The 57,671-nt window shown below is 44.3% G+C and carries 45 protein-coding genes and 1 pseudogene (2 of these 46 cut by a window edge); 14 read left to right on the plus strand and 32 right to left on the minus strand.

Annotation, left to right across the window (positions count from 1 at the left end; genetic code table 11):
• Nucleotides 1-3,112, minus strand: the 5' portion of a protein-coding gene (locus tag AB4111_RS02645; RefSeq protein ID WP_442030248.1) for a S8 family serine peptidase. The gene continues 2,138 nt to the left of window position 1, outside the view; the window shows 3,112 of its 5,250 coding nt (coding positions 1-3,112); its start codon is at nucleotides 3,110-3,112; its stop codon lies beyond the left edge, outside the window.
• A 688-nt stretch (nucleotides 3,113-3,800) separates the two neighbouring features.
• Nucleotides 3,801-5,240, minus strand: a complete 1,440-nt coding sequence (locus AB4111_RS02650) for an exosporium glycoprotein BclB-related protein (RefSeq protein ID WP_442030250.1) — start codon at nucleotides 5,238-5,240, stop codon at nucleotides 3,801-3,803.
• A 352-nt stretch (nucleotides 5,241-5,592) separates the two neighbouring features.
• Between AB4111_RS02650 and AB4111_RS02655 the strand changes: the two genes are divergently transcribed.
• Nucleotides 5,593-6,522: a carbohydrate deacetylase gene (locus tag AB4111_RS02655; RefSeq protein ID WP_442030252.1), complete on the plus strand. Its 930-nt coding sequence runs from the start codon at nucleotides 5,593-5,595 to the stop codon at nucleotides 6,520-6,522.
• A 123-nt stretch (nucleotides 6,523-6,645) separates the two neighbouring features.
• Here AB4111_RS02655 and AB4111_RS02660 read toward each other — a convergent pair whose 3' ends face one another.
• Nucleotides 6,646-8,103 (minus strand): alpha-L-fucosidase, encoded by a 1,458-nt coding sequence (locus AB4111_RS02660; RefSeq protein ID WP_442030254.1) that lies wholly within the window; start codon nucleotides 8,101-8,103, stop codon nucleotides 6,646-6,648.
• Between the two features lie 122 nt (nucleotides 8,104-8,225).
• On the opposite strand from AB4111_RS02660, the gene AB4111_RS02665 reads away from it, so the two are divergent.
• Nucleotides 8,226-9,059 carry an AraC family transcriptional regulator gene (locus AB4111_RS02665; protein ID WP_442030256.1) on the plus strand — a complete coding sequence of 278 codons (834 nt, stop codon included), beginning with the start codon at nucleotides 8,226-8,228 and terminating at the stop codon, nucleotides 9,057-9,059.
• Nucleotides 9,060-9,114: 55 nt separating this feature from the next.
• On the opposite strand, the gene AB4111_RS02670 is transcribed toward AB4111_RS02665, so the two are convergent.
• Both AB4111_RS02670 and AB4111_RS02675 read right to left on the minus strand, forming a co-directional pair.
• Nucleotides 9,115-10,185 (minus strand): glycosyltransferase WbsX family protein, encoded by a 1,071-nt coding sequence (locus AB4111_RS02670; protein WP_442030258.1) that lies wholly within the window; start codon nucleotides 10,183-10,185, stop codon nucleotides 9,115-9,117.
• 58 nt (nucleotides 10,186-10,243) lie between these two features.
• Nucleotides 10,244-11,335 (minus strand): hypothetical protein, encoded by a 1,092-nt coding sequence (locus AB4111_RS02675; RefSeq protein WP_442030260.1) that lies wholly within the window; start codon nucleotides 11,333-11,335, stop codon nucleotides 10,244-10,246.
• A 209-nt stretch (nucleotides 11,336-11,544) separates the two neighbouring features.
• Between AB4111_RS02675 and AB4111_RS02680 the strand changes: the two genes are divergently transcribed.
• Entirely contained in the window at nucleotides 11,545-11,952 is a 408-nt protein-coding gene (locus AB4111_RS02680; protein ID WP_223869092.1) for a hypothetical protein, read from the plus strand.
• Between the two features lie 113 nt (nucleotides 11,953-12,065).
• Here AB4111_RS02680 and AB4111_RS02685 read toward each other — a convergent pair whose 3' ends face one another.
• The 6 genes from AB4111_RS02685 to AB4111_RS02710 form a co-directional block, all read right to left on the minus strand.
• Nucleotides 12,066-13,415 (minus strand): glycoside hydrolase family 30 protein, encoded by a 1,350-nt coding sequence (locus tag AB4111_RS02685; RefSeq protein WP_442030263.1) that lies wholly within the window; start codon nucleotides 13,413-13,415, stop codon nucleotides 12,066-12,068.
• 22 nt (nucleotides 13,416-13,437) lie between these two features.
• The gene (locus AB4111_RS02690) at nucleotides 13,438-15,081 is read right to left on the minus strand and encodes a sugar ABC transporter substrate-binding protein (RefSeq protein WP_442030265.1); all 1,644 of its coding nucleotides are present in this window, start codon (nucleotides 15,079-15,081) and stop codon (nucleotides 13,438-13,440) included.
• Between the two features lie 36 nt (nucleotides 15,082-15,117).
• Nucleotides 15,118-16,005 carry a carbohydrate ABC transporter permease gene (locus AB4111_RS02695; RefSeq protein ID WP_017688674.1) on the minus strand — a complete coding sequence of 296 codons (888 nt, stop codon included), beginning with the start codon at nucleotides 16,003-16,005 and terminating at the stop codon, nucleotides 15,118-15,120.
• A gap of 15 nt (nucleotides 16,006-16,020) precedes the next feature.
• Nucleotides 16,021-17,010, minus strand: coding sequence for an ABC transporter permease (locus AB4111_RS02700; protein ID WP_253435072.1), 990 nt, complete (start codon nucleotides 17,008-17,010; stop codon nucleotides 16,021-16,023).
• A 116-nt stretch (nucleotides 17,011-17,126) separates the two neighbouring features.
• The gene (locus AB4111_RS02705) at nucleotides 17,127-18,149 is read right to left on the minus strand and encodes a LacI family DNA-binding transcriptional regulator (protein ID WP_339242367.1); all 1,023 of its coding nucleotides are present in this window, start codon (nucleotides 18,147-18,149) and stop codon (nucleotides 17,127-17,129) included.
• A gap of 180 nt (nucleotides 18,150-18,329) precedes the next feature.
• Nucleotides 18,330-18,674, minus strand: a complete 345-nt coding sequence (locus AB4111_RS02710; RefSeq protein ID WP_442030268.1) for a thioredoxin family protein — start codon at nucleotides 18,672-18,674, stop codon at nucleotides 18,330-18,332.
• Nucleotides 18,675-18,954: 280 nt separating this feature from the next.
• On the opposite strand from AB4111_RS02710, the gene AB4111_RS02715 reads away from it, so the two are divergent.
• Nucleotides 18,955-19,092 carry a hypothetical protein gene (locus tag AB4111_RS02715; protein ID WP_179198532.1) on the plus strand — a complete coding sequence of 46 codons (138 nt, stop codon included), beginning with the start codon at nucleotides 18,955-18,957 and terminating at the stop codon, nucleotides 19,090-19,092.
• Nucleotides 19,093-19,170: 78 nt separating this feature from the next.
• On the opposite strand, the gene AB4111_RS02720 is transcribed toward AB4111_RS02715, so the two are convergent.
• Both AB4111_RS02720 and AB4111_RS02725 read right to left on the minus strand, forming a co-directional pair.
• On the minus strand, nucleotides 19,171-19,464 hold the full coding sequence (locus AB4111_RS02720; protein ID WP_036608336.1) for a DUF3817 domain-containing protein: 294 nt from the start codon (nucleotides 19,462-19,464) through the stop codon (nucleotides 19,171-19,173).
• Between the two features lie 205 nt (nucleotides 19,465-19,669).
• A complete protein-coding gene (locus AB4111_RS02725) occupies nucleotides 19,670-20,638 on the minus strand; it encodes a LacI family DNA-binding transcriptional regulator (protein WP_442030271.1) in 969 nt (322 codons plus the stop codon).
• Between the two features lie 362 nt (nucleotides 20,639-21,000).
• On the opposite strand from AB4111_RS02725, the gene AB4111_RS02730 reads away from it, so the two are divergent.
• Nucleotides 21,001-22,434, plus strand: coding sequence for a glycoside hydrolase family 1 protein (locus AB4111_RS02730; protein ID WP_442030273.1), 1,434 nt, complete (start codon nucleotides 21,001-21,003; stop codon nucleotides 22,432-22,434).
• Between the two features lie 188 nt (nucleotides 22,435-22,622).
• Here the strand turns inward: AB4111_RS02730 and AB4111_RS02735 are convergent, their stop codons facing one another.
• From AB4111_RS02735 to AB4111_RS02750, 4 genes are all read right to left on the minus strand, one after another.
• Nucleotides 22,623-23,225: a sugar O-acetyltransferase gene (locus AB4111_RS02735; protein WP_442031561.1), complete on the minus strand. Its 603-nt coding sequence runs from the start codon at nucleotides 23,223-23,225 to the stop codon at nucleotides 22,623-22,625.
• Nucleotides 23,226-23,263: 38 nt separating this feature from the next.
• Nucleotides 23,264-23,830, minus strand: a complete 567-nt coding sequence (locus AB4111_RS02740) for a sugar O-acetyltransferase (protein ID WP_442030275.1) — start codon at nucleotides 23,828-23,830, stop codon at nucleotides 23,264-23,266.
• 222 nt (nucleotides 23,831-24,052) lie between these two features.
• The gene (locus AB4111_RS02745) at nucleotides 24,053-25,216 is read right to left on the minus strand and encodes an MFS transporter (protein ID WP_442030277.1); all 1,164 of its coding nucleotides are present in this window, start codon (nucleotides 25,214-25,216) and stop codon (nucleotides 24,053-24,055) included.
• 123 nt (nucleotides 25,217-25,339) lie between these two features.
• A complete protein-coding gene (locus AB4111_RS02750; RefSeq protein ID WP_442030279.1) occupies nucleotides 25,340-26,092 on the minus strand; it encodes a TrmB family transcriptional regulator in 753 nt (250 codons plus the stop codon).
• 204 nt (nucleotides 26,093-26,296) lie between these two features.
• Between AB4111_RS02750 and AB4111_RS02755 the strand changes: the two genes are divergently transcribed.
• Together AB4111_RS02755 and AB4111_RS02760 are read left to right on the plus strand one after the other, a co-directional pair.
• A complete protein-coding gene (locus AB4111_RS02755) occupies nucleotides 26,297-26,425 on the plus strand; it encodes a DUF4023 family protein (RefSeq protein WP_442030281.1) in 129 nt (42 codons plus the stop codon).
• A gap of 95 nt (nucleotides 26,426-26,520) precedes the next feature.
• Complete coding sequence (locus AB4111_RS02760; protein WP_442030283.1) at nucleotides 26,521-26,781, plus strand: hypothetical protein; 261 nt, start codon at nucleotides 26,521-26,523, stop codon at nucleotides 26,779-26,781.
• Nucleotides 26,782-26,862: 81 nt separating this feature from the next.
• Here the strand turns inward: AB4111_RS02760 and AB4111_RS02765 are convergent, their stop codons facing one another.
• From AB4111_RS02765 to AB4111_RS02785, 5 genes are all read right to left on the minus strand, one after another.
• Nucleotides 26,863-28,506, minus strand: a complete 1,644-nt coding sequence (locus tag AB4111_RS02765; RefSeq protein WP_442030285.1) for an extracellular solute-binding protein — start codon at nucleotides 28,504-28,506, stop codon at nucleotides 26,863-26,865.
• Between the two features lie 119 nt (nucleotides 28,507-28,625).
• Nucleotides 28,626-30,305, minus strand: a complete 1,680-nt coding sequence (locus tag AB4111_RS02770) for a response regulator transcription factor (RefSeq protein ID WP_442030287.1) — start codon at nucleotides 30,303-30,305, stop codon at nucleotides 28,626-28,628.
• A gap of 4 nt (nucleotides 30,306-30,309) precedes the next feature.
• Nucleotides 30,310-32,061, minus strand: coding sequence for a sensor histidine kinase (locus AB4111_RS02775; RefSeq protein ID WP_442030289.1), 1,752 nt, complete (start codon nucleotides 32,059-32,061; stop codon nucleotides 30,310-30,312).
• A gap of 78 nt (nucleotides 32,062-32,139) precedes the next feature.
• Nucleotides 32,140-33,030 (minus strand): carbohydrate ABC transporter permease, encoded by an 891-nt coding sequence (locus AB4111_RS02780; RefSeq protein ID WP_442030291.1) that lies wholly within the window; start codon nucleotides 33,028-33,030, stop codon nucleotides 32,140-32,142.
• Nucleotides 33,031-33,045: 15 nt separating this feature from the next.
• Nucleotides 33,046-33,951: an ABC transporter permease gene (locus AB4111_RS02785; RefSeq protein WP_307536946.1), complete on the minus strand. Its 906-nt coding sequence runs from the start codon at nucleotides 33,949-33,951 to the stop codon at nucleotides 33,046-33,048.
• 311 nt (nucleotides 33,952-34,262) lie between these two features.
• On the opposite strand from AB4111_RS02785, the gene AB4111_RS02790 reads away from it, so the two are divergent.
• Together AB4111_RS02790 and AB4111_RS02795 are read left to right on the plus strand one after the other, a co-directional pair.
• Complete coding sequence (locus AB4111_RS02790) at nucleotides 34,263-34,928, plus strand: potassium channel family protein (RefSeq protein WP_091016628.1); 666 nt, start codon at nucleotides 34,263-34,265, stop codon at nucleotides 34,926-34,928.
• On the plus strand, nucleotides 34,912-36,309 hold the full coding sequence (locus AB4111_RS02795; RefSeq protein ID WP_442030294.1) for a TrkH family potassium uptake protein: 1,398 nt from the start codon (nucleotides 34,912-34,914) through the stop codon (nucleotides 36,307-36,309). Before AB4111_RS02790 ends, AB4111_RS02795 begins: the two co-directional genes overlap by 17 nt.
• Nucleotides 36,310-36,446: 137 nt before the next feature.
• Here AB4111_RS02795 and AB4111_RS02800 read toward each other — a convergent pair whose 3' ends face one another.
• The gene (locus AB4111_RS02800) at nucleotides 36,447-40,184 is read right to left on the minus strand and encodes an alpha-L-arabinofuranosidase C-terminal domain-containing protein (protein ID WP_442030296.1); all 3,738 of its coding nucleotides are present in this window, start codon (nucleotides 40,182-40,184) and stop codon (nucleotides 36,447-36,449) included.
• 395 nt (nucleotides 40,185-40,579) lie between these two features.
• Between AB4111_RS02800 and AB4111_RS02805 the strand changes: the two genes are divergently transcribed.
• Complete coding sequence (locus tag AB4111_RS02805; protein WP_442030298.1) at nucleotides 40,580-42,997, plus strand: family 43 glycosylhydrolase; 2,418 nt, start codon at nucleotides 40,580-40,582, stop codon at nucleotides 42,995-42,997.
• A 194-nt stretch (nucleotides 42,998-43,191) separates the two neighbouring features.
• On the opposite strand, the gene AB4111_RS02810 is transcribed toward AB4111_RS02805, so the two are convergent.
• Nucleotides 43,192-43,746: a helix-turn-helix domain-containing protein gene (locus AB4111_RS02810; protein ID WP_442030300.1), complete on the minus strand. Its 555-nt coding sequence runs from the start codon at nucleotides 43,744-43,746 to the stop codon at nucleotides 43,192-43,194.
• 130 nt (nucleotides 43,747-43,876) lie between these two features.
• Between AB4111_RS02810 and AB4111_RS02815 the strand changes: the two genes are divergently transcribed.
• Nucleotides 43,877-44,458, plus strand: a complete 582-nt coding sequence (locus tag AB4111_RS02815) for a LysE family transporter (protein WP_442030302.1) — start codon at nucleotides 43,877-43,879, stop codon at nucleotides 44,456-44,458.
• 52 nt (nucleotides 44,459-44,510) lie between these two features.
• Here the strand turns inward: AB4111_RS02815 and AB4111_RS02820 are convergent, their stop codons facing one another.
• Nucleotides 44,511-45,488: an MBL fold metallo-hydrolase gene (locus AB4111_RS02820; RefSeq protein WP_442030304.1), complete on the minus strand. Its 978-nt coding sequence runs from the start codon at nucleotides 45,486-45,488 to the stop codon at nucleotides 44,511-44,513.
• A 232-nt stretch (nucleotides 45,489-45,720) separates the two neighbouring features.
• Here AB4111_RS02820 and AB4111_RS02825 point away from each other — a divergent pair, with 232 nt between their 5' ends.
• Nucleotides 45,721-46,665: an alpha/beta fold hydrolase gene (locus tag AB4111_RS02825; RefSeq protein ID WP_442030306.1), complete on the plus strand. Its 945-nt coding sequence runs from the start codon at nucleotides 45,721-45,723 to the stop codon at nucleotides 46,663-46,665.
• Nucleotides 46,666-46,749: 84 nt separating this feature from the next.
• Here the strand turns inward: AB4111_RS02825 and AB4111_RS02830 are convergent, their stop codons facing one another.
• The 3 genes from AB4111_RS02830 to AB4111_RS02840 all read right to left on the minus strand — a co-directional run bounded on the left by AB4111_RS02830 (nucleotide 46,750) and on the right by AB4111_RS02840 (nucleotide 49,842).
• The gene (locus AB4111_RS02830) at nucleotides 46,750-47,397 is read right to left on the minus strand and encodes a hypothetical protein (RefSeq protein ID WP_442030308.1); all 648 of its coding nucleotides are present in this window, start codon (nucleotides 47,395-47,397) and stop codon (nucleotides 46,750-46,752) included.
• Nucleotides 47,398-47,704: 307 nt separating this feature from the next.
• The gene (locus AB4111_RS02835; RefSeq protein WP_442031562.1) at nucleotides 47,705-49,186 is read right to left on the minus strand and encodes a DHA2 family efflux MFS transporter permease subunit; all 1,482 of its coding nucleotides are present in this window, start codon (nucleotides 49,184-49,186) and stop codon (nucleotides 47,705-47,707) included.
• Nucleotides 49,187-49,254: 68 nt separating this feature from the next.
• Nucleotides 49,255-49,842 carry a TetR/AcrR family transcriptional regulator gene (locus AB4111_RS02840; protein ID WP_442030310.1) on the minus strand — a complete coding sequence of 196 codons (588 nt, stop codon included), beginning with the start codon at nucleotides 49,840-49,842 and terminating at the stop codon, nucleotides 49,255-49,257.
• A gap of 260 nt (nucleotides 49,843-50,102) precedes the next feature.
• Between AB4111_RS02840 and AB4111_RS02845 the strand changes: the two genes are divergently transcribed.
• The gene (locus AB4111_RS02845) at nucleotides 50,103-51,860 is read left to right on the plus strand and encodes a beta strand repeat-containing protein (RefSeq protein ID WP_442030312.1); all 1,758 of its coding nucleotides are present in this window, start codon (nucleotides 50,103-50,105) and stop codon (nucleotides 51,858-51,860) included.
• Nucleotides 51,861-51,972: 112 nt separating this feature from the next.
• On the opposite strand, the gene AB4111_RS02850 is transcribed toward AB4111_RS02845, so the two are convergent.
• The 3 genes and pseudogenes from AB4111_RS02850 to AB4111_RS02860 all read right to left on the minus strand — a co-directional run bounded on the left by AB4111_RS02850 (nucleotide 51,973) and on the right by AB4111_RS02860 (nucleotide 55,963).
• Nucleotides 51,973-52,287, minus strand: a complete 315-nt coding sequence (locus AB4111_RS02850) for a hypothetical protein (protein ID WP_442030314.1) — start codon at nucleotides 52,285-52,287, stop codon at nucleotides 51,973-51,975.
• Between the two features lie 128 nt (nucleotides 52,288-52,415).
• Nucleotides 52,416-54,720: pseudogene (locus AB4111_RS02855) on the minus strand (cytochrome P450).
• A 313-nt stretch (nucleotides 54,721-55,033) separates the two neighbouring features.
• On the minus strand, nucleotides 55,034-55,963 hold the full coding sequence (locus AB4111_RS02860; protein WP_442030316.1) for an NAD(P)/FAD-dependent oxidoreductase: 930 nt from the start codon (nucleotides 55,961-55,963) through the stop codon (nucleotides 55,034-55,036).
• Between the two features lie 462 nt (nucleotides 55,964-56,425).
• On the opposite strand from AB4111_RS02860, the gene cyoE reads away from it, so the two are divergent.
• Nucleotides 56,426-57,355 carry a heme o synthase gene (cyoE, locus tag AB4111_RS02865; RefSeq protein WP_253434982.1) on the plus strand — a complete coding sequence of 310 codons (930 nt, stop codon included), beginning with the start codon at nucleotides 56,426-56,428 and terminating at the stop codon, nucleotides 57,353-57,355.
• Between the two features lie 118 nt (nucleotides 57,356-57,473).
• Here cyoE and AB4111_RS02870 read toward each other — a convergent pair whose 3' ends face one another.
• On the minus strand, nucleotides 57,474-57,671 hold the 3' end of the coding sequence (locus tag AB4111_RS02870) for an ABC transporter ATP-binding protein (RefSeq protein ID WP_442030318.1). 1,572 nt of this gene lie beyond the right edge of the window; only the last 198 of its 1,770 coding nucleotides appear in the window; its start codon lies beyond the right edge, outside the window; it ends in the stop codon at nucleotides 57,474-57,476.

Here is a 57,671-nt window from a genome sequence, read left to right on the forward strand (position 1 = left end):
CCTCCAGGTCATAAAATACCGGTGTCCATTGTTTACCGTTTGTACTATGAGAGAATTTGCCCAGTTCTGACCATGTTGTTCCACCATCTTTGGTGACTTCCACATATCCATAATCGTATCCACTCTCAATCTCGTACCAATGATTAAACGTAAGTGTTCCTTCGGACACATCCGTCAAATCAATGACTGGAGATACGAGCGAATAGTTGGAGCCATTTTCGTACGTATTGTCGAGATCAGTCGCCCAGACATTTGGCGGAGAAACCGCGCTGGCAGGTCCCGTTACCGGAATACCACGTTCCCACTCATCTTTGGTTCCCGAATGAGTCCAGCCATTATCATCACTGCCGTCGAAGTGATCGATGTAGATATCCTCAGGCACTTCCACGGTAATGGAGACCTCATTCGACTTGTCACTTTCATTGCCACTATAATCTAGTGCCGCAACGGTATAGTAATAAGTCGAATCCGTAACTGTAGCTGTATCCGTAAACGTTGTTCCTGTTGTATTTCCAATGGATTCATAACCTGTACCTGCAGTTGTGGAACGATACACAACATAGGATTCGAGATCCTCATCGCTCGGTCCAATCCAGTTCAAGGCTACGTTGCCCAGAATATCCGCGGTTGCATTCAATCCCGCAGGAGCTCCTGGTGCAAGCTCATCCAATTCTTCAACTGTGAAATCATCCATGTACCAGCCAGCCTTTTGCACCGAGTTATCACTGGTCAGATTGAATTTAATAAATACCTGCTGTCCCGCATATTCGCGAAGGTCAATATATTGTTTCTTCCAGTCACCACCCGTACCCGTGAAGCTTAACAACTCTTCGAACACATAGTCGCTGTCCTCGGAAGCGATATATACCTTTCCAAAGTCGATGTTATTCTCCAGATCATACCAGTGTTTGAAAGATACTAACGCACCTTCTGGACTCTCGGTGAGATCAATTGGTGGTGCAAGCAGATATGCGTTACTATTCGCCAGATAAGTCCCTTGCAGGTTGGTTGCAATCACCTTGTCACCGGAGTATGCACTTCCAGGACCACTGCTCGGTGCTCCCCATACCCAGGTACTTCCGGTTCCACCAGTGGTGAAACCCAGCTGATCTTCTTCAAAATCCTGAAGGTATCCTGGCTGAACGCCATTGGAGACAGCCACTTTATATACCTGACTTTCAAATCCGTTGTTGCCGTAGTCGTTCACGCGAATATAATACTCCACACCTTGTGGCTCAATAAGAAATGCCGGAATGGTCGCTGTGTACGTACCATCTTTGTTATCTCCGGCAATCCGATTCATCGGCAGATAGACGTATTGGTTGGTACCTGTCGTTTTGGCAAAAGCTTCGACGGAGACTACCGCGACATTATCTGTCACATGAGCCGTTAGTGGTATATCAATGCCTGTAAAGGCTGAGTTAACAGGGGTGTGCGCCAGTACCGGCTCTTCCAGGTCATCTCCAGCTGTAACCACTCTGCCGGATACTGTGCCGATCCCTTCGAGTACAGAACCCACCGCATCAAGAGCATTAATAATGCCGTGACCGTAGCCATTATTAGGAGATGTCGGATACTGACTATCTGTTCTCGGTGTGGCTGTATCTGTAATGATCTGCTCCAGCTGATCCACTGTAAGGGAATGATTGGCCTGAAGCAGTAGTGCAGCAAGCGCAGTTGTATGCGGGCCTGCCATGGATGTTCCGTTCCAGCCTCCCTCATATACACCGCCCGGAACTGCTGAACGGATATTCACACCAGGAGCAGATACTTCCGGTTTGATCTCACCATACGGGGATGGGCCCAGCAGGGAGAACGAAGCCAGATTTCCGTTGATATCGGTTGCTCCTGTAGCAAAACTTTCAGGATAGTTGGCCGGGTTAGCAACAGAACCAGGTCCGCCCGGGTTACCCAGTCTCACATTTCCTGCAGAGAATTCCGGGAAAATCTGAGCATCACGCCAGGCTTGCACCATCGGCCGGAACCATTCATCCAGTCCTGCACCTCCGCCCCATGAATTGTTGACGACATCCGGTGCAAGTTCAGGATGAAGATTACCTTCCGCATCCACCGGAGCAATCAACCATTGTCCGCCATCCAGAATAATGGCATCTGTTGTTTCCGGATTGAATATTCGTACACCAATCCACTTCGCACCAGGAGCAACCCCGATCTGGTTGGTGCCATCTGCTTCGGAGCCAACCATCGTACCCATGGTGTGTGTACCATGCCCGTCTCCGTCCGCAGGAAGTGAAGCATTACTGTGTGGATCATACCAGCTCAGTTCGGGATCAACAATATTACCCGAAGCATCCAGTCCCCGCCATTTGCTGCGAAGCGCAGGGTGGGTATAGTCCACACCGCTGTCGAGATTGGCAACGACAATCCCTGTTCCATCGATGCCCCGATCCCACACGGCTGGCGCATTGATGTAATCCAGGTTCCATTCCACGTTCTCTGTTGCAAGCTTGTCCTTTGCAGCAGGCTCTTTATCTTTGACTCCGACTGAAGCGTCTTTATCTGGCGTTTGGAGAGCATCTTTGGCTGGTGCCGCACTCGCCGGTTCTTTACTCACTTCGGCTTTCTGTAAGTATCGTGTCTCATTCGGCAGAATTTTCTCTACCTCAGGCAGCAGCGCAATCTGTTCCATGACTTCTTTGGTACTCGTCACTGCCAGTGAATTGACAATAAAATAGCTTTTATATTCTTTGACCTTGCCCAGGCCAACTTCCTTTTCCAGATAAGTTTCCAATGGATATTGTGTACGTGAGGCCGTTTCTCGCAGAGAGCTGACGACTGAATTCCGAACGGACAGCTTTGTGGCTGAAGCCGTTTGTTTGGCGATGGTCGCCTTTTCGAGGGCCTGCTTGGAGACTGCTGCTGTATCCACCTGTTCCTTCATTTTCACCAGATAGGTAACATATTCACTACCTTCAAATTCTTTGGTCAACTTGGCGTTTACTTTCGACTCCGAAACTTTGGCAAGTCCAGATTTCATATCCAATTTGGATGATGTGGAGTTTTCAGCTGAAACCGGATGAATGATCGAAAATGCAAGGAGAAGCGAGAGCCCCATGGAGATGGGCTTGCGTAACCGATTAATCTTTATCAAACTTTTCCACTCCTTTTACCCGGTTTTGTATTTTAGTCTGGTACATGTGCCCTTCTCTGCAGAATAAAACGGTAGACTAACCTTCATTGCGGACGGAATAAACGCCCTGGATTTCACATTAAGCCTCACCTCCTTTACAGGTTTGGTTAGGGAGCAATATGAGTCAGAAGAGATATACAGATCAATCTATGTTTTTTACTTGGAAGTTTAGGAGATTAGGAACGACTTGGGTTAAGACGTAAACCTAAAAGGTTGGGTGTTTGAGTAATGCAACGAGAGTGAATGTCTATAAGCATTCATGTGGAAGGGTAATCAGGAGCGTTAGCAGAACACTTTCTAAGGAGTGGTGAATATGACTTTCGATCGTGATTCGAGTGAGTGTGAACGCATTTAAATTACATATAATAGTCGATTAGGGATTTAATTGGATTTTATTGGTATAGTATAAAATCATTATCCGATATATACAAGCATTTTATTGAAAAATATAGAAAATAAGTCTTTTTAATGCTTTTATATGTCTCATGTCGCTTACGTATTTCATCTTATTTTTCGTATTTATGTATATTTTTGAAGAATTATAGATTGGTCTAGTTCTATATAACCATGACTAACATTCGAAATTTCTTTTCAAGAAAAGAAACGACATGAGATCTCTCATGTCGTTCATATCAAAATTTATATCGCGTCATGTAATATTCACGCCACCACTTGCATAGCCAACAACAGTATTCAGAAGAGTAAGCCCCGTTGCCGTTGCGGAGAATACGAGCAGAAGACGTGTCTCTGCTGTCACAGGTATCGCCAATCCGTTTGTTATGCCATTAGAAATACTCCCCAAAGCAATTAAACCAGTAAGTGGCGGAGCCAATGTCACTAAAGCCCCGGGAACTGCTGTAAAAGCATTGTTTGGTGCAGGAGAACTGAATAATTGCGCAGTGATGGTCACCGTTGAACCTACTAAGGTCAAGGCTGCTGTGGTACTAAAATAGGCAGCAATGGCTGTTATCACACCATCTCTAGGAGCAGAGAACGCAAAGTTAATGAGTGGGCCGACAACCGTCCCCGTTAAATCAATCGTGCCACCCAGAATGCTGACTCCGGTTGCCGAGCTTCCGAAACCGATGAGACTTGTGGTTCCTACCAGTCCACCAGCAACAGTTGTAAGTATGGCTGGTCCGCCAGAAGCAAACGGTATTATAGCTCCTGAACCTGTAGCCCCAGTAATACCAGTGCTGCCAGTTACTCCGGCAATCCCCGTTGCTCCGGTAGCTCCGGTCACCCCTGCAATTCCGGCTGCTCCCGTATCCCCTGTCACACCCGTTGCTCCCGCTAAACCAGGGTCTCCCGTTACTCCGGTTGGCCCAGTTACTCCCGCAACTCCGGCTGCTCCTGTATTCCCTGTGACTCCCGTGGCTCCTGCAACGCCAGGATCACCTGTTACTCCTGTAACGCCTGCTCCTCCAACGGCTCCTGTGCTGCCCGTTGCACCTGTCGCTCCTGTTGCACCACCTGCTGGGCCAGGAGAACCCGTTGCTCCAGTAGCACCCGCTGCTCCCTGGGCACCAGCAGGACCTATACTACCTTGAGAACCAGCAGCACCGGCCGGGCCTTGTGGACCAGGTACGCCCTGAGGACCCGCAGGTCCTGCAGGTCCGGCCGGCCCTTGACTCCCTATGTTTCTAAGCCCTGTTGTGATCGCCAATTCGGTCGCACGGATCAAAATGACAAGTTGATCTTTCTCAGCCGAATCGATATTTCCCTGTAAGATGACAGAGAGTAATACATCCAGCAATTGTTGCAAATTGGTCGCCACACTGATGGGAGAGAATGGTACGGCCTCTGCAGATACAATGGTAAGCTCCAAGACAGCTTCGAGGTCTGCCCTGGTTCCCTTTTTCAAATCCGAATGATGAATCAGAGCCAGTAATTTACGCAGTACCTCAATCAGAAGTGAAATATTGTGCGGAGTAGCATTGGCAAAAACCTGTACAATTGCTCCTTTTAACTCACCAACCAGCTTGAAGAGTTCTTCAGCTTCGATTTCAAAGCACTTGTGATGTTCTTCTTCTCCTCTATTTTTCTTAAATATGTTTCCACCAAATCTTATACGTTTCTTTGGCTTCATCTGTCGGGATCTCCTCCTTAGTGAGTCAACTTACTCATTCCGGCATTATTTTTGGAGGTATGGTGCAGCGAAAATCACTTAATAATAAGTCGGGCGAGCCATACTGACAGCACTTACAGGGATTATATTCTCAATATGAACTGAATATCTCTATCCACGAGTGGACATACATTCCTTATTTTCGTAATGTTCAGACTAATTTTGACACATTTGAAACGATCATGAATGTTGATTTTGATAGGAGTAAGATTTTTAGCAGACCTGTGCGAATGAACGGTTCACACTCTGGTTCCTTTAATATATTAGCTAAATGATTGCGAATTTTTCAGGCCGAGGAAGGGGATTACCGGACATGAGCAGGCAAGTAATTATTAATGCGGACGACTTCGGACTGTCGCCTGCCATTAACGAAGGGATTATCAAAGCCTATCAAGCAGGAGGAATTACGAGTACTTCAATGATGGTCAATATGCCGGGCTTTGATCATGCATTGCACGCTGCCCGGTCACTACCTGATTTCGGGATCGGTTTGCATTTCAACCTCACATACGGATGCCCTGTTTGCGATCCGGGAAGCGTATCTTCTTTAGTGAAAAAAGATGGTTCTTTTCATAACGGAAATAGTGTATATGTACGAGATCCCGCTGATATCATCAAAGAACTTGATGCACAATGGAATCAGTTTATAGAAGCCTTCCGTTACCCTACACATTTGGATGCCCATCATTTGCTGCATCAGAACGATCCCATGATATATCAAATTATGTCGGAGAAAGCCATTCGGGAAAATGTACCACTCCGCAAATCTCAGATCGTTCATTCCATTCCCCAAGCGCCCACCCCCCGAATGACCGAGATGATATTATTGGATACTTATGGAGACAATGAAGGTTTGCAGCGACTGCTTCATCATTTGTTTACGCTGCAAGAAGGAACCACTGAGATTGTATGTCACCCCGGCTATGTGGATGATATTCTGCTTGGGATTTCGGAATGGACGGACATTCGTGAGCGGGAACTTGCCGTGTTCATGAACGAGGAAATTCCCCGTACGATGCGGGCATTGAATATCTTGCCTGTTAACTACACAGCGTTGAAAAAATCACTGGAGGAACCATGTGAACTCCCCATACGTCCATCAACACCACAACCCATAAATAAGAAAACTTCCCGTCACAACCCGAATCGTGCAGTTAAACGCAAACGAAAGACACCTCAATTATTCAAAAAACGAGGTATCAAGTCTCGCCTGTCTACAGCTCGAACCCGGAAAAGAGTGTAAGTCATTGCAGAATATTGATTATTACTGCAAAAGTTAATCAACCCAAAGAGCGCTATCCAATGAGTACGAAACTCCTGGATGCGCCCTTTTTTTATATAACGGTATTGGAAATGATCTTTGAGATTAATCCAATTCAATTTTGAAAACAATCGGTGCATTACTCTTCACAGTTGTCGTTGTGATCGCCAGTGCGTCCGCAGTTCTTTCCCATTGCGGTTTTTCTTCGTATCCAAGTACCTGAATGTCTTGAATAACGCCTTGGAAATGATGAGAACCTTCCTTCAGCGATTTAATGTGAATCACTCCGTTATCGGGGTAGGCAAGAACCGTGGCATACAGACTGCTTTCTTTTATCGTAAATCGTATATCTTCACTTGTAAATATCTTCGTATCTCCATCCGTGAACTGCCCTTCCTTCACCTCGGTTGGACCCTCGCCAAACGTGCGCCAGAATGACGTGTCATAGATCGCTTCTCCATTCACTTCAAGCCACTTGCCGATACTCAGCAAAATGTCGCGATCTTCATCCGGTATACTACCGTCTGCTTTGGGTCCAATGTTCAGCAGAAGATTTCCGTTCTTGCTTACAATATCGACGAGATCCCGAATGATCTCCTCGGCCGTTTTATAGTTATTATTTTCCGTATAACACCAAGAGTTTTTAGCGACAGCCGTATCCGTCTGCCAGAAATAAGGCTTAAGATCAGCGAATTGTCCGCGCTCCACATCCGGAACGGCACTGCCAAACATATAGGCCTCATGTTTATAATTGATTGCTACAGGCTCGCCCCATTCTTCGCCTTTGTTATAATAATAGGCCGCAAATTTCTTCAGATAGGGCTTGAATGCAACCGTTTGAATCCACCAATCGAAATAGAAGACCTTCGGCTGATATTGATCTACCAGTTCACAGCAACGAATCAACCAGTCTTCCAGATACTCCTCGGTTGGAGGCGAACCATACAAATCATGATGATCCGGTTCTGGCATGGCAGGCCAATAGAAATCACCGCGTTTCAGGGGCTCCTGTATATCTGACTCGAATTCCTTCCCGTGAGACATAAAGAACCAATGCTCCGCACGGTGGGACGATACACATAAGGTTAATCCCTGCTTCTCATATGCAACCTTCATCTCACCCAGAATATCTCGTTTGGGGCCCATTTCATATGTGTTATAGTGAGAAATAGAGCTCTTGTACATCTGAAAACCATCATGGTGCTCAGCTACAGGCATAACATATCTGGCTCCGGCCTGTTTAAATAAAGTTGCCCATTCGTCGGCATCAAACTTCTCTGCACGAAACATTGGAATGAAGTCTTTATAGCCAAAATCCTTATGAGGTCCATACACCGCTAGGTGATGTTCATAAGCCTTGGAGCCTTGGATATACATATTTCGCGAATACCATTCGCTATCATAAGCCGGGACGGAATACAATCCCCAGTGGATGAATATACCAAATTTCGCTTTTGGGTACCATTCGGGAACTTGGAAAGCGCTGAGCGAACTCCAGTTGTCCTTGAATTTACCGTTCGCAATCGTTGCTTCAATCTGTTGCAAATATTCCTTTTTGTCCATGAACTGTTCTCATTCCCTCCGTTATCGTCTGCACTTGTATTGTAGTGTTACGGCCAAAGGTTAAACATGCAGAACACTAACTTTTAGATGGACAATACTAACCTTGTATGGAGATGAATAGCATGAATCACCAAACGTTGCTTACAAACTACCTGTCCAATCTGCAAGTTGAATTATTCATGGTCAACTATAATCGGTGCGACATGGATTGGCGAGATCTGGATTATACACCGGATTACAGCAAGTTTTATTTCATATGTGAAGGTGAAGGCTGGCTCAAGATTGGGAATGAGGAGTTTTACCCTGTGCCTAATCAGCTTATTTTAATGCCAGAAGGGATCAAACAATCCTACTCTGCAATTAACGACCGTCCTTTTCTCAAATATTGGTGTCACTTTAGTGCAAAGGTTGGGGGAATCAATTTGTTCCAAATTCTGAAATTCCCGACTAGCTGTACGATGGATCAACCTGAGTTGATTCAAGAAATCTTTAGCAGCATCCTTACATATGCCAAATCCGACTCAGTCTATGCCCATATGATGGCCAAGAGCAAACTAACCGAGTTACTGTCCCACTATATAATGAATCTGGATCTGGATCAGATCTCTTTTATTAACGTGCCGGTTATGGAGAAGCTATCCACCATTCTGGCTTATATTGATTCCAACATCGAAGAAAATATTTCGGTTCAGGATCTGGCCCAGATTGCCTACATGCATCCGAATTATTTCATTCGATTCTTCAAGCAGCAGATTGGTCTTCCTCCGATCCTCTACATTACTGGCAAAAAAATCGATAAAGCCAAGGAATTACTGACCTGCACCCCGAACACGATCACTGCCATCGCCGAGAATCTCGGATTCAGTGATTTGTATTATTTCTCCAGACAGTTCAAAAAGCATACAGGACTCACACCTACGGAGTTCCGCAGACAAACTACGGTTCGCACATCGTAAACATGGTGCATACAAGCTCATATTAAAAGGGAGTCTCCTCATTTGGAGCTCCCTTCTATAACCAGTTTCTATTTAGTCGTTCGTGCTGAATTACTTTCTTGAGTTCTCTTAAATATGCGTAACCATAGTTCTGATCCGGTTCAAGGTATGCACCTTCCGCCCATTCATTCCAAGCGTTAACAAAGAGATATTCACTCTTGTACACTGTCCTCGCTCTCTCCATCTGTCTTGATAGATACAGCCCAAACTTCTCTGGGGTAGACCCTAGCGTACTCTGTCCGTCAACGCCTCTACGCGGTGTATTGTCCCAATTGACAAAAGCACCTGGATAGACCATTTCCCCGTTACGATGTGGTGTTCGTTCGAGAATGGAGGACCATACCTTGTCATAATTCACAGCAATATGCTGCTGGCCCTTGATGTTCATTTCGATCCAGATCCCATTCATATGTCCATGTGCAAACGTGTAATGCGGTTCAAATTCCATACTTGCATCAAAGATCTGCCGATTAAATGTAGGGAATCCGCCAATGGTCTGCACAAAATGAATCCCTTTCAGGCCGTGCTTCAAAGCCAATTCACGCCAAAACTGAATCATTTCCTCACATTGAGGAATGCTGGCTGGCCGATAGATCAGAAATAACGGCTTACCTTTCACTCGAATATATCGTTTGTCCTTAAATACCTTCACCAGATAATTAAAATGGTCTTCCCAATCCTCTCGATCTCCATAGTTCTGGGCCATGAGAATATCCGATTCCTGGCCATCCCATTTTCTTGTCCATGTTTCATTGGCCCATGACAAACAAAATGGAAAATCAGGCTCCCCACTATGCAAAATTTCATTCACTGGTTTTTCGAGCAGGCGCTTGCCCTTGAACCAGTAATGATAATAACAAAATCCATAAATGCCATGATGGTTGGCTGTTTCCGCTTGCCACTTTCGTACATCTGGATCGGAGAGATCATAATATTTCCCCTGAAAAGGCTGGTTAGGCTGACGATGACCCGAATATAAGGGCGTGGCTTTTTTTACATTGGTCCATTCAGTAAAACCTTCCCCCCACCAACGGTCATTCTCCTCAATCCGGTGAAATTGGGGTAGATGCAGAGCAATTACCTTCAATCAGAACGCCTCCAATGCAGCAACATGATGCAGCTTACACTCCTGTGATCCTTGATGGTTATATAAACATGATATCCAACAGTCGCAGTGTTTTTTGCAGATGGGATTGATTGTATTTCATGTATGCCAGGGCATGGCTAGCGGCCAGTCTTCTTGCATCAATACTCTGCCAGTAATGTTCAAACTTCTGAATGAGTTCCTCACAGGAGTTGAATAGATGGAATTTACTAAGGTCTATCACGTTGCTCTGATTCACTGATGGTCCTATGAGCTGAAACGTCCCGCATGCGGCAATTTCCATCACGTTTTTGATTGATTCGCCACTATGAATAACCAGTTTGCTTCCGTTATATAACATCTGGCGAGCTTCACTCCTATGAACAGGATAAAAATCCCCGATTTGTGCCCAACCCTTCCCGTCAACCCGAACTTTTTTGTTATCCAGAAGACCAGATTTAGAAAAGGTCGTTAGGATACTATCCGGTTCCGCATCTCCGATGATATAAACATCCGATTCGTACTCCGGAGAAACAGTTTGCGGACAGAATATATGTGGATCAGGCGGCATTAACAGTTCAATAGGAGCACGGCCTCCCTGATGATGCTGATGGTCACTCATTGACCATGAATTCTGTACAAACACGTGATCAAACCACGGCAAAATAGCATCCCTTTGATTTACATTTTGATTGGGAGATAACCAGATTGCTTTTTTTGAGGCGGATGCTTTTAATGCAGTGATATTGTCACTCGGAAAACTTTCATCACTTCCAACAATCAGAATCAGGTCAACCTCCATAGTAGACAGAATGGCTGAAACGGATTCTATATATTTAATCTCATTTACATGCCTCACGAGATGTTTAAGGCTCTGTTCAATTAGTACACAATGTGATGAAATTTCCCGGTCATTGCACGGTGTAATCAGAAGCACATTTAACTCCTTATAGATCACTTTGGACTTTACTCGGCTAGATGCATACTCCTCCTGCATCATTTTCAACCATTGCTGCTTAAGATCCAATTGTTGTACTGCCATGTGTTTGCGCATGGATTTCAGTTTTTTGTTCAGTACTGCATGCATCTGTTTCAGAAATAACTGGTTTGCATCAGGGACTGAACGATTCTTTTTTATGGACTTAACCTGCATTTTGGACTTCTTTCGGATAGCAAACCCTCCCGTTCCGTACGAAAACATTCTCTGCCTACAATATGCACGAAATCGTGGCATGGTTTCTTCTGTTGAATGCTTCGCTGGCTCTTCATTGTAAAACGGGCTTTATCCCAGGCATATAATGTGTGGTCACCCGGGTCGGTTCAAATCTTGTCCTCATAGAATATATGAATACGATATAGGAGATGATATCTTTGCCAACATTTGATAGCATCCTTGTCACCGGCAATCAGACGATTAATCAGAATTTGCACGTTAATGGTAATCAAACCGTTGGTGTCAATCTAAACGTCAATGGTAGCCAGACCATAACAGGCAGCCTTCAAATCAATGCCAGCTCCTCCATTGTTAATCATCTGGGTGTAGGCGGAGTGATTCAAGCTGGAGACAGCGTCAAGGCTGCTACACAATTAATGGCACTCAATCAGCCTTCTCTTCCCGTGTCCCTACCAACTCTACAACAGTTCAGATATTACAATCCTGGTGTTGCGGGTCAACCCGGTCTGGTCTTAACCGGAACCGCTGGCAACCAATATATTCTGTTCGTTGATGAGAGCAGTGGAACACCCCATCTTGCCATTCAACCGTTATAATGCGATCCATCCACAGACCAATGTCAGCAAAAGAAGCGATATCCGTCTACACTCCGGATATCGCTTCTTTTGGTTTCTTTTCTAATGATATAGCCTAGTATAACTTCGTCCATTTATACATCTGTGATTAATATGGACAAGACACTCTTGCTTTCCAGCTGGAACTGCATCAACACATCGTCGCGCAGCTTAACCTGTACATTGCCCGTCGCCTCCCCATCATTGAAGATGACTAATGCTACGGAACCATCGACATTTTTAAAAGCCACAGAATAAATTTCATCATCATTGGACGTTGATCCAATCCGAACAGCCTTGGGACGAATCAAAGCACTAAAATGTGCCAGGGCATAATAATCAAGTGTATACGTAAGTTCCTTGGTTTGCTGATTCACCTGAACGATCCCGCGACACGTACTGCGACCAAATCCCGGAACGGTTGGCCCGTTGTTCTCATCAAGTGCCATATTCCATAGTACGAATGACTTGCTGTAATTACGAAGAATCTGAATTCCCGTTCGTATCACATTGGAGAAGGCCTGTTCAAATGGCGGGATCCACTCTCCGCCTGAGCCTTCGGTGAAATGCACTTCTTTGCCTGCAAAGGCTTCGTATACCTTCGTTTGAGCAGATGCATCGCCCCCATACCAGTGCCAGGCTACGCCGTCCACTGCCTCTCCCACTTGTTCCAGCACGGTAAGTGGATAGCCCGGTTGATCCCAGTTGTGATCATAACAGAAAATTTTAGTTTGAATATCGTTACGAACAAAGGCTGGTTTGAGATGGTTTTTAATAAAGTCCGCTTGCGCTTCGGCTGGCATCAACATACCAGGATAATGCCCCGGTTCATAAAGCGCCTCATTCTGTGGTGTGATGGCATGGATCGGTAATCCATGCTCTGTATACGCTTGAATGTATTTCACAAAATATTCGGCATAAACCGGATACCATTCCGTCTTCAATTGTCCGGTAATCATCGATCCGCTCGTTTTCATCCACCCCGGTGCACTCCATGGTGAAGCAAACAGTTTCAGTTCAGGATTCAATGCCAACGCCTTTTGCGTTAACGGAATAACGTCCTCTTCATCATGTATAATACTGAACTGGGTTAATTCTGGATCTGTCTGCTGTTCTGGCATATCGTTATAACTGTATACCGTTCTCGCATAGTCCGAAGCGCCCATCGGGTTACGAATGACCGAGAGCCCAATACCTTTCTCCGGATGGAACAGCCGGGACATGACTTCTTCCCGCTGCTCCTCATTCAAGATTTGATTGATCAGATAGGCGGAAGAATCGGTAAAAGAAGCACCAAATCCATCCATCTCCTGATACGTTAGCTGATCATCCAGAAGAATGGTCGTTGTCTCCAGATCAGGGGCAAGAGGTTGCAATTGATCCGAGGACACGGGTACAAATAATTCATCTTCTCCTGTTGTTTTGTACATTTTGAATGTAGTCATAGGATTCTCCTTCATATTTCTATTATTGAATGCCTAGTTTCTCTTTGTTCAGTTTCATCTTTTCACTTCGTACCTTCACAATCTCTTCCCAGCGGTTTTCACCTAAGAAGGACTTGTAAGCAGCCAATGCGTTGTCATACGAGGCATCATCCTTGGCCCGTACCATACTGACCAGCGTTGTATTCCATTTCGTATTGATTGCTGACAACGCACGAGCTTCAGGTGTACCTTGATCCGGACTAATATTTTCCAAAATAAAGTGTGGTTTCAGCTTGCCTTTGCCCCACTCTTGCATCTGTTTGATCGCTTCCGGAAATGCATCTGCACTGAGTGCTTTGTGACCGTCATGACCGAAGAACATGAACTCACCCATCCGATAATCCTTTTTGAACTGATCCGCGTTATTGAGTTGCAGCTCTTTCACCGCTGGCAACAATTCTACGCTGCCGTCAGCTTTGGTTTGGTAGGTTTCCCCCTCGATTCCGTAATTCATGAGTGTCTGGCCTTCTTCACTTAATAAGTATGTGAAAATTTGAATGGCCTTGGCCGGATCTTTACAATCCTTGGAGATGAAATTAATCATCCACCCGGTTATCCCGGATTGATTCAATGTCGGGGCATTGCCCTTGGTGCTTTGCGGACCATCAATTGCAACATATTCTTTACCCGGGTTGGCACTCATGTAAATTTGCAGATTTCCTCCTTGTTGAGGTGTACCGTCAAGCAGCATGGTCGCGTATTTGCCGGACTTTACTTTTTCCTCAAAAGCCGTTCCATCATCGGCAAAACTGTCATCACTGATGTTGCCGTCTCTGTACACGGTGTTCAATGTCTTCAACCACGTGAGGTAATCTTCATCCAGATTACGATCGTAGAATTCTCCCGATTCGGTCTCCAGCGGGACGCCGATGAAATCTTGCAATGTATCACCAAGTGAACCTGTTCCTTCACCAATGGAGTTGAATCCAAACGGAATCAGCGCAGGGAACTCTTGCTTAATTCGTTTCATTACACTTTGGAATTCTTCTGGCGTTCCAATGACCGGACTACCCAAAGCTTCGTACACATCCTTACGAATGATAAATGCCGTTTTTGCAGGAATGTTACCGCTATCATAATCCTCCTGTGTGTTAGAATAGTTCGGGTAACCATAGGTTTTGCCATCCGCTAATTGGAACCAGTTCAATGTATCGGCAGCCGCAACTTTATTGAAATAAGGATCATATTTTTCCGCCAGATCGTTCAGGGGCATAGCCCAGGTAGCAGCTTTTTGTACCACTGGAGAATTCGAGTCAAATACGGTTAGCAGGTCAGGCATATCTCCGCCGGCGAAAAAGGTGTTTAACTTGGTATCATCACCCGTGATGAATTTAATATTGATGTTCAGATCCTCTTTGATCTTCTTCGTGACAATGTCCTTGCCAAAATCGGTGTTCCACCAGTCAGCATTGACGTACCACGTCAGGTCTGTAGCTTCTTCCTTTTTATCCAACTGCCAAGCTGGCTTTTCCGGGTCAACCGTATACCGATCTTCAATGGATACCCAATTCCCTTCACTGGAGCCTCCAGAGCCACCGCTGCAACCCGTTATCATCATCACTGCTGCAAGCAATGTGGCGAACAATTTAATCCCTTTTTTTCCTGATGCCTTGTTCAACTTCCACATGTTTTGTTCCTCCTCATATTGGGGTATTTGTTTCTTCTATTCCTTGACCGCACCCAGCATCATTCCCGAGATAAAGTATCTCTGAACAATGGGATAGATCAGCACGATCGGGAGTGTTGTAATGACAATGGTGGCCAACTGCACGCCTTTGGTCGTTGTTTCGATCACAGCCGAACCCCCAACATTTTGCATGGATTGGGTCTGGGACTGAACGATAATCTCATACAGCATCATCTGAAGTGGATACAGTGACTGATCCGTAATGTATAACTTGGTTGTCATGAAGTCGTTCCATTGCCCTACTCCATTAAATAGTGCAATTGTGGCCATAGCAGGCATGGAGAGTGGAATGAAGATTTTCAGGAAAATATGCCAATCCCCTGCGCCGTCAATCTTAGCCGATTCTTCCAGAGAATCCGGGACATTTCGGAAGAAATTCATCAGAATCACGACATCATAGAAACTGAATAACGCTGGAATAATGTACACCCAGAAGCTGTTTAATAATCCAAGTGATTTGATTAACAGATATGTTGGGATCATGCCACCGGAGAAGAACATCGTGATGACACCCATGGCAACATATAATTTACGGCCTCTTATGTACTTTTTGCTCAGACCGTAACCAACCATGGCACAGAAGAACACATGTGTAACAACACCAATCGTTGTTTTGGACACCGATATGAAGAAGGCCTGCCATATGCCCTGATCGTTGAATACCGCTCTGTAATTCTCCAGCGAGAATTCCGGGGACCAGAAGATGAATCCACCTTCCGCCAACGCTTTGCCTGAGCTAAAGGAAGAGATAATGACATTCCAGAGCGGAACCAGAATAACGATCGTACAGATGATTAACAAAATCATATTTAAGGTATCAAAGATCCGACTATCGAGATCTTCTTTTGCCACCTTTCCATTCACGCGGGATGCCTCCTTCTACAACACAGATTGATTATCGTTTAATTTGCTAGTAATTTTGTTCGCCGTTACGAGCAGAATGACAGAGATGATTGAGACACCCAAGCCAACGGCCGTTGCATATGAAAAGTCACCCTGAGACATCCCCATACGATAGACGTACGAATTGATGACTTCCGCTTTATCGCGGTTTTGGGAGTTCATGAGAACCAGGGTCTGATCCAGATTCGACCCTAATAAACCGCTTACAGTTAGAATCAGATTCAGGCTGATAATGGATCTCATATTAGGCAATGTGATATTCCATATCTGTCTGAGACGGCTTGCACCATCGATTTTGGCAGCTTCATAATACGTAGGATCAATCTTTGCCATGATCGCCAGATACAGAATCGTTCCCCAGCCTGCCTCTTTCCAAATATCCGATAAGGTAGCAATCCACCAATACTTGCCTGCATCCAGCAAAATGTTCTGCGGTTGCGAGATTACTCCCAGACTAAGCAACAACTGGTTAAATAAGCCCGTTGTTGAAAACCAGGTGATCAGCATTCCCCCAAGTACGATCCAGGACAAAAAGTGAGGTAAATATGAAACCGTTTGCACAAACTTTTTAAAGCGTCCGCTGTTTAACTCATAGATCATGATCGCAAGAATAATCGGAATGACGAAGCCGATACCCAGTTTCAAAAAGCTGATCCCCAGTGTATTCACAACTGCATCCCAGAAGTATTTGTCAGACAAAATGATTCTGAAGTTATCCAATCCTACCCATGGAGCGGTAGCAAGCGTATCAATGACCGTGTAATTTTTGAAGGCAATCGTCAATCCGTAGATCGGGATATAACAGAAAATAATCATAAATATAATGCCAGGGATAATCATGGATTGAATCTCCCATTGTCTTCGATAATCCACTACAAATTCTTTGATCCGTTGCCCGATGGGCTTCTTTCCGTTAGGACCGACCGTATGTTTACCAGTTGAAGTTTCTACGGCTAATTTATCCACGTTTTTTTACTCCCCTCCACCTTGCATTCGTTATAAAAACGTTTTTATTTTCCGCCATAAAAACCCCCTTTGTTTGTATTTATGTAAAAAAAGACCGGAGAAGCAGCTGAGTCAACTTATGTACGATAGTCTTTCCGGTCGATCTTCACATGACTTGAACCTCTAACCACCAGCTCACCCGCCAATTTTTGCGCTGCCCCTTGTTCTTTCTCCTTGATCATGCCTACCAGTTGATTGATTGCCAGGATACCCTGTCTTGCAATCTGATTCCTTACCGTTGTGAGCGGTGGAGAAAAATATTGTGCGATATCAATATCGTCGAAACCCACGACACTAACATCTTGAGGCACTTCAAAGCCCTCTGACTTCAACGCATGCATACAGCCAATTGCACTCAAGTCATTCCCTGCAAGAAATGCATCCGGCCGCTTGCCGGGATGCAAATGAAGAAAAGATTTTATAGCACTATATGTGCTATCCTCCTCAAAATACCCCTGTATAATGTAATCTTCATCGATTGGAAGCTGGTATTCATGCAGGGCAGCCAGATAGCCATCTCTACGTTGCACACTATCAAACATCGTGTCCACACCCGAAATATAAGCAATTTTCTTGTGCCCAAGCCCAATCAAATACTTGGTTGCTTCGTAAGCAGCCACATACGAGTCAAAAATGACACTTCCCATCGTATCGCTCTGATAGACCCGATCCAGAAAAACAGCCTTGATCTTATCTTTCTCCATGGCGATAATATCTTGTTCATCGATCCGAAGCTCTTCGTAGATAATGACGCCATCCACCCGCCGACCCAGAATATTACTCATAATAACGTGTTTATCCTTGGTCACAAATACATTCAAACCATACCCAAGACGATCACATTCGCGAGACATCGACTCGACCAGCTTATAGAAATACGGACCCGATACACTTGTAGTGAAAAAACCGAGCATTTTGGTTTGACCGGACTTCAAAAGCTTGCCGTTCAGATTAGGCACATAATTTAAACGCTCTGCCACCTTGAGAACATGTGATTTTGTCTCCGGGTTCAAGACATCTACACCATTTAAAGCGTTGGAGACTGTAGAGATGGATACGCCTGCTTCCCTTGCTACATCTTTAATCGTTATCTTTGCCATAAGTTTTGTTCCTTTACTATAAAAACGTTTTTATAATGTTTAAATTATCATAAAACCGTTTTCATGGCAACACTTTAATTTATGAGTTCATACATCGTGTCCTTTATCCATCGTTAGATGTTGCTGTGGCGCAAAAAAAACGGCTCACGTAAGAGCCGCCATTCTTGAAGCTTTCGCTTACTACTCCTCATCCTGGATATACATGGAGTAAATCTGTTGCAGCTGCTCTTCCAGACGTTCCATGCGCACAAAACGATCCGCTCGAATATACTCCTTCTGCTCCACAATCATGATCATTGTTGGAACGGTAAAAATAAGAAACTTGGAAGCGACCTCTTCCACTTCGTTAGCATTAATGTGACCCAGATATATGGATGGATAAGGTTCAAGCAGCGCCCTGATCTTGGGCAGTAAAGCGTGACATACACTGCACTCTGGACGAGATACATACAAAAAAACCAATTCATGTTGGTGAATAGCTTCTTCAACCATTTCTATGGATGTTAACTCATGAATAACTTTCACAGAAGCTCAATCCTTTCAGTCATTCGATGGCTTACTTAGGACGTGTCTCAAAACTCACTGAAGTGCATCTTTTACCACCTTTTCGCTCCCTGCTGCGTCACTTTCCCTTGACGTGCCCCGGCACGCCTGCGGAAAATTTCCTTGCTTGGAACGAAAATTCGGCAAAATCTGCGCCCTTCGGAGTTTTCAGACACGCCCTAGTTAAAATTTTTCTTTTCAAGTATAGCCTATGTGCGTTAAAATAAAATGGAATATATCCCCATATGAAAGAGGTTATGGCATGAAAAAATCATTCTTATTTCTGTTCACTGCCCTGGTTGTTGTTACTTCCTTCTCGGCGTATGCACCTGTATCTGATGCCTCTGGCGATATTGGAGTAAGCCTGTTATCCGATCGTCAACAGGGTACAGTAAAGTAGCACTTGTACAGAAACCAGCAGGCGACAATTCGGATAACATCTGAATTAGTCGCCTGCTTTATTTCATCCATATTGATTTTATTTCCAATCTCTCTTCCGCAGATAAGATTCAAATACAAAAGTTCCAAACGGTAAAAGACCGGCCAGTCCACCCATCAGCCAGCGTGTTATCTTCCACTTTTTGACCAGAGCCAAGTGTACGAGCGCAATAAGGTACAAAGGAAACAAAATACCATGAATCATGCCCATTACGGCTACAGCGGAAGAGATATCTGCAAAATATTTCAGAGGCATAGCAATAAAAATTAATAGAAGTAATGACACACCCTCCCATATGCCCGCAATTCTGAATCGGCCTGTCACTGTTTTCATAAGGTCCATTCTCACCTTTCCCGCTAATCGTTTGTGAAATATGTAACTTGTAACATGATACGAAAACTTCACGCCACATCTCCGTACAGATATGCCGTTCTGAAGCTCATCTTCAGTATAACGTATGTGTCCGATTCGAAGATGCTTCAAATTTGAATAATTATTGAATCCATAAAACCAGATTCCTACATCAGGTCTTACGGATTCAAGTCGTCTCACGCTCAATTAGCTGGTATGTCAGCTTCTCGGTTTTCAACTCTGTTTTACCCAATACAGCCCATAATTGATGAAATGCTTGGGTGGCTTGCTCCGCAATCGGATTGTGTATGGTCGTGATTCCAAGAACACGGGAAAGCTCAATATCATCAAACCCCACAATGGCGAGTTGTTCCGGTACTTGAATATTTCGTCTGCGTGCTTCACTCAGAATGCCGATGGCTGCATAATCATTCGAACATAATACAGCTTGTGGAAGTTCTGGGCCCTCTGCCATTCTGCGCATCGCTTCTTCGCCATCTGTGGAGCTGAATACAGAATATTGATACGCTTCAGACCACACAGGTAACCCTTTGCTCTTCATAAAAGATTCATAGGCTTCACGGCGGCTCTGGGTATTCAAACTTTCAGCCCTGCCAAATGCATTCGCAATTCGGGTGTATCCTCTCGAAACCAGATGCTCCAGAGCTAACTTATACCCTTCTGCCTGATCCATCGCGACAGACGGAATCTCGTCGTTCCCCATTCGCTGCCAGGAGACAATGGGCCCATACTCCATATATGCCTTTAATTTCCGAGGGTCATTGACACAAGCAATAATAACCAGTCCATCGACTCGTTTACTGCGCAGATCTTCGAACGCCTGCAATTCAATCTCCGGATCTCCACGGGAGGTATAGATAATCGTCTGAAACCCAAAATCCATAGCTGTATCAATGAATTGATTCATGAATGTAAGAATGATCTCACCTGTGGTAGAGGTCACAATGCCAATCTGCTTCGTTTGCCCTGTAGATAACGATATCGCATTTCGGTTGGGAATATAATTCAACTGTTTCATAATATCCGTGATGATCTGTCTTGCTTCATCACTAACATGCGGAGAATGATTAATCACGCGTGACACTGTCGCTTTTGAGTAACCGGACCGCTTCATAATTTCATCAAACTTGGACATCGGAGACTCCCTTCTTGCTAACGAACTATATAAGTTCAACCAATACTATTTTGAATAATAGTATGCCTCAGATTGGGATCAAAAGTAAAACTTGACGTGTAACCCGTTACAACGTTTAAGCTTTTTTTATGTCATACATGAATCATCTTAAAGTGCGTGTTCAAAAAGATCGGTTTTCAGTACCGAGAAGATGGGATGAAGCTAGAAATGGAGTAGCAGAGCGTAGGGAAACTACGTGAGCAACGGACATTTCGGCTGAATTCCATATTCGATGCTGATGATGCCGTTAGGCATCTTTTGTAATCAAAAGCGGGCTTTTTGAACAACATCTTAAAATCAATTTGATGAATGGAGCGATACAAATGAGCAACTCTCAAAATCAAACCTATCAATTCCCGGAAAATTTCCTGTGGGGTGGCGCAATTGCAGCCAATCAGGCTGAAGGTGCATACAATCAAGGCGGCAAAGGATTATCTACGCAGGATGTAGCTCCCAAAGGCATCATGGGGCCGATCACGGAAGAACCAACCGAAGATAACATGAAACTGATCGGTATCGATCTGTATCATCGTTACAAGGAAGATGTAAAACTGTTTGCAGAGATGGGCTTCAAAGTATTCCGTACGTCCATCGCCTGGTCCCGGATTTTCCCAAAAGGGGACGAGCTGGAACCGAATGAAGAAGGTCTGCAGTTTTACGACGATCTGTTTGACGAGTGTCACAAATACGGGATCGAACCACTCGTAACGTTATCCCACTATGAGACACCTCTTCACTTGTCCAAAGAATACGACGGCTGGGTTAACCGAAAAATGGTTGGATTCTACGAGCGTTATGCAACTACTGTCTTCAACCGTTACAAAAACAAAGTAAAATACTGGCTTACTTTTAACGAAATCAATTCGATTCTTGAAGCACCCTTCATGAGTGGAGGCATCTACACGTCAAAGGAGAAGCTTAGCAAGCAAGATCTGTATCAGGCGATCCATCATGAATTCGTAGCTAGTGCTTCTGCTGTGAAACTCTGTCATGAGATTATTCCTACGGCACAGATTGGTTGTATGATGCTCAGTATGCCTACCTACCCGCTGACACCGAACCCAGACGATATGATTAAAGTCATGGAATTCGAACACAGCAACTATTTCTTCGGTGATGTGCATGTAAGAGGTCGCTACCCTGGTTATATGAAACGTTACTTCCGGGAGAATGGAATCGAGATTCATATGGAACCTGGCGACGAGGAAATGTTGCTTCATACGGTAGATTTTATCTCTTTCAGTTATTACATGAGTATCTGTCAGACGGCAGACCCGGAGAAACAAATCGCAGGTGAAGGTAACCTGCTTGGCGGCGTACCTAACCCTTATCTACCAGCTAGTGAATGGGGATGGCAGATTGACCCGCAAGGCTTGCGTTATGTGCTTAACATGTTTTATGACCGTTATCAGAAACCACTGTTTATTGTAGAGAATGGTCTTGGCGCTGTCGATGAGTTAATCACGGGTGCTGACGGTGAGAAAACAGTCGAAGATGATTACCGAATCCAGTATCTGAATGATCATCTGGTTCAGGTTGGCGAAGCCATTGAAGATGGCGTTGAAATTATGGGTTATACATCATGGGGTTGCATTGATGTGGTCAGTGCGTCTTCTGCCCAGTTGAAAAAACGTTATGGCTACATCTATGTTGATCGTCATGACGATGGTTCAGGAACACTCGAACGTTACCGCAAAAAATCCTTCCATTGGTACAAAGAAGTGATCAGCAGTAACGGGAAAAGTTTGCAGCGTTAAGGTTTTTCAAGCAATGTTTAAGCAAATGTAACAGATTCATCCGTCTATCCCCCAGCAAATAACATGAAAAGTGTCGGATATACGATACCTTGGCATGTTTACTATCTGGGGGATTTTATTTTATTAAAAATACCCGATGATAAATGATAAACATCGGGCATTCTCATTGGCTGTTAGGATATTCTTTACTATATGTTCTTCACTACATCCCTGCTGTACTTTGTTTTGTCTTCTTCCGTTATCTCGCGAATGACCCTGCACGGGTTACCCGCAGCAATCACCCCAGACGGTATACTCTTGGTCACTACGCTCCCTGCTCCAATGATCGTATTGTCTCCAATCGTCACACCGGCAAGAACGGTCACACCGCCACCGATCCACACATTATTGCCTACCGTGATGGGTCCAACAATCTCCAGACCTTCATTGCGCTGCTCCACATCAAAAGGATGGCCTGCAGTATAAAACCCACAATTTGGAGCCACAAAAACGTTATCTCCAAAACTAATTTTGCCTCCATCCAGCATGACAATATTATGATTGCTATAGAAGTTCTCACCAATTTCAATATTATAGCCATAATCACATACAAATGGCTGTTCAATCAGGAAATGATCAGTCGTTTTCCCGAACAGTTTCTTAATTAACGCTTCTCGTTCATTGATCTTGCCTGGATGGAGCTGGTTATAATCGTAACAAAGTCCTTTGGCATACAAACGCTCTTCAATTAACTCTTGATCATAATTGGCATTATATAGTAGCCCTAATTGCGATTTCTCTTTTTCAGTCATCAAGTCGATGCACTCCCTATCTTCTGCCCTTAATTAAGTTAAAGCTCTATCTCTCTAATGATTCTAGCAGGATTGCCGCCCACGATCATATTATCCGGAACATCCTTCGTAACCACAGCGCCTGAAGCAATAACGACGTTATCACCTATGGTAACCCCTGGATTAATAACGGCTCTACCACCGATCCATACATTATTTCCAATCGTGACTGGCTTGCCATACTCTGCTCCCGTGTTACGTTCATGCGGATGGAGTGGATGAGTAGCTGTATAGATATGTACATCTGGACCCATTAAACAATAGTCTCCAATACGAACTTCACACACATCTAATATCGTACAATTAAAGTTGGCATAAAAATGGTTGCCTACATGAATGTTATATCCATAATCCACATGAATATTAGGTTCCATGCCCAGGTGTTCACCTGTAGATCCAAACAGTTCCTTCAGTAACTTGGTTCTAAGCTCACCGTCAGTTTCTGTCGTTTGATTGAATGTGCGCGTCATTCTGCGTGCATATTCTCGATCCTTAGACAATTCGAGATCAGAAGCCATGTACAGCTCGCCATCCAGCATTTTTTGTTTTTCCGTCTTCGTGGTCATAATCACTGCTCCCTTGGTACAAATCATATAGTTTAACTAACATTAGATAATACTTTTTAAAACTATTTTAATTATATAGATTACGATGAATAAAACAAGTCTTGCTCTATATGAAAATAGTTGATACGACTCACCCGCAAACTCGTAAGATAGCAAAAAACCTCTACACCCCATTGACTACGGGGATGCAGAGGTTCAAGTTTTTTGTCTAATTTCTTCATTCTAAGCAACCGCCTGAATGGTTTTTTCCTTCACGCTAATGGCATAGATGGCGGACACCAAACCAAGCAAAATGAGTACAGAGCCGACCCATCCGGTGTGCAGAATCGATGAATGATCGATCACCATGCCACCGATATAGGTACCCAGTGCAATACCTGCATGTGCGATACCTGAATTGGTGCTGATTAGCGTTTCAGCTGTTTCCGGCGAAGTTTTGATAATGAGACTATTCTGTACAGGCATAATCGTCCAGCTCAGTGCACTCCAGATGCTTAACAATATCAAGAAGGCAATCAAAGGTAATTGAACACTGAACGGAATGACAGCCATACTCACGATAAAGGGAATCAGCACAATGACTATCGCTTTAGCAGGATGCAGACGATCGGATAACATGCCCCCGATGCCTCCACCTGCAACAGCAGCGATCCCAAACATCATATAGATAAAGGTAACCATCGTCGCGCTGGCACCCAGGGTTTCTTGCAGAAATGGTGTGAAATACGCATATAAAGTCAAATGACCCGCAAGCACAAGCAAAGTCGTCGCATGGATTGCCAACATTTTCGGATTCCACAGAGCCGTAAGCTGTTTCTTCAGGGATACCGCAGGGATCGGCTGCACACGATCCATCGCAATCCAGATAGCTACCATAACCACTGCGGTCAGTATAGCGATCAACATAAACACTTCACGCCAGCCAGCCAAGTTGCCTACAAAGATACCAAGTGGTACGCCCAGGATAAGTGAGGCACTGCCTCCCATGGTAATGGTCCCCACCGCGCGTCCTTTATACTGTGGTTCTACAATGCGTGCTGCAAGCGTCAGGGAGAGCACAAAAATAAGTGAACCGGTGGCTGCTCCGAGTGCTCTACCCGCCATAAGCATATAGAAGCTGGTACTGAATGCAGAGATCAGATTACTAATCAGAAATACAAACAGCGTACACATATATACTTTTTTACGCTCAAATCTGGCTGTCATATTCAATAAAATCGGCGCAGACAACGCATAGACAAGGGAGAAAATAGAAATTAAATACCCGGCTTTCGCCAGGGAAAGATGAAGATCCGTAGCAATCAGGTCCAGAATGCCGCCCAAGATCAGTTCAACGGTTCCGACCACAAATGCTGCGATAGCAAGCACATATACTTTCTTATTCATGTTGAATCCTCCTCAAAAGTTACAACTACGATAGTAACCCATAAGAATGAAAGTTTCAATAGTTATTCTCATTATTTTTCAAACAAAGATATAACAAAAAAACTATTCTCCAAGAGAATAGTTTTAATAGATCAACCTGGTGAGCAATCGCTCGATTTCAGCATCCTGTAACAGTTGGTCACCATATTTTTGGGTGATTTGGGTAAGAGCAACATCATGGTAGAAATAATCAGTCATCGCTTTAACAATCGGTTTGGACATCGTCTTGATGGCTCGCCATGAATCGTGTTCCACACCGGCAAACAACAGATAAGCATGATCCACAATGAGCAGTTGTGATGGCTCCGGCGCGTCAAGTAATGGAATCAACGAGTATTTCCGGGTTAAGGAGGTCTCCATGCCCCCAACGGCTAACACTTCAACATACACTCCCTGCTTTTCCTTCTGCTCCAGCAGTTCACGATATTTCTCCATTCGCTCATTCCATGCCAGAAAAAGAATCGATGATTCCGCTTCCTCGATAAGTTGTTCAATGTTTGATCCAATGGATGATTCATCTTTTAACGTCCAGATATGTTCATCCGTGAATGTACGTTTGATTTTGTAACTCTTCAGTTCCTCAATATCTTTATCAAAATCAGCCTTGATCTTATGAATAATGGACTGAATATCCACGGCCATATATAATTTCTTCTTTCCATCCATCGTTGTCAGCACCGTACCCTTGTCGATCAGCCGATTGAGTACCTCATATATTTTGGCTTTGGGAACGTTGGAATAATTAACAATGGATGTGGCATCAAGCGGTTTATCCTGCGCAAATATAGCCTCGTATACCTGACTCTCATATTGTGTAAAACCGAATTTCTGCAACATATTTGGATCGGCGCATCCCTTCTTATTATGTCTGGTCTATCTAGTTTAGTCGGCTATACTTCCCATGTCCAGTATGTCCCAACTAACCCGGGATTGTTGAATCAAAATTAAATTTAGCGATGTCTCCAAAATAAAATCACTTTCCAGTGGTTATATTAAGAATCGGAATACACATTTTGCTTGTGAAAGGAGCTGTAATTTTCAATGGAAAGCACGCAAGATTTTGTGAAGAAAGTTAACGAAAATGCCGAAAAACAGCGTCACAATAAAAACAACGGCAAGGGAACACCAGGGGACAAATTGCCATCGAAGCAGCATTCTACGAATAAGTAGAGTCTATTTATTGAACAGCATGACTTCTGTCTAGCACCCTTTCCTCTACTTTTCATCTACTATTAAGAACCTTTAATAGAAAAGAGATGATTAGTATGGCTCGTGTAAACGCTGTTCCACAACCGGATCTGGTATTAATCTACTGGTCCAGAAATCCGCTCGTGCCTGGTTCTGCGCGCAGAATCCAAAGTGTACGTGTGATTGGCAACACGTCTCCGTGTACATTCACATTGGTTCCCGGCGTATTATTGATTAATGCATTAAACTGTTTGCTGGACAACGATATTGGATTCAAAGTGGTATACCGCCAGAAAACGTCAACCATCAGTGGAGTTCTGTTATTGAAACGCAAATAATTAGAAGCAAAAAATGGTGCCTCCCTTTAAGGAGCGCACCATTTTTCATGTTCCATTCTTGGATAATATGAATCAATCATTCTATTGGTTAGCAGCGATCGTTTCATTCACTTCCTGTGTGATCTGATCACCGCCAAGTTTCTTCCAATTGGCAACAAAGTTATCGAACTCGTCAATCGACAGGTTACCATAGATGATTTTCAGGAACGTCTCGGCTCTCAATTTATCCAGCGTAGCTTGCTTGGTATTCATCGTTCTCGTTGGTGCATAGATGAATTCATTCATGACAATCAGGTCATTATCCCGATAATATTTAATCACACCTTGTGAACTCTCTGGGCCAAATATCCGCTCCATATGCCACTTGTCGAGATTACCATTCCGATAATCCATAATATCATCATAGAACAGCTTCGCTTCGAGTTCCAATCCGGACGTATCTCCTGTTTCAAGCGCCTGCTCCACTTCGTCCTGCGCCTTCACATTTTTGTTGGCTGGCAGGTTAGAGACCGTCGCATTATGAAAACCAAGACCTGTCAGTCCATTTAAGTAAGCAGCCCGTTCTTCCTTCGCAGACTCACCGAACATTTTCTCAGCCTGGAAATTGAGCAATTTGATTAACGCTTCCGGATGCTCGTAACCTTTGCGAACGGCAAATATGCCGCCCAGGCTAAGATGGTTCTGTGTTTTTGCCGGCTGATCATCAATCGATTGAACCGGGTAAGGCATCCAGTCGATGTTCTTGTCTTTCTTAATCATACTGCTAACCTGAAAAGGTGCCCATTGTGGCAGGAAGAACATGCCTGACTTGCCTGCATTCACATCCTCCATCATTTTAGCAAAATCTTTAACGCCAAATTCGGGATCAAGAACGCCCTTCTGATACAGAGTCTGGAGCTCACGCAATCCTTCTTTCACTTCCGGTTGGATCGTTCCATTCACGACTTGACCTGAAGCATCCTTAATCCAGGTTTCGAGATAACCATGATAGCCGAGCAAGAACGCGTTGATAGGTAAATCCTTGTTTAAGGCAATACCGTACGTATCATCTTTGCCATTTCCGTCTGGATCTTCGAAGGTAAAGGCTTCCGCAATCTGGATGACATCCTGCATGGTTTTAGGTGCCTCAAGCCCAACCTTTTTCAGCCAATCCTGACGAATCCAGATCATATCCGAGGAATCCAACGAACCTGGGAAGCTCACCATGGCGTATATTTTTCCATCCTTGGTTACCGGCTTCAAACCTGCTCCATCTTCAGCAGACATGAACTCCTTAACCAGTTCGGATGCATATTTGTCATATACTTCGGTCAGGTCCTCCAGCATCCCTGCTTCATGCAGTTGTTCGAATTGAACAGCGCTCACTTTCAGTACATCCGGCAGATCACCACTCGCGAGCGTGACATTCATCTTATCGTTATAATTGGCATCCGGAACAATCCATTCGTACGATACATCAATACCGAGTTCATCCTTATACCCTCTGGTCCAGATGTTATTGGCGTGTGTATCTCCTTGTGCTAGCGATTCTTTCCCCGTTTCATTCATGGTAGAAGTTAATTTAATCGGTGGGTCGTATTTCGTAAGTGGTCCTCCTGCATCCTGCTGTGTGTTCGGCTCAGCTTCATTCTCGGCGCTTCCCGCACCGGACGAACAGGCTGCAAGTGTGGTGGCTAGCACCATGGTTAATGTTAATAATGAGAACTTCTTGAATGATATATTCATGCGAATCCCCCTTTTTTCTCCTCCCGTGAGGTATAATATTATATTACAAAGAAAGCGCTATCACTTCGAGTGTACCCCGTTGACATCTGGTATCTTTGATTTACTCTTTGAGACATCCTCTAACTTTTCTGATCACGATACTCTTGAGGGGTGCAACCTGTCGCTTTTTTGAAGAAACGATAAAAATAATGCTGATCGCTAAACCCAACCTTCGCAGATATTTCATGCATCTTGCAGGTCGAACCCAGAAGCAACTCTTTGCTTCGCTCCACTCTAAGGTCATGGATGTAGTCGGATATACCTTTACCTGTAATCCGTTTGTACCAACGCGACAGATAAGAAGGATTAAGAGAGACTTCCTGTGCGATCCGTGTGAGTGAGAGGTCGTCCTCCAGATGGTGCTTGATATAATGATGGATCGTGATCAGTATCTGTGATTGGTCGTTCAAGCGAGCATTGCTTCGTTTGGAGATCATCCATTCGTATGCAGATTGATAAAAGATAACCAGTTCGGACCATGCGGTATGGATGTCAAAATGCAGCATTCGGGACAGCGCTATTTCTTCCATTGCCGATTCATATAATCCTAATTCGTGCAGGACTTCAATGAACACATTGGCTGCGCCATTATAGGTTTTCATACGAAAGAACGGATCTTGAAGTCCTTTCTTCGCAGCCTCGCTCCATTTATGGAAGGACTCCATCCACTCCCGGTCACCTGCTGTTATTCGCTGTTTGATGTGCTCCAGATGCAGTACTACGACACCCTGTTGATTCATCATGCTAGGAGTGTAAGGCAATTCATCCTGGATATTGACACGCAGCAGCTTCTCCATCCCCAGCCCCGGACTCTCATGAATCGATAGACGCAACTGCGCAATAGCCTGATTAACCCTATTCCACTCTACCGCCTGCTCACTAATCATGATGGATACAGACAGGTTCAGACAGTCCGCACAGGATTGCTGCACAGACTCCAGTGTGCCATAGACAAAACGAAGAGTTTGTTGCCAGTTATCCAGCTGACTCCCTCGTTCCCCTTCAGTATTAGATACGTGGGACGGATGCGCCCCTTGCGATTGAATAAAGCAAGCGATGACCTGAGTGTCCAGATCAATTGCCTTCACCTTGGCCTTGTCCTGCAGTAGTTCCTCTGCAACATTGGCAACGGCATAGCGGATTAAACTGCGATCCGCCTGAGATTGATAGTTGTTCCATTCTTCTACCCGGATGATTACTGGAATAACGAGTTGATCGGATTCGAAAGGTAGCTGTACAGCATCAAGTTCTTCCTGAAGTGAAATGATATCATGGCTTTCCGTTCGCTTAAGCACATCCAGCAGCAATTGACGCTGTAACTGGGGCAGCGCTCGTGGCAATTTACTGCGAAACCATGCAGCTTGGTAGCGAAAATCATTCTCTTCCGAGATCTGTCTTAATGCCCGTTCTACCGCAGCCCGAATGTGATTCATGCCCTCTGTCTTTAACAGGTAATCAACAACGCAAGGATTCCGAATAGCTTGGTGTGCATAATCAAATTCGTTATGACCTGTCAGCAAGAGGACTTTGCATCGTGGCCACCGATCCATAATCTGCTCAATTAACTGCATGCCATCCATGCCAGGCATACAGATATCGCTGAGTACAATATCAACCTTTACCGAGTTCAGCCAATCGATAGCTTCATAGGCAGAGTATGCCTTGATTATCTCCATGTCCTGAAGATTTGCTTTTTGAAAGAACGCATACAGTCCGTCCAGAATAACGGGTTCATCATCTACGATAAGCATCCTCTGCATGACGTTACTCCCCCTCCCATGGAATCTTCACTATAATGCACAACCCACCGAGCTCACTTCGCTGTGCTGTAAGACCATAACCAGCCCCGAATTTGATTCTTAATCGCTGATTCACATTGATGAGCCCGGTTATCTCTTCGTTTCCATGTTTCCGCTCTGTTTCCTCAAATGCAGATTGCAGATAAATCAATGTTTCATCACTTAACTGATCCCCATCATCCTCAATGCGAATGGATAGATTGTCCAGGCACTTTTGGTACGAGATCTGTAGGATACCTCCTTGGCTGCGTTTGGCTAGTGCATGCTCAAACACATTCTCTACAATCGGCTGAATCATGACTCTGGGAACGGAAATGACTCTGTATCTTGCGTCCAGATCCTCCAATTCTAATTGAATCCTCGAACCAAACCGGATTTTTTGAATGGATGCATAGACCAGCGCATGGTCAATCTCAGCCCCCAACGATACCTCCGTATGAGAATCCCGAGACATATACCTGAAATATTGACCCAGGTAGTCGGTGAATTCCTGAATGAGCTCCACATTCTCCACCTCAGCCATTTGCTTGATGCTGAACAGACTGTTGTATAGAAAGTGAGGTTGAATCTGGGATTGCAGATGTTTGAGTTCCGCCTCACTTGTTCGAATGCGTGCAACATAATTCTCATCGATCAAAATATGTAAGCGTTCTATCATATGGTTGAATCGGGAGTACAAATAGCCGAATTCATCCCTTCTGGATGAAGGAATATGTACACTTGTCTGGCCCTGTTCAGCCATTCTAAATCCTCGGATGAGCAACGATAAAGGTTGGTGAATCGATCTATAGATCGAAAACGAGAAGACAATAATAATTACAACCGACATGAAGGTCACCATCCATAACCATATGTTGTATTGTTCCAGTGGTGCGCTCAGCACATCCTGCGGAATAGTGGCTGTCAGCGTGAACGAATGATCTTTATCGTGTAAAGAATAATAGAGATATGGATCAGATTGGAACTTTGTAACTTGCATGGACTCAGACGGTTCAGGCGGAACTGTTCGAATCGGTTTTACAGGTGCTGGCTGCTCTGAAGAAGAGATGACTACATTATGGTGTTCACCAAAACTCAGTGTAATCTCACTTTCACCCGTTTCCGACAGTTGCTGCAAACGATGTTTCAGTTCTTCAGCAGACAAGCGTATTCCTAATATAAAATTGGGTGGCTCCTCATGGTTCATGTTATACGGATTACTTTTCAGGAAATAGAGATCGTTATTGGAATGCGATAATTCGCCATTCAGATTCCCCATCGTCGCGAGCAGATTCTTCCACTCGGTATCCTCTACATCCCGAATCCCGTCCGCCGCACTGACCCGTTTATGCAGAGCGGGAACGTAATACACAACATCACTAATATAAGGACTCGTCACCATGATCTGACCCAACTTATTGTGAATGTTGTTCAGGCTGGACGTGATTTCATACCTGCTCATAATCGCAGCCCTTGTACTTAGCGTGGACATGGGTTCATCAAATGAAAATTCGGTAACCAGCGCACTCATTCGCTCCAATTCGAATTGCAGATGATTATGGTAGAAGTACAATTTGGACTCATGGGCCTTCTCCACCTCCGTTTGCATTTGTTTGGAGCTGAGTTGCGTAATCATAATGCTTATCCCGTACAGGGGCAGAATGACCAGTATAAAAGCAATCATCAGTTTGACGACAATGGATGACTCTCTCCATCTCCCCCAAATGAATCTCAACATTCCATCTCCCCTCTCCTCAATAGCAAAAAAGGAGCCAGAAATCGGCTCCTCCATCGATTGGTTTTCCTCCTATCGATCTTATCCCTTTACACTTCCGACGACAAGCCCATGAACGAAATACCGCTGCAGGAACGGATACACGAGTAGAATCGGAATAACGGACAAAAAGATCTGGGAAGCTTGGGTAGTTCTATCCGATACCTGACTTAAGAGTGTCGCATCCTCCAGCGTCATCATCTCGCTCTGAATCATCGTCACCTGCTGTAACATGGACTGAAGATATGTAGCAAGCGGATAGCCTTCCGGACTTTTCATGTAGATCATGCCATCGAACCAGGCGTTCCAGTGTCCCACCATGGCGAACAGCGTAATGGTCGCAATACTGGGAAGTGAAATAGGAAGATAGATGCTGCATAACGTGCGGAAATGTCCTGCTCCATCCATCCAGGAGGCCTCTTCAAGTTCCTTTGGCAATCCCCGGAAGAAATTAAGCATTAGAAGTACATTAAAGATCGGAACAGCACCCGGCAGAATCAGAGCCCAGATGGAATCCAACAAGCCCGCTTCCTTAACCACCAGGTAACCCGGGATCAATCCTCCACTGAATAACATGGTGAATACGAATATCCAGGCATAGAACGTTCTTGAACGGAATTTCGTAGCCTCTTTGGAGAGCGGATAAGCTACCAGAATCGTGAAGATCAGATTGGTCGTAACCCCCAGAATGACACGTAGAAGGCTCGTGCCGAATGAGTTCAGGAATTGCTGATTTTCCAGAATGTATTGATAGGAGGACAATGTAAAATCCACAGGCCAGAATGTGACGCTTCCCGCTTTGACCGCATCACTTGAACTAAATGAAATCGCTAATATATTCACAATCGGGAACAGGCATAACAAGGCAAGAATCGTCAGGATGACGTAGTTAAACCCTAGGAACCACTGATAGGCTCTTGAAGCGTGGTGCATGACTCTGCCTCCTTTCTAGAATATCCGATAATTCGCGAACCGATAGGCCAAGAAATAACCAAGTCCAATAAAAATGAACGAAACGACAGATTTGATCAGCCCCAACGCTGTGGATACAGAATACTGTGCATCCTGCAATCCAATCCGATAGATCATCGTATCGAGAATATCTCCTGATTCATACACCAAAGGATTATACAAATTGAACACTTGATCAAAACCGCCGTTGAGTACATTCCCCAGACTAAGCGTTACCATCAAAATTACGATCGGGCGAATGCCTGGCAGTGTGATATGCCATGTCTGCTTCCATCTTCCCGCTCCATCCATAACAGAGGCTTCGTAGAGTGACTTATCAATATTCGTGAGGGCAGCAAGATAGATAATCGTACCAAATCCGAATTCTTTCCATTGGTCTGTGATGACAAGTATGTATGGAAACCACTCGTTACTGGCCAGGAATTGAATCGGGTCAATTCCGAGGGATTTGAGCAACATATTAACGATCCCCGTGCTCGGAGATAACACATCCACGATGATTCCCGCCAGAATTACCCAAGAGAAAAAGTGAGGCATATAGATTACAGTCTGAATCGTTCTTTTGAAACCTGTCTTGCGAACCTCGTTGAGTAATAAGGCTACAAGTACCGGAATGACCAAGCCGGACACAATTTTCATCGTTGATATAAATACCGTATTCCATACAACTTGCGAGAAACCGGGCAGATCGAACAGATACCTGAAATTATCCCACCCCACCCAGTTCATGTTTTTGAATCCGGCAATGGGAGAGAAATTCTGAAAGGCAATAGAGAGCCCCGCCATCGGAATGTAACCGAATACAATAATAATCAGTAGTCCGGGTAGAATCATTAAATGAAGCGGAACGTTTCGGATGAATTGTTTGTAGTTGGAACGCATAGCTGACTCCTCCTTCAACGTTTATTATAGGAGCAGCCAGATCACCGCAATAGTGTGGGCTATTTACTTTGGGTATCTTTTGTTGACCCTTTGCACAGTTCAACCGCCATACCAAAAAAGAATCGAATCAGTTGCAATTCTATTCTTAAGCCATTAGAATGAACTCTTTTGAGATATGCTTAGACATAGACATGACGGACAGGATTCGCTAACTACGATATGAAACCTTACATTCCATTGTACGTAATGTAATATTTACCATTAGGGTGTAGAGGAAACTGTTATTTATTTTGATTACAATGAGGGATATTATGAAAAAACAATTTATGGTACTTGGTCTTGGACGATTCGGTTCAAGCTTGACACACACACTCATCAAAAATGGGCATGAAGTGCTCGCTGTAGACAAAAGCGAAACTCTTGTTCAGGAGATTTCAACGGTGGCAACCCATGCGGTACAAGCAGATTGCACTGACAAATCAGTCCTTATGGAGCTTGGGGCAAGCAACTTTTCACACGCTATTGTCGCGATCGGCGAAGATCTGCAAGCAAGTATACTAACCACTTTGTTATTGAAAGAACTTAATGTGCCCAAAGTAACAGCCAAAGCAAAAAATGATAACCATGGCAGTGTGCTTAGCAAGATTGGTGCGGACCAGATCGTTTATCCTGAACGTGACATGGCCACAAGGCTGGGAAATCAGCTTAGCTCAGACAACATTATTGATTCCATTGAATTGTCTTCAGATTATAATCTGGTCGAGATCAAAGCTCCCTTAAGTATGAATCAGAAGACTTTGCTAGAACTCAATATTCGGGCTGAATATGGATGTACGGTTATCGCCATCAAAACAGGGAATAACCTGAATATCTCACCCATGGCGGAAGACACAGTCCGTGCGGGAGATATGCTCTTGTTAATAGGCAGTAACGATGACATTCGAAATCTGGAGAGTGATTATGAACCAAAGAGATAAACGCTTGACGGGAACTCCGACTCTGATAAACATTGAATCAATTGTAAACAAGTTGAAAAATAATATGAGCCCTCCACAACTCATCATGATGATCTTCTTCACTCTCATCTGGATCGGAGCCATATTGCTGGCACTGCCGATATCTTCAAGTACCGGGACTTCCATCGGTTTACTTGATGCCTTGTTCACAGCAACCTCCGCTATATGTGTAAATGGGCTGATTGTCTTGGATACAGGGAGTGTCTTTTCAACATTCGGACAGGTCATCATCATGATTTTGATTCAGGTTGGTGGACTGGGTTTCATGACACTAGGTGTAATGGTTGCCATTATTCTGGGGAAACGGATTGGTTTGAAACAGAGGCTTCTTATTCAACAAGCCACCAATACCTCCTCTGCTCAAGGTCTGGTTAAGCTATCCATGTATATTGTACTTATAGCCTTTGCTTTTGAAGCTCTGGCTACCGTGGTTCTTACATTGCGCTGGCAGAGCGATTTGGGATGGGGACAAGCTTTCTATTACGCCATATTCCATTCCATCTCTGCCTTCAATAATGCGGGTTTCTCTCTTTGGAGTGATAGCCTTACCCCATTTGTTGGTGACCCGATTGTTAATCTTACAGTCATTACGCTCTTTATCATTGGCGGCTTGGGTTATATTGTGGTTGTGGATGTATTCCGCAAGCGTTCATGGAGAAAGCTCTCCCTTCATTCAAAAATTGTGTTAATCGGCAGTTTTTCTCTGTACTTGTTTGGATTTCTCACCATTTTTTTACTTGAGAGTTGGAATCCTTCTACGTTCGCTGATTTATCTTACAGTGAACGTATATGGGCTTCTCTATTTCAGGGCACTGCTCCTCGAAGCTCTGGATTCAATACCATTGACATTGGAAGTATGTTGGCCACATCCCAATTTTTCATTATTATCCTAATGTTCATTGGGGCTTCTTCCGGCGGAACAGGTGGAGGAATTAAAATCAATACTTTTGTAGTCCTTGTTCTTGCAACCATACAAACATTTCGGGGCGGCGGACAGATTCATGCCTTTGAGCGTAAAATTGCAGAAGAAACAGTAATGCGTGCACTCGCTGTTGTCTTAAGTTCTCTCGCCTTTGTGCTTGGGATCTCCATTCTGCTATCCATATCCGAAGGCATTCTTGAAAATCATTTTCTGGATGTTCTGTTTGAAGCCACTTCAGCATTTAGCACCACTGGACTCTCGATGGGTCTGACAAGTGAGTTGAGTGTTGCCGGTAAAATTATAGTCTCTATTACGATGTTTGCAGGACGATTGGGACCATTAACTCTGGCTTTCGCACTGGCTCAGAAGAAACGCACATCCAAAATAGGTTATGCAGAGGACCATGTCCTTATTGGTTAACATTCCTGACTACTGACATGTTAATCTTATTGCGGAAAAGTAATTCCTTTTTATTTCAAAACAAGTTCAATAGCAAAACGCCCCCTTATCGCAAACGACAGATGTCTGCTTAAGGGGGCTTTTATTTATATATTTGCTTACAGTAGATCCATAATAAGAACATTTACCGAATGAGCTGACAAACCAACGATCACTGATTCACCATTCAATTTTATCTCCTGTTCTTGGGGAATCACTTTCTCATCATTCTTCTGATTCACATTCGGAATATGTACCAAATGATCTTCTCCAGTAAGTGTGATCAGTCTGGCTGAAGCATCAACCTTCAGATCCTGAAGGCAAATCCGGGTTGATTTATCCACACCATCTGCATTCACCAGTTTCACATACACATGCCGTGCGTCTTTCGTAACAGAGTGGAATACTTCCCGGTTGTATGCTTCCAGCTTGTAATCCAGAACCTTGCTGGTATTACGTCCGTCTGTATAGGAACAAATCAGATTTTTTCCTGTATCCCCACCATAGTTAACCGTGATTGTATAATCGGTCCCATTCTCGAGTGGTTCATAGTTGGCCGCTCTCAGGTTACCTGCTGCCGAACTGGATGAATAATCTCCTAATGTGTAACCTTCGATCCCTTGTTTGTACACCTTCACTCCTGTTGCGTTCCCGCCGTAACTGATTGCGTACTCTATAACATCCTTGTTCTCCGGCGAGATATCCGTCAGTCCTACACCGATGTAAAAACCATCCTCACCTGAAATTCTTTCAGCCTCAACGTGCACCTTGTAGTTGGTCCATTCGTCATTCAGCAGATACAATCCATTTAATCCACTTGATTGTGCCTTCAAAATGAGTCCTTTTCCTGCGGTTAACGTGTATCCTTCCGATCCAGGAATCTGACTCCATGCCTCACTAGGTTTTGTACGTTCCCTGAAATCTTCATCTAACAGTATGGTGCCATCCACATTGGACGTGACCTTGACTCGCTTCACCACGATGTCTGCATGACCTGTTGCAATCTCGATGCCGCCACGTGGAATGAGATTCAGCGGTTTGCCTTTGCTATATGTGGAGAACGAAGTCTCAAGTACCTGGTCCCCTACATATTTTGCAAAAAGCTGCTGTACATAATAATTCGGTGTATACCACACGGTTTCATCATCAAACCAGATGCAGTCCGGCGTCCAGCGGTAGGTACCATCCGTTAATACCTTGTTGAACAATGGCGCATACGCAGCCAGGCGAACAACGTCCGCATTATTTTCAAATCCGGTCATGATCGCAGCTTCCGCAACCGCACCTGCCAGCGTGTTTTTGTCCGTGGAAGCATACTCTCCCACAAATACTTTGGATGTTTCTTTCCAATCGATACTTCCATCTTCATGGTAAGCCCGGTCATAGTAATTGTACCGATCCACGTTATTCAGCAGATATTCATTGGAGCGGTAGTAGTGCTCATCTGCAATGGTGTCCATGTAATTGTCCTGATTCTCATACCAAGTTACGGTCTCTTCAATCACCTCTGTACCATCTGCAAAAGCAACTTGAGCTGATCCGGTGAGGTTCCCGCTCAGGAACTTCCATCCTTCCTGGTACGCATCATCATCCGCCTGAGCACCAACCGTCGAGATAATGTGCAGTTCATGATCAGGATAGTTCTGCTTCATGTACTCATCTATCGAACGTTTGAATACTTCGAAGTTGGCAAAAAATTCAGTGCCCCAGTTCTCATTGCCTACGCCCAGATAACGAAGATCAAACGGTTCAGGATGTCCCATCTGGCTTCGTACCGCTGCCCATTCGTTTTGTTCAAAGTCTGTGCTGAGCGCAAAGTCGATCAGGTCTGTAAAGTTGCGGATATAATAATCCCTTAAAGCGCCACCCGCAGGGTGAGCATAATCCGAGCGTGCCTGACACAACACACCGCAAGCCATGACTGGAACTGGAGCGGCATTCAGATCTTCCGCCAGTTGGAAGTACTCCATATAACCGAGACCCATCGTCATCATGTAACCCCAGACATTATAATTTTCTTTGCGGAGCTCAACCGGACCCACAGAATCCTTCCAGTCATATACGTTATCCCAGATGAAAGATCCCTCCGAGATACATCCTCCCGGAAAACGCAAGAACTTCGGATGCAGATCTGCGAGTGCCTGGATTAGATCTTTTCTCAATCGATAGTTCGGATTACCTGTGTAGTTGGCATGTGCTGTAGCCGATATTCCCTCTTCTGTCGGATCAGCTCCCCATACATTCTGAGGGATTAAGGACACCATATCGATGGAGATTTCACCTTCAAACGTAAGTGCTAGTTGACCAAGTACAGTTTCCGTTCCGGTAAGTGACAAGCCGTATTTCTTCCATGTGTTTCCGCCTTCAACATGTAACGTTACCGAATCACTGATGGAAGTGTCTTCTCTATCCTGCAATTGAACAGTGATCGTTCCTGCCGATTCTGCTTTTGCCCATACGGTAAAATCATACCCCTCACCCTGCTTGATGGACATGGCACAATGCTGGTTGGAGTCTGAGAATCCACGATTTCGAATTGTTGCCCCATCCTGAACCGTGACATAATAAGCATTTACTTCAGGATCTTCCACGTTAAAGTGAACGTTCAATCCATCCGTATGCTGTACGAGCATTTTCTCCGTATCGCCTGACCAGGCAAACAAAGGCTCACGATTTCGACCTGTCGAACAACCACACTCTCCAGAGTCATGCGAGTATGTATCAAATGCAAAAGATTCAAATGATCGATTCTGGACAAGCTCTGCATAGATACCGCCATCTGCCGCGTTGTTAATATCCTCGTAGAAAAGCCCATACATGACTTCACTGATGTCTGCCACCTTCTGATCCCCATGGATGGTGACCGTATAAGGCGGGAGATGCGCCGGCACAACAGACACGTCAAAGCTTTGGCTCAACTTACGATCACCTCTGTTCAGAAAAGCCCGGAGCGTAACCTCTTGTGCTGATGCGATCACCTGAACTTCTCCGCTCTCGGATAAGACTTCCGGCTTACTGGAGCTCCATTCAACAGACACTTTACCACCCAGCAAGTCTGCAGGTAATGATACATCCTTGGTGATGATTCGGTTGGGGAAGGACAAGTACTTGTCCGCCGCAAGCTTCACAATCGCTTCATCTGTCAGTGACTCACACATCACTTCAATGACTTCATCCATGGTGAGCGCTGCCCCATAGATCCGAAAGTCGGATAACGAACCTGCAAAATCCACATCCGCTGCATACTGGGAACGTCCAATATAATTCTGGCTATAATTCTCGGGATCGGTGAAAGAATCAAACCATTCGCGCAATTTGGCATAATTGCCACTGGATGTCTGACTGATCGAGCCGTCTGCGGCCTTCTCCCCATTCACATACACAATCGGACCCGCACTGCTCAATGTTCCCCCTTGGCTGCCTGCTACGGAGAGTGCAATATGCAACCATTCTCCGCTTGCAACTCCTCGACTTGGGTGGACAACCAGATTATCTCCGGCGTATAACGTACCCAAAAGCTGACGTGTCAAAAATAAATACGGTCCCTTCTCTCCTTTGCCAAAGTCAAAAATGCGCTCCCACACATTGGAGCCTTTGCCGAGAAATACCCAAGTTGCAATCGTAATTCCCGTGTTATCGCTTACATCACGAAGCAGATCCGACGGTAATTGTAGATAAGAAGTTCCATTCGCTCCCCCGTTGAAAGTTACAGCCGATCTTCCTTTTAACTCGGATATGACAGGGGGTAACTCGCCTTTTGCCAAACTATCATTTCCGTTCCCGGAACTGTCTTTCCCAATCTGAACAGCATCTTTGAACGTGTATTGTGCGATTAATTGGTTTTGATATGTGGTCATGTTCTTACCTCCTATGTAATTTGGAATTGTCTTCTCTTGCTTTTGATTTGCATAAGCATAAAATGATTGATAAATATTTAAACACATAATCTAAACGTAATACTATCGCATTACAGAGCCCAATTTCAATCCTAAATTTGAGAATGACTGCTGTTTTATTTATGTTTATTTCTATGTAAGATGCTTTGTCGGTCCGTCTCCCCACTCTTATTTTTATTCATTTTGCTATAAATCCATCATATTTATGGTTTACAAACATATAAACCAATTGATAATATATCAAATGAAAGCGCTTGATATAATGAAATACCCAAAGGAGGTCTGCTGAACCTTATATCGTGTGTTGCCAAGTATCGGGTTATTTTTCATTCCGGGGATTAGGAAAGGGGAAACGTATGAAACGTTATTGGATAAACGTACTTAACATTTCTGTACTAAGCACCGCATTACTTACTGCAACAACTTTGACGCCGGTCTCGGTGTTCGCAAATGGTTCAGGGGCAACCGTGGGTAACTCACAGACTTCCACCACACCTCTCGCAAATCCTGCTACATCATTCAAAAATGTTTCCGTTCATGACCCATCTGTCATTAAGGTGGATGATACGTTTTATATTTTTGGTTCACACTTGCAAGTGGCCAAGTCTAAAGACTTTCTGAACTGGGATCTCGTCGCATCGGGTGTTACGGATAACAATCCTGTTGTCCCCAATGTAACCAAGGAATTCGCTGAAGCGCTGGAATGGGCGCAAACAGATACGTTATGGGCAGCAGATGTCATTCAATTGGCGGACGGCAAATTTTATATGTACTACAATGCTTGTAAAGGGGACTCTCCGCGATCAGCGCTTGGCATTGCTGTCGCAGACAATATCGAAGGCCCTTATAAGGATCAAGGCATTCTGTTGAAATCCGGCATGTGGGATCAGATCAGTGAGGATGGTACCATTTACGATGCAACGATCCATCCCAATGTGGTCGATCCTGATGTCTTTTATGATAAAAACGGCAAGTTATGGATGGTGTATGGCTCGTACTCCGGAGGGATTTTCATTCTGGAGATTGATGCAACGACAGGTAAACCACTGCCAAATCAAGGTTATGGCAAAAAGCTGACCGGAGGCAATCATAGTCGTATTGAAGCCCCTTATATGCTCTACAGTCCCGAAACGGATTATTATTATCTGTACCTGTCTTACGGCGGACTGGGTGCTGACGGAGGATATAACATTCGAGTTGCTCGTTCCCAAGCGCCGGATGGTCCTTTCCTTGATGCCGAAGGAAACGATATGATCAACGTTAAAGCGGACAAGGATAAACCGCTATTTGACGATCGTTCCATTGAGCCTTTTGGAGTCAAATTAATGGGGAACTTCCTGTTCGAGAGACAGATTGGCGATCCCGGTACAGGCCTGGGAACCGGTTATGTATCACCGGGACATAACTCAGCTTATTTTGATGCGGAGACAGGCAAACAATATCTGATCTTCCATTCCCGTTTTCCGGGGCGTGGTGAAGAACATGAAGTCCGCGTACATGAGATGCATATGAATGCAGACGGTTGGCCCGTCGTTTCTCCGTATCGATATGCTGCCTTGGGAGAGGATACAACGCAACTGACAGCTCAGGATATCGCCGGTCAGTACCAGTGGGTGAATCACGGTAAGGACATCACGGCGGACATTCAGCCATCGCAGACCGTTCGGTTCACAGCAGATGGGCAAATTAATGGTGCCGTGACAGGAACATGGAGTCTCGGCACAGACAACAAAGTTCAGATTACATCGAATAACGTTGTGTACAACGGCGTTTTCACACATGAATGGAATTCGGAATCCCAAAGTACGGTTCTAACCTTTAGCGCCCTCTCCTCCTCCGGGATTGCCATCTGGGGAAGTCAAGGTGTTGAACGAAGTGATCAGGACATTGTAGATGCAATAAAAAAAGATCTGAGCATTGGTAATACGGATCATGTGTTCTTCAATCTCTCACTGCCTGCAAAGGGATCAAGTGATGCAGACATTACGTGGAAAAGCTCCAATACTTCGGCTCTATCCGCTACTGGTGTAGTGCAGCGACCACGCGCTGGCAAGGGGGATGCCAAAGTGAAATTAACTGCTACGATTCGTAAAGGAGCTGCGGTAAACTCCAAAACGTTCAACGTTATCATTCCGCAGCAAGCGGTAAGCCCATTGCTCGGGGAGTATACGTTTGAACACAAGAAAATTGCAAAAATCGCACAGGATGACAGTAAGAACAAATATCATGGACAAGCTTATAATGTGGTGAGTTCTGCTGCAGGTGGCAAAAATCAGGCTGCCACATTTAACGGAACCGACAGTTACATCCAGTTGCCTGGACTCCTCACAGATACAACGGATTTCACCTTTAGCGCTTGGGTCAATTGGGATGGCGGCGGGTCCTGGCAGCGTATTTTCGACTTTGGAAATGGCTTGACAAGACATATGTTCCTTACTCCATCCCAGCATAATGGGGCATTACAATTCACCATCCATAATGAGGGACGGGATCAGAGTCTGATTGCTGCCAATCCCTTGCCTTCTAAGGAGTGGGTTCATGTGGCTGTAACCCTTCAAGGGGATGTGGGCACTCTATATGTGAATGGCACATCTGTTGCAAGCAGCTCCGAGATCACCTTTAATCCTAAGGATCTGCAAGTGACAGAAGCTTATCTGGGCAAAAGTCGTTATGCGGCTGATCCGTTCTACAAAGGTAGCCTGGATAATGTAAGAGTGTATGATAAAGCATTAACAGCGAAGGAAATCCAGCGTCAGGCCAAAGAAAAGCCTTAACCCGATCTATATCATAGGCGCTGGGTTCTATAACGAACACACCAATAAAGCAGCCAATGTATTGAACTGCACACCTTTGTTAGACATGTTTAACAATGGAGTTGCAGTTCCTTGCATCAGGCTGCTTTGTTGGCATTTCATATATGCATTCATTCTTTCATCGTTCGTTAAAATTACAGCCGAATCCTTGCATATTACTTCGAATAATGAATAACCATGTTTATTTTATTGGTCTTAGCACCAGCGTTAACATAGGCATGAGGCTTGTCCGCTCCAAAACGAATGGATTCCCCTTGGTTTACCGTATATTCCTCCGTCCCAACCCGAATCGTAACTTCCCCTTCAAAGACCGTAATAAATTCTTCCGTACCTTCGATATGCGATTCTGCATTTAACGCAGACTGGGGGTCCATCTCCATCATATATATTTCAAAACGCCGACCCTCTTCAAAAGGAAAATGCGGATATATTCGTACTCTTCCTTCATCCTCCATCAAAACTTGAATATCATTGCCCGTTACAACGGTAGTATCTGACTTCGGTTCGTGGATCAAAGCAGTAAAAGAAATTTTCAGGCCGTTGGCAATCTTCCATACAGTTGCAATCGATGGATTGGATTCGCCCCGTTCAATCTGACCAAGCATGGTCTTGCTGATACCGGACATTTCGGCAACCTTATCCAGACTAAGCTTTCTTTGTTCCCTAAGCTGTTTCAAGTTCTGGGCAAGAATATGATTAATGTTCTTCAAAATCCATCCTCCTCCATATATAAACAAGTTGTGCTTTATAGCGTACATATTGTACAATGATAAAGAACGTGCGTTATAACGCACATTTTAGTTTATTATATCACACAACTTGAGAAGACGTGGAGGATACATGAACATTATACCTTTGGTGACATACGCAATCATCGCATCATTTACACCGGGCCCCAACAATATCATTTCCATGACGCATGCAAGAAATAAGGGTTTCCGCAAGACCCTACCGTTTATTAGTGGAGTTGCAGCTGGCTGCCTGCTTATTATGTTTCTGTCCAGTTATTTCAACCTTATTCTTCATCAATATATCCCCAAGATCACACCCATTTTGAACCTGTTGGGATGTGTGTACATGCTTTATCTGGCGCTCAAAATTATGCGAAGTAAACCTGCAAATGCGGATGAGAACAAGGTCAATCATTATTCATTTCTATTTGGGTTCACCCTGCAATTCATTAATCCCAAAGTCATTCTGTATGGACTTACGGCCATATCCGTTTTTGTTCTGCCTCTTGGACAATCGCATGTTCAACTCATCGCATTTTCCTTGTTGCTCACCTTTATCGGCATTAGTGCCAATATGACCTGGGCATTTGGTGGTCTGTTATTCCAGAGCTTTCTATTGCGATACGAACGTCCAGTTAATATCGTGATGGGTATTTTGTTAATCTACAGTGCTCTATCAATCCTGATGTGAAATGCACCAAGAAAAAGCGTCCACTCATTGAATGAGCTGAACGCTTTTAATTTCAACCTAATTCCGGTCTCCACCATGGGTGTGTAGGATAATCCTCTGTATGAAGTACAACCTTCTCGCCGATTTTGGGTGTTGCAATCTTAACTTTCAAAGCATGTGCAGCCTTGGTAATCCGTTCAACGGGTTCATTCCAGGCATGATAAGCCAGCGTAAATGCCGCCCAATGAATCGGGATAAGCAACTTGCCACCTACATCCAAATGCGCTTGCACCGTTTCTTCTGGCATCATGTGAATGTTGGACCACCGTTCGTCATATTGCCCACATTCCATCAAAGTCAGGTCAAATGGCCCGTATTTACTGCCAATTTCCTTGAAATGAGGGCCGTATCCGCTGTCACCACTAAAGAACACTTTTGTATGTTGTCCAGCGATGACCCACGAACACCATAAGGTAGAATTACGGTCGAATAATCCTCTGCCTGAAAAATGTCGTGCTGGCGTACAAGCAAATGTTAGACCTTTGAACGATAACTCATCCCACCAGTTATGCTCGGTAATCTGCTCCGAAGGCACACCCAGTTGAATCAGTCGACGGCGGACGCCAAGCGGCACGATAAATCGCTTTGTTTTATCCTTCAATCTGCGAATGGAGTCATAGTCCAGATGATCATAATGGTCATGCGATATAATGATTGCATCCAGAGCCGGGAAATCCTCCGGTTGAATCGGTAGATTCGTGCTGTAACGTTTGGTACCCACCCAGGACACAGGGGATGGACGATTGCCCAGCATCGGATCAAAGAGCAACCTGTGACCCTCGATTTCAAGCAAAAACGCCGAATGGCCGAACCATGTAACCTGCGGATTATCGGATGCACTGAATGATTCTGCAGGTTCACATATCTCCATGGGCATCGTACCTGATGGCCTCCGCTCTACATCTCCACGCATGGAATCTCTCAATATACTGATCAAGGACTTGAAGTTCATGCCGGCTGAAGTCGGGAGCTGATTTTCGTATTTTGTCATTGTACATACCTTCTGTTCTATATAATCGATCTGTGATTCAGCATTGGATAAAATATATTCATATCGTAGCTATATATTAATTCATTGGCTGTTGATATTCAATTTTCGGTTAATTAAGACAGAATTAAGACTGTGTTTTCTCTCATATAAGATTGGGCGTATATGATAGAGAAAATACATGGAGAGTATGTGATAGAACATGAAGAAATGGCGTAAAAGGATAGTTAAGTTTTTGATATTCGACCTGGCTGTGATTCTGTTGCTTCTGAGTACAGGGGTGATCTACCAACAAGTAGGTGCAAGACAAGATGCAAAAATACTTGTGCCTCCTGGAGAGTTGTACAAAGTACATGGTGAAAATATGCATTTATATACGGGTGGAGAAGGCGATGTTACCGTAGTGCTCGCCTCCGGCTGGGGTACCGCTAATCCCTATGTAGACTATTATCCGTTATATGAAAAACTCGCTCCCAATACGAAATTCGCAGTATATGACCGATTTGGCTATGGATATAGCGATCAAACCGACCAGAAACGTGATGTCGATACCCTCGCTGAGGAATTGCATGAGTTATTACAAGTATCCGGACAGAAACCACCTTATGTATTGGTTGGACATTCACTCGGCTCGCTGGAAACCATTCGTTTTGCGCAAAAATACCCGGAACTCGTCAAGGGTATCGTCATGATTGATGGCGGAAGCCCCGAATATTATGCGAAGGACGATGACTCTTTGGCAGATACAATTGGTGGTTTTGCGAATAAATTCCGTATCCAAACCGGATTATTCCGCCTCTCCATGCAATCAGACCTGGTTGTCGAGACATCCAATGCCAATCGTAACAAATTGAAACTTGTACCCGATGAACTGAAGAAAATCGATACAACTGCTCTGTTGCACAACTATGGAAATGCAAACACGTTGGATGAATTACGTGAAATAGCTGAAAATGCCAAAGTGGTCGTAGATCACAAGCAACCGTTTCCGTTTCCACTCACGATACTGACGGCTGACTACCTTGGTGCTAGTGAACCCGACTGGGATAAATCACAAGCAGAATTCATATCCTGGTCAGATGATTCCAAACAAATAACCATTAAAGATACCGATCATTACATCCATCAGTATCATCCTGATCTCGTTGCCGATGAAATATTGGCCCTGGTGAAGAAGTAACTTACACTCTACCAAAGTAATGAGGCTATAGTAAAAAAGAAACCCCAAAGATTATCCATATCTTTGGGGTTTTGCGTATGAGATTTATTGTGCTAACGCCAGCCTTGGCCGCTCGGCTCTGAAATCGCTGAAGGCTTGCTCGATCTCTGAAGAAGTAAGCTGGTGACGATAGAAATACTGTTCCATTGCCTCCATTTCGGTTCGATCCCCATTGTAGATGTGTTCAATCTTTTGAATGACCTGATTATACAGACTCTCACGTCTGGCTATTACAGGCTCACACAACCAAAAGTCTGTTCTTTTCACATCACCGGTCTCCGTCCAAAGCAAATTCTCATATCGGATAACATCCCAGTCCCAATATCCAGCATGAATCTGCTGAAGCTCTGTCGTGAACATATCATATATCAAGCTCGGAGGAATATGTCCATACGCCGCACGGTATTGTTTCAGATTACATGCGTCAATCCACTCTGTCAGGGTGTACTCCCCTGGTGAATACGCATACAATTTAGGTGCATAAGGATTATTTTGCAATGACCTAAGTGCTTCGCTTTCCATCTCCCCATCCAACCTTGCACGTGAAGCGTATACCTTGAGACAATAGTCTTGCAATCTATATACAACCGAACTATTACTAATAAGTGAAGCCTGTAGTGTGAGATGGCCATTTTTTTCGTAGTGCAACAGCATCTCTTCGATCGCGTTATCCATGGGATGAATGATTATCATAATGAGGTCTCCTTGCGTGAAGATAAAAATATAAAGCGTTTTCGATTCATTAAAAATTGGACTAATATAATCCTATATTACCCTTTTATATTAGTATGAACATATACAATCTTGCCGGAACATGAAGTATTTGCTCTGAAATTTTATTCTTTGAGCTACCGAAGTTCGGCTATATACTTACTCTAATGCCTGAAACCCGTTTCACGTCAACACAAATTATCGAACATATAAATTTCTTCAAACAAAAGAGCGATGCATCCTTATGGTTAAGGACGCATCGCTCTTGATATTACGTAGTTTACATTAATTAATGCATTGGACCTTGTTGTCCAGCTTGAGCGCCAACTTTGACCCGTTTCACAAAGAGTGAAATGATCAGTCCGATTACGGCAAGAACCAATGCAAAGACAAACGCATTTTGTACACCTGACGTGAAACCAGCCAACTGATTCTCCGGGGTCTCCGGGTTCGCCACACTGCTCAAGAAACGACTCTGTCCTGCGCTCAGGATACTTACTGCCACAGCCGTACCAATAGCTCCGGATACCTGTTGCAGAGTATTCATAATCGCAGTGCCGTGAGGGTAGAACTCAGGAGGCAATTGGTTCAAACCGTTGGTTTGTGCAGGCATCATAATCATCGAAATACCAACCATCATGAACACGTGCAATGTAATGATCATGCCAAGGGAAGTTGTTGCTTCGATACCTGTATATAGGAACAAAACAACGGATACGATAGCCATCCCGATAATAACAAGCCATTTTGGACCAAACTTGTCGAACAGACGTCCCATAATTGGAGACAAGAATCCATTCAGCAAGCTACCTGGCAACAGGACTAGTCCAGCAGTCAACGCTGTAACCGCCATACCTTGTTGCAAGTACATCGGCAGAATCAACATCGAAGACAGCATCATCATCATAGAGATGAAGATCAGGATCAGACCAATTGTGAACATTGGATATCGGAATGCACGCAGATCCATCATTGGCTGTTTCATTCGTAGCTGACGGATACTGAATAACAGCAAGGACAACACACCAATAACGAGAGTGGCAACAACGACCGGACTCGTCCAGCCTCCGCCAGTTTCCCCGTGTCCCCCTGCGCTACTGAAGCCGTATACGATACCACCAAATCCAAGAGTAGAAAGGATAATGGATAGTACGTCAATTTTGGGCTTGGTCAATTTCGAAATATTCGGTAAGAACAACAAGCCACATACCAGTGAGATAATGAAGAACGGCAAGGAGATCCAGAAGATCCAGTGCCAGCTCAGATTAGCCAGGATCAGACCGGAGATACTCGGACCGCTTGCTGGCGCAAACATGATAACCAAACCGATTAACCCCATGGCAGCACCACGTTTTTCAATCGGGAAAATAACCAATATCGTGTTAAACATCAGTGGCAGCAACAGCGCTGTACCTACAGCCTGTAGTACCCGTGCCACTAACAGAATTTCGAAGCTAGGTGCAAGCGCAGCAACAAATGTGCCTGCAATGGAGAAAATCAGGGACGTTGTAAACAGCTGTCTGGTTGTAAACCATTGCAACAGCATACCGGATACCGGTACCAGGATTCCCAACACAAGCAAGTAGCCTGTGGTTAACCATTGAATCGTTGTAGGTCCTACTTCAAGCAGACCCATAAGTGGTGTCAAAGCCACGTTTAATGCCGTTTCTCCAAACAGACCTATAAAGCCGCTCAGCAGCATTGCGAACAAAATCGGAAATACCTTGTATTGCTTCGTTTCTTGTTGATTCTGTGCAGAATCAGCCTTCATGGAAACCTCCACGATCCCATCCTCCTCAAACGTATCGAACTTTCTTTTTCTCTGTCTCTTGGTATAACTTATTGAATCTGTTTGGCGTTCTTCGTCACAACCGACAAATACTCAGCAGCCGTCAGCAGAGGCTGTTTATCCTGATTCGTCAGGCTGATAATCAGTGCTCCCTCCATCAAAGAAATGATCAGAAGTGCCGTCTCCCGTGCCTTCTCTTCACCAACGCCATCCAGAATCAGATGTTTCTTAATAACATTCTGCCAATCTGCAAATACACCCTGACATGCAACACGCAACTGTTGACTTATACACGATGTCTCCACAGCTGCCCAGAAGCTGAATGGCAGAAATCCGGTAAACCCGGCTGCTTCTGTTTCATGAGCCAAATCATGAATAAATCTCTGAATGGCGTCCCCTGTATTGTCATGGGCTGCAAATGTTTTCTCAAATGTCTGCAGGATATGTTCATTGGCTTTTTGAATACACTCGTGCGCCAGCTCTTCCTTGCCATGCGGGAAATAATGATACAACGACCCTTTCGGCGTACTACTCTCTTTGATGATCTGATTCAGACCGGTCGCATGATATCCTTGTGAAAAAAACAGTCTCGCTGCTGTGCTGACTATGGACTCCCTAGCATTAGACTTTTCACTCAACGAAAGCCACTTCCTTCAAATAATTATAACAATCGGTCTATATAATTAAACCCGCTCAGATAGACACTGTCAATCCTTTTTATTTCAAATTTTAGATGTAAGCATTTTCATATGAATTCATCACGCCATCTTTATTTTTTTATTGTTACCTTTCTTACATTTGTTTCTCAGAAATTAGGGCACATTTCTCTGATCTCGAATAAACATACATCAGTGTGAATTACATTTAATTTCAATTTATGAGAAAAGGAGTGAGAAACTTGGCAATCCTGCTAACTGGCCCTATTGATAATAGTCCAGTAAATGGCGTACGACCCACCCAGACTGTTTCAATTAAAATTGAAAATCAGAGTGCTGTGAACGCCGCGACTATACTCATACAGGGATATTCATTAATTACAACCAGAGCTTTATATGTCAGTGAGCAATTCACAATTTTACCCGGTGCAGTAGCTACACGTAGTTATTTTGCCGATATCAACAGCTTCGAATTCGTTATTACAGTTACAGGAGCAACCCCTGAGGACATTTTGGTTTCTTTTTGGGGGAAAAACAGTGCTGGCTCTTTAGTTGCTGCTCATCGACTCGTTTATTCCGAATTATTTGGCAGTGAGAATTTTAATGGAGCTACCGGGGCTACCGGTACAACAGGCGCTACAGGCACTGCGGGACTTACAGGACCTACTGGACCTACAGGTGTTTCTGGAGCCACAGGAGTTACTGGGGCAACGGGCGTCACAGGAGCTACTGGTATTTCTGGAGTTACAGGTGTTACAGGTATTTCTGGTTCAACAGGTGTTACAGGAGTGACGGGCGCCACTGGGGATACAGGACCGACAGGTCTCACTGGTGCGGTTGGCATTACGGGGGCCACCGGCATTACGGGGGCATCAGGTCCTACGGGAGCTACAGGTATTTCCGGTTCAACAGGTGTTACAGGGGTGACGGGTGCCACTGGGGATACAGGACCGACAGGTCTCATGGGTGCGATTGGCATTACGGGGGCCACCGGCATTACTGGTGCATCAGGTCCTACGGGGGCTACAGGTATTTCTGGTTTTACAGGAGTTACAGGATCAACAGGCGCTACTGGGGATACAGGTCCGACAGGTGTCACGGGTGCAACGGGTGATACTGGTCCATCAGGCGGTCCAGAAGGCCCTACGGGTGTAACGGGTAATACAGGTGCAACAGGTGCCATAGGAGTTACTGGTTCTACGGGGGTTACTGGGGCTACCGGAATCACTGGAGTCACTGGAGTCACTGGAGCTACTGGAGCTACTGGAGCTACTGGAGCTACGGGTACAATACAGCCCGATCCCTTTAATGTATATGTTTTACAAGGCGCGGTGGGCGGAAATGGAACACAGGCTAGTCCTTTTGGAACGATTCAACAAGGTGTAACCGCGGTATTTCCAACGGGAACCGTTCATATTCTTGGTGGCACATACCCTATTACTGCGAATATTACCATTAATAAAGCAGGAGTAACTCTAAAAGGCTACCCTAGTACAATCATCCTGTTACAAGCTGCTGTTATCCCTTTCACCATCATTGGAAGCGGAATAACTATAGACGGATTAACGATCACGAGTAACAATCCTTATGCTGTTGAGTTTATTCAATTAGGTGGAACTAACCATACCGTAAAAAACAATACGATCTTCGGTCCTCCGCAAGCAGGTCCCTCTTCAGGTTGGGTTGTTAATCGGGGCCTCGTCACCCAGATTGGAAATATGACCGGATTGATTGTACAACATAATATTTTTTATTCCTTGCGTCAACCAGCATACTTTAATCCAAACACGACTGGAGAAATTATCAACAATGTAGTTTATAATACTAGAGGATTTGTAAATGATCAGGCCGTTATGGTTTTCTCTGGAAATTCATGGGGCAGCCCAGTCAATGCGGTGGATATTGCACTGCTCGCAGGTACAATAACAGGGCCCCCTTTCGATCCAATTACCGCCCTGAGCGCCAACAACAGTACAGCAACGATTCAGGATTCCAGATAAGAATCATTTCTCGTTCTTACAAAATGCCTATTCCAAAAACAGCCGCCGATTTGGATATGAAACTCCAGATCGAACGGCTGTTTTTGGATGAGCAGCAATGTTCCATTACTACTTAATAGTTAACATAACCTGCGTATGTCACGGTCCAGGTGTAACCTGTCTGACCATCAACTGATTTTAGTGTGAGTTGTCCCCAGTATGGATCAACATTATAACTTGCTGTCATTGGAATATCACCAAGCGTTGGAAATTGAGACTTAGGTAGAATGGTCTGCCAGGTTATATACTTTTGTGCGTAAGGAACTACTTGTGTACTTTCTGGTAAACTACTGATTGAAGTTGAAGGTACACTAGCTGCAAAAGATGTGGAGCCAAGCGTGAAACATGCAACGACACTTAAAAGACCGACCAGAAGTTTCTTTTTCATCTTCATCTTCCTTTCGTATTTAAGTACATTTTCATCATATAGAAAAGCATTCTATTAGAATGTAATATTTGTCATATAGTGAAAATATTTGATGTAATTTGTGTGAACTACTCTTTCATTTTTAAGTTTTAATAGATCAAATGAGATAATTCAACCGTTCGTTTATTACCTGCCCATACGTCTTGCACATATCGCCCTTCGGCTTGAAGCTGAATGAGCCAGTCTTTCGCTTGCTGCATCGTTGCTCCCTGAACCTCCTGATACGCCTGCTGCAAAGTCTCTTCCACCGCAGGAGCCATCTGGCTTCCATCACCGCATACGTAGATCCTTCCATTGTTCGCTAGCATCCGTAGCAATTGCTCGGAATCCTCTTTCATTAGATGTTGTATATACGTTTTGGGCTTGCCTTCAGCACGAGAAAAAGCAGTGTGTAACTTAACAATGCCTTCTCGTTCGTATTGTTCTAGCTCCTGACGATAGATGAAGTCTGCATCATTCCTGCACCCAAAAAACAAATGCGCCTTACTCAGCGGCAAACCTCTCTGTTTCATGTCAGCTCTTGCCTGGAGGAACCCTCTGAACGGTGCAACCCCCGTTCCCGGTCCCACCATGATCATGGGAACATCAGCCTCTTCCGATAGAACAAATTCGGATTCCGGCGTCCGTACAAACATCAGTATACGTTCTCCGGATTGGCAATTGGCGAGGTATGATGAAGCAACGCCAAGGTATATGCCCTTTCCACTCCATGCAGGCTCTTTTACTACCGATACGGTTATGCTCGCTTGCTCCAAATTCAGTCTTGGCGAGCTGGATATTGAATAATATCTGGGCTTAAGCGGAGGCAATAGTTCAATGAATTTTTCAAAAGGTAACTCACACGCTTCATATTTTTCTAACAGGTCCAACATGGTGATTCGATGGGCAAGAATATAATCCCTATAGCTGTTTTCGTCCAACATGCCTTCCAGTTCACGCTTATGAGGGGGGCATACCGTATGATTAGCCAACTCCTGCAACTGTGTTCTGGTAACAGGTGTTTGCAGTTCCACACATTGAGTGAGCAACTCTTGTACCTTGACGGGACGGTTCAGGGGAAGATGTGTAAGGTGTGTCGTGTCCGAAGTTAATTGAACGTGGACATCTCCACTTAATCCGAACCGACTCAGAACCCGGTCCACATTCTGCGGCTGATTGCTAGGCAACACGCCGAGATGATCGCCTTCTCTATAAGTCATACCTTTAGGAAGCAACACCTCAATGTGACGTGTGCTTCTCCCACTTCCCATCTCCTGAAGTTCTTTATTAACTAATACCGTGGCATAGCTGGCATCATATGTTTGTGCAAGCGGCATCTCAGCTTCCTCATGGACAAACTCCATTTGAATTCCTCTTGTGCTTGGCAGCGGTGTCTTCTTTCGCATATACATCAAATCCCGGAGCGGTTGGCCATAGCCGCAGCGATTCACTTAGAATCATCCGAATATAGGAAAGCTGAAGAATTTCTTCATATTGAGGTGATTCACTGACCAATATCTGATCGACCTCTTCATACGCCTTTTGAAGAGATTCGGGATTTTTCAGTAAAAAATAGAGGGCAAAAGATAACAAGCCACTCGTCGTTTCATGTCCGGCAATGAGAAACGTAATAATCTGATAACGTATATTCTCATCATCCAGCATTTCTCCAGTCTCCGGATCTTTGCCATTCAGCATACGTGCGAGCAAGTCAACCTCTTCGGGTGCTGAACTTGCTTTACGTTCCTCTATAATTTGATCTACCAGTGAGAACATCGTCTGAATATCGTCCTGGAACTGTCGTTTGGTTTTGACCATCAGCAGATTCTGAATTTTCAAACGCGAGCTCTTCTGCATCGCTTCATTTAGCGCCCTGACCATGCTCTCAATAAAAGGACTATGATCCTGTCTGTAAAAGCTGTTAAACCGATAATTGAATCCACATAGTCCAATGGTATCCAACGTAAGACGTGTCATATCGTCTGCAACATCAATCGTATCGTTGGAATTGAGGCGTGCCCACTTGTTGATCAACTGTTCGCCAATATCCACCATCATAGGGTGATAACCTTTCATGGCCTGTTTGCTGAAGGTGGGAAGCAGAATGTTATGGGCCTTTTTCCAGTTGGGTTCTGATGTTCTACTAGTGAATAAACCATCGCCTCCAAAAGCACGGACGTTTTCGAGTTCATTGTATACAAACTTGTCAAAACGGGACACATCACATAACTCAGCAACAAGATCTGGCCCAGATACGATTAAACCGGAATAACCAGGGACGGTAAGTCGATATATCGGTCCATACTGTTCAGCCAGTGCGCCTAGCGACAACGTTGGTTTATTTTTATCAATCAAAGGCAGATTTCCAAGCGGTCCATACATTTTAGGTTGTGGTATGTAAGGTGTATTATTCATGATGATCACCTCTTATCTGTACGTCGTGGAGCAAGGTATTCACTAACCAAGGGATGGCTGCTCTGCTTTCATTCATGTATGACCTCTCCTTTGCCGTTTGTATAATCGATAGTAATATCTATCATTTAATATTATAATAAATCATTTTTAACTTGATATCAAATTATCTTCCGGGTGCATTCCTCTTATTGGAATCATTCAACGTTTAGGCTGAAAACAACAAGTAGAGGATTGCATATGCAATCCCCTACTGTGTGAACTTGTGACGCTATCGCTATGGTTCTATTGGTTCTATAACGCTTGTTCATATAATCTAATGATGACTTGGCTCATCCCACTTCTCAAAATTCAATTCAGTATTGATGCTTACCGCAGACAATGCTCCCAAAGACGCAGCCGTGATGGCCTGATACAACTCAGATGCTGCATCACCAGCACTGTATACACCCGCTATAGATGTTTTGCCCGAAGCATCAACGATAACCGTTCCTGATTCTGAAATATCACAACCGATGGCCTTCGGCAATTCTGATCCGGTGAACAGTTTGGGTTGGAAGAAGACTCCCGTGCATGGAATCGCTGTACCATCATTCAGTACAACTTGCTTTACCATTCCATCTTCAGATTCAATGGATTGAACCGGTGCATCGAATACAGTAACATGATGCTGTTTCAACTCTTCACGTTGCTCATCGGTTAAGGAATCTGATCCATTCGTACAGATCGTATAACGATCTGTCCAGCCGGATATGACTTTTGCCATATGTAATGCCTTATCTCCACTAACGATGATGACCAGCGACTGGTCTCTTAGCTCCCATCCATCACAATATGGACACACGAACGCACTTTTGCCATAAACCTCTGTCAATCCGTTAATATCCAGAGGCAGATCTTTCTTACCTACTGCAAACAAAATCTTTTTCGTACGATAGCTTGCCCCCTGTGTAGTCTTGATTACAAAATCACCATCGCTACCAGTTACCTCTGTTGCCGTATCGGATGCAAATTGAACTGAAGGGTATGCTGCAATCTGCTCTTTGGCTGCTTTGCGAAATTCACGAGGACTAGCCCCATCTCTCGTCACAAACCCATGCGTCTCCTTTGTAACCCAGTTTCGCGGTGTCTCATCGTCGATGACTACGACGTTCTTACGGGCCCTGCCGAGTACAAGGGCTGCATTAAGCCCCGCTGGTCCTCCACCAATAATAAGTACATCCAAGAGTTGATTCGTATTACTCATATTATTCACCCTTTCCAGATATTTAATATCTCTAATTTAATTTTAAAAATAACCTCCGCTTTCTCTTAAGAAAAATAATTCGGAGATTTACAAGAGCTCTTTTAAATAAAACCATTAAAGATATCTTATATCTACAATAAACAAATCCCAGGCATTTTGCAACATATATCTTTATCTACATTCTTCAATCCAGTCTTGTGCGTTGAACAAAAGAACATTTACACTTACACTTACACTTACACTACAATGACATAACAAGCTTCACATCGCAATTATCCCCGACTTTTCAATTCTCTCTGTAACACAGAAATAATTATTTAACAATTAAAAAAAACCTTGTTTTTAAATTGTTCACAATCAAATGACATTATTTTAAATACTAAAACGTTAATTAAATCACATAGTGTATTGAATGGTATAATAGCGACATAATATATAAGTATAGATATAGGAAGTGAGTTCTTGAAAACATTGAACAATGGTTCACAGACCAATATCAGCCTGGAGTATAGCTCGATTCCGAAAGTATTCTTCGATACGATCAAAATCGGAATCATCAAGTCCAACCTGATCGCCATGTTTGCGGGTTTAAGTTTGGCTTTATATGTATTTGATGCTTCAATCTTAGCTAATATTGTACCAATCATCCTTTCCTTCATCGGGTCTTCCCTTATTATTGGGGCAGCAGGGGTGTTTAACAACTTGTATGATCGCGATATTGACGCGATTATGGAACGCACGAAGACACGTCCTACCGTTACGGGACGCGTAGATACCAAGTCGGGTCTAATTCTCGGTATTGCAATCACCATCATCGGGGGTATCATGTTGTACATCGCTTCCCCATCTGCTGCCGTATTCGGTATTTTGGGACTGTTGCTTTACGTGTTCCCTTACACGATGTGGACCAAGCGTACTACGATCTACAACACGGAAGTGGGAAGTCTTTCAGGTGCTGTGCCTCCGCTCATCGGTTGGGCAGCCATTTCACCGGAACTGGGCCATTTTGAGATCTGGGCATTGGTCGTAACGATGCTCCTATGGCAAATGCCTCACTTCTACGGCATTGCAATTCGTCGTTTTGACGAATACAAAGCTGCTGGCGTTCCCATGTTGCCTGTCGTTAAAGGCATCAGACGGACATACATTCAGACGAATGTGTATCTGGTACTCTTACTGATATCCAGCTTTTTATTCTGGCCGATGAGTCCTTTTGTCGCTATTGTGGCATTTCTGGTTACCTTGGCCTGGCTCATTCTCAGTGTTGCTACCTTTGATCGGAAAGAAACGGAGAAATGGTCCAAACGGATGTTTATCTTCTCCATTAACCATATCACTATTATCTTCTTGGTCATCATTGCGTATTCCTTGATTGCTCAAATGATGAGATAAAACCGTTATACACGTTATAACGAAAGAAGCCTTACAGACTATACTCTTTCAAGGAGTAGTCGTCTGTAAGGCTTTTTTGGTTTTTTGCTTTTTTATTGTCTTTTCTAATTTTTAAAAGCTATCCTACTTTGGCGGGAGTTTGTTCTCCTTGCCACAGCAGTTGCATCTCTTCATTGGTGGCAAGCAATTCGGCCAAGCTTCCCTCAGCTTCAATGCGTCCATCTTTCATAACAATAATATGATCTGCTTTGGAAAGTGCTGCCCTGCGGTGAGAAACCGCGATGCAGGTGACATCCGGCTCTTGGAACAGCCCTTC

Source organism: Paenibacillus sp. 2KB_22 (genome assembly GCF_052115745.1).
Classification (GTDB): Bacteria; Bacillota; Bacilli; order Paenibacillales; family Paenibacillaceae; genus Paenibacillus.

Bases quoted from the DNA above. Each gene is read 5' to 3' on its own strand.
- AB4111_RS02650 (WP_442030250.1), bottom strand. From the start codon at position 5,240: ATGAAGCCAAAGAAACGTATAAGATTTGGTGGAAACATATTTAAGAAA.
- AB4111_RS02655 (WP_442030252.1), top strand. From the start codon at position 5,593: ATGAGCAGGCAAGTAATTATTAATGCGGACGACTTCGGACTGTCGCCT.
- AB4111_RS02660 (WP_442030254.1), bottom strand. From the start codon at position 8,103: ATGGACAAAAAGGAATATTTGCAACAGATTGAAGCAACGATTGCGAAC.
- AB4111_RS02665 (WP_442030256.1), top strand. From the start codon at position 8,226: ATGAATCACCAAACGTTGCTTACAAACTACCTGTCCAATCTGCAAGTT.
- AB4111_RS02675 (WP_442030260.1), bottom strand. From the start codon at position 11,335: ATGCAGGTTAAGTCCATAAAAAAGAATCGTTCAGTCCCTGATGCAAAC.
- AB4111_RS02680 (WP_223869092.1), top strand. From the start codon at position 11,545: ATGATATCTTTGCCAACATTTGATAGCATCCTTGTCACCGGCAATCAG.
- AB4111_RS02685 (WP_442030263.1), bottom strand. From the start codon at position 13,415: ATGACTACATTCAAAATGTACAAAACAACAGGAGAAGATGAATTATTT.
- AB4111_RS02690 (WP_442030265.1), bottom strand. From the start codon at position 15,081: ATGTGGAAGTTGAACAAGGCATCAGGAAAAAAAGGGATTAAATTGTTC.
- AB4111_RS02705 (WP_339242367.1), bottom strand. From the start codon at position 18,149: ATGGCAAAGATAACGATTAAAGATGTAGCAAGGGAAGCAGGCGTATCC.
- AB4111_RS02715 (WP_179198532.1), top strand. From the start codon at position 18,955: ATGAAAAAATCATTCTTATTTCTGTTCACTGCCCTGGTTGTTGTTACT.
- AB4111_RS02720 (WP_036608336.1), bottom strand. From the start codon at position 19,464: ATGAAAACAGTGACAGGCCGATTCAGAATTGCGGGCATATGGGAGGGT.
- AB4111_RS02725 (WP_442030271.1), bottom strand. From the start codon at position 20,638: ATGTCCAAGTTTGATGAAATTATGAAGCGGTCCGGTTACTCAAAAGCG.
- AB4111_RS02730 (WP_442030273.1), top strand. From the start codon at position 21,001: ATGAGCAACTCTCAAAATCAAACCTATCAATTCCCGGAAAATTTCCTG.
- AB4111_RS02735 (WP_442031561.1), bottom strand. From the start codon at position 23,225: ATGACTGAAAAAGAGAAATCGCAATTAGGGCTACTATATAATGCCAAT.
- AB4111_RS02740 (WP_442030275.1), bottom strand. From the start codon at position 23,830: ATGACCACGAAGACGGAAAAACAAAAAATGCTGGATGGCGAGCTGTAC.
- AB4111_RS02745 (WP_442030277.1), bottom strand. From the start codon at position 25,216: ATGAATAAGAAAGTATATGTGCTTGCTATCGCAGCATTTGTGGTCGGA.
- AB4111_RS02750 (WP_442030279.1), bottom strand. From the start codon at position 26,092: ATGTTGCAGAAATTCGGTTTTACACAATATGAGAGTCAGGTATACGAG.
- AB4111_RS02755 (WP_442030281.1), top strand. From the start codon at position 26,297: ATGGAAAGCACGCAAGATTTTGTGAAGAAAGTTAACGAAAATGCCGAA.
- AB4111_RS02760 (WP_442030283.1), top strand. From the start codon at position 26,521: ATGGCTCGTGTAAACGCTGTTCCACAACCGGATCTGGTATTAATCTAC.
- AB4111_RS02765 (WP_442030285.1), bottom strand. From the start codon at position 28,506: ATGAATATATCATTCAAGAAGTTCTCATTATTAACATTAACCATGGTG.
- AB4111_RS02770 (WP_442030287.1), bottom strand. From the start codon at position 30,305: ATGCAGAGGATGCTTATCGTAGATGATGAACCCGTTATTCTGGACGGA.
- AB4111_RS02775 (WP_442030289.1), bottom strand. From the start codon at position 32,061: ATGTTGAGATTCATTTGGGGGAGATGGAGAGAGTCATCCATTGTCGTC.
- AB4111_RS02780 (WP_442030291.1), bottom strand. From the start codon at position 33,030: ATGCACCACGCTTCAAGAGCCTATCAGTGGTTCCTAGGGTTTAACTAC.
- AB4111_RS02785 (WP_307536946.1), bottom strand. From the start codon at position 33,951: ATGCGTTCCAACTACAAACAATTCATCCGAAACGTTCCGCTTCATTTA.
- AB4111_RS02790 (WP_091016628.1), top strand. From the start codon at position 34,263: ATGAAAAAACAATTTATGGTACTTGGTCTTGGACGATTCGGTTCAAGC.
- AB4111_RS02795 (WP_442030294.1), top strand. From the start codon at position 34,912: ATGAACCAAAGAGATAAACGCTTGACGGGAACTCCGACTCTGATAAAC.
- AB4111_RS02800 (WP_442030296.1), bottom strand. From the start codon at position 40,184: ATGACCACATATCAAAACCAATTAATCGCACAATACACGTTCAAAGAT.
- AB4111_RS02805 (WP_442030298.1), top strand. From the start codon at position 40,580: ATGAAACGTTATTGGATAAACGTACTTAACATTTCTGTACTAAGCACC.
- AB4111_RS02815 (WP_442030302.1), top strand. From the start codon at position 43,877: ATGAACATTATACCTTTGGTGACATACGCAATCATCGCATCATTTACA.
- AB4111_RS02820 (WP_442030304.1), bottom strand. From the start codon at position 45,488: ATGACAAAATACGAAAATCAGCTCCCGACTTCAGCCGGCATGAACTTC.
- AB4111_RS02830 (WP_442030308.1), bottom strand. From the start codon at position 47,397: ATGATAATCATTCATCCCATGGATAACGCGATCGAAGAGATGCTGTTG.
- AB4111_RS02835 (WP_442031562.1), bottom strand. From the start codon at position 49,186: ATGAAGGCTGATTCTGCACAGAATCAACAAGAAACGAAGCAATACAAG.
- AB4111_RS02850 (WP_442030314.1), bottom strand. From the start codon at position 52,287: ATGAAAAAGAAACTTCTGGTCGGTCTTTTAAGTGTCGTTGCATGTTTC.
- AB4111_RS02860 (WP_442030316.1), bottom strand. From the start codon at position 55,963: ATGAGTAATACGAATCAACTCTTGGATGTACTTATTATTGGTGGAGGA.